Annotated in this window: 43 protein-coding genes, 1 tRNA gene and 2 other RNA genes (2 of these 46 running past the window's edge); 9 read left to right on the top strand and 37 right to left on the bottom strand. The window is 60.5% G+C overall.

What is annotated here, in order from left to right; translation table 11 throughout:
* The 7 genes from rffG to trxA form a co-directional block, all read right to left on the bottom strand.
* On the bottom strand, positions 1-347 hold the 5' portion of the coding sequence (gene rffG, locus ACJ8J4_RS17970) for a dTDP-glucose 4,6-dehydratase (protein ID WP_187181939.1). The gene continues 727 nt to the left of window position 1, outside the view; 347 of the gene's 1,074 nt are visible here — the first part of the coding sequence; the start codon lies at positions 345-347; its stop codon lies beyond the left edge, outside the window.
* Positions 338-1,600 carry a UDP-N-acetyl-D-mannosamine dehydrogenase gene (gene wecC, locus ACJ8J4_RS17965; protein ID WP_043142251.1) on the bottom strand — a complete coding sequence of 421 codons (1,263 nt, stop codon included), beginning with the start codon at positions 1,598-1,600 and terminating at the stop codon, positions 338-340. The genes rffG and wecC overlap by 10 nt, the downstream gene beginning before the upstream one ends.
* Positions 1,597-2,727 carry a non-hydrolyzing UDP-N-acetylglucosamine 2-epimerase gene (gene wecB / locus ACJ8J4_RS17960; protein ID WP_043142254.1) on the bottom strand — a complete coding sequence of 377 codons (1,131 nt, stop codon included), beginning with the start codon at positions 2,725-2,727 and terminating at the stop codon, positions 1,597-1,599. The genes wecC and wecB overlap by 4 nt, the downstream gene beginning before the upstream one ends.
* An 86-nt stretch (positions 2,728-2,813) precedes the next feature.
* Positions 2,814-3,866, bottom strand: coding sequence for an ECA polysaccharide chain length modulation protein (gene wzzE, locus ACJ8J4_RS17955; protein WP_043142257.1), 1,053 nt, complete (start codon positions 3,864-3,866; stop codon positions 2,814-2,816).
* 27 nt (positions 3,867-3,893) lie between these two features.
* The gene (gene wecA / locus ACJ8J4_RS17950) at positions 3,894-4,991 is read right to left on the bottom strand and encodes a UDP-N-acetylglucosamine--undecaprenyl-phosphate N-acetylglucosaminephosphotransferase (RefSeq protein WP_025304855.1); all 1,098 of its coding nucleotides are present in this window, start codon (positions 4,989-4,991) and stop codon (positions 3,894-3,896) included.
* A gap of 296 nt (positions 4,992-5,287) precedes the next feature.
* Positions 5,288-6,547 (bottom strand): transcription termination factor Rho, encoded by a 1,260-nt coding sequence (gene rho, locus ACJ8J4_RS17945; protein ID WP_004934188.1) that lies wholly within the window; start codon positions 6,545-6,547, stop codon positions 5,288-5,290.
* Between the two features lie 400 nt (positions 6,548-6,947).
* Positions 6,948-7,274, bottom strand: a complete 327-nt coding sequence (gene trxA, locus ACJ8J4_RS17940) for a thioredoxin TrxA (RefSeq protein WP_025304854.1) — start codon at positions 7,272-7,274, stop codon at positions 6,948-6,950.
* 131 nt (positions 7,275-7,405) lie between these two features.
* Between trxA and rhlB the strand changes: the two genes are divergently transcribed.
* Both rhlB and ppx read left to right on the top strand, forming a co-directional pair.
* Positions 7,406-8,692 (top strand): ATP-dependent RNA helicase RhlB, encoded by a 1,287-nt coding sequence (gene rhlB, locus ACJ8J4_RS17935; protein WP_025304853.1) that lies wholly within the window; start codon positions 7,406-7,408, stop codon positions 8,690-8,692.
* Positions 8,693-8,697: 5 nt separating this feature from the next.
* Entirely contained in the window at positions 8,698-10,194 is a 1,497-nt protein-coding gene (gene ppx, locus ACJ8J4_RS17930) for an exopolyphosphatase (protein ID WP_043142260.1), read from the top strand.
* A 32-nt stretch (positions 10,195-10,226) separates the two neighbouring features.
* Here ppx and rep read toward each other — a convergent pair whose 3' ends face one another.
* Positions 10,227-12,251: a DNA helicase Rep gene (gene rep / locus ACJ8J4_RS17925; RefSeq protein ID WP_043142264.1), complete on the bottom strand. Its 2,025-nt coding sequence runs from the start codon at positions 12,249-12,251 to the stop codon at positions 10,227-10,229.
* Between the two features lie 109 nt (positions 12,252-12,360).
* Here rep and ppiC point away from each other — a divergent pair, with 109 nt between their 5' ends.
* Positions 12,361-12,642, top strand: coding sequence for a peptidylprolyl isomerase PpiC (ppiC, locus tag ACJ8J4_RS17920; protein WP_004934175.1), 282 nt, complete (start codon positions 12,361-12,363; stop codon positions 12,640-12,642).
* Between the two features lie 25 nt (positions 12,643-12,667).
* On the opposite strand, the gene ACJ8J4_RS17915 is transcribed toward ppiC, so the two are convergent.
* From ACJ8J4_RS17915 to bcsR, 9 genes are all read right to left on the bottom strand, one after another.
* Complete coding sequence (locus ACJ8J4_RS17915; RefSeq protein ID WP_025304850.1) at positions 12,668-14,170, bottom strand: M16 family metallopeptidase; 1,503 nt, start codon at positions 14,168-14,170, stop codon at positions 12,668-12,670.
* 260 nt (positions 14,171-14,430) lie between these two features.
* A complete protein-coding gene (locus tag ACJ8J4_RS17910) occupies positions 14,431-15,717 on the bottom strand; it encodes a dicarboxylate/amino acid:cation symporter (protein WP_089196399.1) in 1,287 nt (428 codons plus the stop codon).
* 273 nt (positions 15,718-15,990) lie between these two features.
* Positions 15,991-17,997, bottom strand: a complete 2,007-nt coding sequence (gene hmsP / locus ACJ8J4_RS17905; RefSeq protein ID WP_264383772.1) for a biofilm formation regulator HmsP — start codon at positions 17,995-17,997, stop codon at positions 15,991-15,993.
* A 228-nt stretch (positions 17,998-18,225) separates the two neighbouring features.
* Positions 18,226-21,699 carry a cellulose synthase complex outer membrane protein BcsC gene (bcsC, locus tag ACJ8J4_RS17900; protein ID WP_197836286.1) on the bottom strand — a complete coding sequence of 1,158 codons (3,474 nt, stop codon included), beginning with the start codon at positions 21,697-21,699 and terminating at the stop codon, positions 18,226-18,228.
* Positions 21,681-22,793 carry a cellulose synthase complex periplasmic endoglucanase BcsZ gene (gene bcsZ / locus ACJ8J4_RS17895; RefSeq protein ID WP_043142331.1) on the bottom strand — a complete coding sequence of 371 codons (1,113 nt, stop codon included), beginning with the start codon at positions 22,791-22,793 and terminating at the stop codon, positions 21,681-21,683. Before bcsZ ends, bcsC begins: the two co-directional genes overlap by 19 nt.
* Before the next feature lie 5 nt (positions 22,794-22,798).
* Complete coding sequence (gene bcsB / locus ACJ8J4_RS17890) at positions 22,799-25,105, bottom strand: cellulose biosynthesis cyclic di-GMP-binding regulatory protein BcsB (protein WP_197813062.1); 2,307 nt, start codon at positions 25,103-25,105, stop codon at positions 22,799-22,801.
* Between the two features lie 62 nt (positions 25,106-25,167).
* A complete protein-coding gene (bcsA, locus tag ACJ8J4_RS17885; RefSeq protein ID WP_060434820.1) occupies positions 25,168-27,771 on the bottom strand; it encodes a UDP-forming cellulose synthase catalytic subunit in 2,604 nt (867 codons plus the stop codon).
* Positions 27,768-28,508, bottom strand: a complete 741-nt coding sequence (gene bcsQ, locus ACJ8J4_RS17880; protein ID WP_025304844.1) for a cellulose biosynthesis protein BcsQ — start codon at positions 28,506-28,508, stop codon at positions 27,768-27,770. Before bcsQ ends, bcsA begins: the two co-directional genes overlap by 4 nt.
* A gap of 3 nt (positions 28,509-28,511) precedes the next feature.
* Positions 28,512-28,703, bottom strand: a complete 192-nt coding sequence (bcsR, locus tag ACJ8J4_RS17875; RefSeq protein ID WP_025304843.1) for a cellulose biosynthesis protein BcsR — start codon at positions 28,701-28,703, stop codon at positions 28,512-28,514.
* Between the two features lie 189 nt (positions 28,704-28,892).
* On the opposite strand from bcsR, the gene bcsE reads away from it, so the two are divergent.
* The 3 genes from bcsE to bcsG are packed head-to-tail and all read left to right on the top strand — an operon-like array spanning position 28,893 to position 32,303.
* A complete protein-coding gene (gene bcsE, locus ACJ8J4_RS17870) occupies positions 28,893-30,461 on the top strand; it encodes a cellulose biosynthesis protein BcsE (protein WP_089181521.1) in 1,569 nt (522 codons plus the stop codon).
* Positions 30,448-30,651: a cellulose biosynthesis protein BcsF gene (bcsF, locus tag ACJ8J4_RS17865; protein WP_004934139.1), complete on the top strand. Its 204-nt coding sequence runs from the start codon at positions 30,448-30,450 to the stop codon at positions 30,649-30,651. Before bcsE ends, bcsF begins: the two co-directional genes overlap by 14 nt.
* On the top strand, positions 30,648-32,303 hold the full coding sequence (bcsG, locus tag ACJ8J4_RS17860) for a cellulose biosynthesis protein BcsG (RefSeq protein WP_169540734.1): 1,656 nt from the start codon (positions 30,648-30,650) through the stop codon (positions 32,301-32,303). Before bcsF ends, bcsG begins: the two co-directional genes overlap by 4 nt.
* A gap of 298 nt (positions 32,304-32,601) precedes the next feature.
* On the opposite strand, the gene dppF is transcribed toward bcsG, so the two are convergent.
* The 15 genes from dppF to ACJ8J4_RS17785 all read right to left on the bottom strand — a co-directional run bounded on the left by dppF (position 32,602) and on the right by ACJ8J4_RS17785 (position 48,191).
* Positions 32,602-33,591: a dipeptide ABC transporter ATP-binding subunit DppF gene (dppF, locus tag ACJ8J4_RS17855; RefSeq protein ID WP_015376237.1), complete on the bottom strand. Its 990-nt coding sequence runs from the start codon at positions 33,589-33,591 to the stop codon at positions 32,602-32,604.
* The gene (dppD, locus tag ACJ8J4_RS17850) at positions 33,588-34,568 is read right to left on the bottom strand and encodes a dipeptide ABC transporter ATP-binding protein (RefSeq protein WP_004934132.1); all 981 of its coding nucleotides are present in this window, start codon (positions 34,566-34,568) and stop codon (positions 33,588-33,590) included. The genes dppF and dppD overlap by 4 nt, the downstream gene beginning before the upstream one ends.
* 15 nt (positions 34,569-34,583) lie before the next feature.
* Positions 34,584-35,486, bottom strand: a complete 903-nt coding sequence (dppC, locus tag ACJ8J4_RS17845; RefSeq protein ID WP_025304838.1) for a dipeptide ABC transporter permease DppC — start codon at positions 35,484-35,486, stop codon at positions 34,584-34,586.
* 11 nt (positions 35,487-35,497) lie between these two features.
* On the bottom strand, positions 35,498-36,517 hold the full coding sequence (gene dppB / locus ACJ8J4_RS17840) for a dipeptide ABC transporter permease DppB (protein ID WP_038630050.1): 1,020 nt from the start codon (positions 36,515-36,517) through the stop codon (positions 35,498-35,500).
* 170 nt (positions 36,518-36,687) lie between these two features.
* Positions 36,688-38,295 (bottom strand): dipeptide ABC transporter periplasmic-binding protein DppA, encoded by a 1,608-nt coding sequence (dppA, locus tag ACJ8J4_RS17835; RefSeq protein WP_025304836.1) that lies wholly within the window; start codon positions 38,293-38,295, stop codon positions 36,688-36,690.
* 601 nt (positions 38,296-38,896) lie between these two features.
* Positions 38,897-40,588, bottom strand: coding sequence for a glycosyl hydrolase family 18 protein (locus ACJ8J4_RS17830; protein WP_099816928.1), 1,692 nt, complete (start codon positions 40,586-40,588; stop codon positions 38,897-38,899).
* Positions 40,589-41,012: 424 nt separating this feature from the next.
* Positions 41,013-41,141, bottom strand: a non-coding RNA gene (locus ACJ8J4_RS17825) — RtT sRNA.
* A gap of 36 nt (positions 41,142-41,177) precedes the next feature.
* Positions 41,178-41,306: non-coding RNA, RtT sRNA (locus ACJ8J4_RS17820), on the bottom strand.
* 35 nt (positions 41,307-41,341) lie between these two features.
* Positions 41,342-41,418, bottom strand: a tRNA-Pro gene (locus tag ACJ8J4_RS17815).
* A gap of 120 nt (positions 41,419-41,538) precedes the next feature.
* Entirely contained in the window at positions 41,539-42,870 is a 1,332-nt protein-coding gene (locus ACJ8J4_RS17810; RefSeq protein ID WP_025304834.1) for an MFS transporter, read from the bottom strand.
* A gap of 95 nt (positions 42,871-42,965) precedes the next feature.
* Complete coding sequence (gene uhpB, locus ACJ8J4_RS17805) at positions 42,966-44,510, bottom strand: signal transduction histidine-protein kinase/phosphatase UhpB (protein ID WP_043142285.1); 1,545 nt, start codon at positions 44,508-44,510, stop codon at positions 42,966-42,968.
* Complete coding sequence (gene uhpA, locus ACJ8J4_RS17800; RefSeq protein ID WP_025304832.1) at positions 44,507-45,097, bottom strand: transcriptional regulator UhpA; 591 nt, start codon at positions 45,095-45,097, stop codon at positions 44,507-44,509. Before uhpA ends, uhpB begins: the two co-directional genes overlap by 4 nt.
* 123 nt (positions 45,098-45,220) lie before the next feature.
* On the bottom strand, positions 45,221-46,915 hold the full coding sequence (eptB, locus tag ACJ8J4_RS17795; RefSeq protein ID WP_025304831.1) for a kdo(2)-lipid A phosphoethanolamine 7''-transferase: 1,695 nt from the start codon (positions 46,913-46,915) through the stop codon (positions 45,221-45,223).
* 225 nt (positions 46,916-47,140) lie between these two features.
* On the bottom strand, positions 47,141-47,566 hold the full coding sequence (locus tag ACJ8J4_RS17790) for an organic hydroperoxide resistance protein (protein WP_004934114.1): 426 nt from the start codon (positions 47,564-47,566) through the stop codon (positions 47,141-47,143).
* 160 nt (positions 47,567-47,726) lie between these two features.
* Positions 47,727-48,191 (bottom strand): MarR family winged helix-turn-helix transcriptional regulator, encoded by a 465-nt coding sequence (locus tag ACJ8J4_RS17785; RefSeq protein ID WP_049209001.1) that lies wholly within the window; start codon positions 48,189-48,191, stop codon positions 47,727-47,729.
* A gap of 96 nt (positions 48,192-48,287) precedes the next feature.
* Here ACJ8J4_RS17785 and ACJ8J4_RS17780 point away from each other — a divergent pair, with 96 nt between their 5' ends.
* The gene (locus ACJ8J4_RS17780) at positions 48,288-48,887 is read left to right on the top strand and encodes an HD domain-containing protein (protein ID WP_025304829.1); all 600 of its coding nucleotides are present in this window, start codon (positions 48,288-48,290) and stop codon (positions 48,885-48,887) included.
* Here the strand turns inward: ACJ8J4_RS17780 and ACJ8J4_RS17775 are convergent, their stop codons facing one another.
* The 4 genes from ACJ8J4_RS17775 to ACJ8J4_RS17760 form a co-directional block, all read right to left on the bottom strand.
* On the bottom strand, positions 48,888-50,258 hold the full coding sequence (locus tag ACJ8J4_RS17775) for a carbohydrate porin (protein WP_373408032.1): 1,371 nt from the start codon (positions 50,256-50,258) through the stop codon (positions 48,888-48,890). It abuts the gene before it with no gap.
* Between the two features lie 151 nt (positions 50,259-50,409).
* The gene (locus ACJ8J4_RS17770; RefSeq protein WP_049295046.1) at positions 50,410-51,813 is read right to left on the bottom strand and encodes a glycoside hydrolase family 1 protein; all 1,404 of its coding nucleotides are present in this window, start codon (positions 51,811-51,813) and stop codon (positions 50,410-50,412) included.
* 14 nt (positions 51,814-51,827) lie between these two features.
* On the bottom strand, positions 51,828-53,690 hold the full coding sequence (bglF, locus tag ACJ8J4_RS17765) for a PTS beta-glucoside transporter subunit IIABC (RefSeq protein ID WP_197836290.1): 1,863 nt from the start codon (positions 53,688-53,690) through the stop codon (positions 51,828-51,830).
* Positions 53,691-53,950: 260 nt separating this feature from the next.
* Positions 53,951-54,709 (bottom strand): SDR family NAD(P)-dependent oxidoreductase, encoded by a 759-nt coding sequence (locus ACJ8J4_RS17760; protein WP_043142316.1) that lies wholly within the window; start codon positions 54,707-54,709, stop codon positions 53,951-53,953.
* Between the two features lie 114 nt (positions 54,710-54,823).
* Here ACJ8J4_RS17760 and ACJ8J4_RS17755 point away from each other — a divergent pair, with 114 nt between their 5' ends.
* The gene (locus ACJ8J4_RS17755; protein WP_049205737.1) at positions 54,824-55,687 is read left to right on the top strand and encodes a LysR family transcriptional regulator; all 864 of its coding nucleotides are present in this window, start codon (positions 54,824-54,826) and stop codon (positions 55,685-55,687) included.
* Between the two features lie 93 nt (positions 55,688-55,780).
* Complete coding sequence (locus ACJ8J4_RS17750; protein ID WP_043142321.1) at positions 55,781-56,530, top strand: NAD-dependent epimerase/dehydratase family protein; 750 nt, start codon at positions 55,781-55,783, stop codon at positions 56,528-56,530.
* A 33-nt stretch (positions 56,531-56,563) separates the two neighbouring features.
* Here the strand turns inward: ACJ8J4_RS17750 and ACJ8J4_RS17745 are convergent, their stop codons facing one another.
* A protein-coding gene (locus tag ACJ8J4_RS17745) for an MFS transporter (protein WP_025304822.1) crosses the window boundary here: on the bottom strand, positions 56,564-57,671 show its 3' portion. It continues 59 nt past the right edge of the window; only the last 1,108 of its 1,167 coding nucleotides appear in the window; its start codon lies off the right edge, out of view — the gene reads right to left on this strand; it ends in the stop codon at positions 56,564-56,566.

Raw genomic sequence — 57,671 nt, 5'->3', positions numbered from 1 at the left:
TGGCGCGCCGCTTCCAGCATCGTGTAAGTGCCAACCACGTTAGTTTCGATAAAGGCCGCCGGGCCGTCGATAGAACGATCGACGTGGCTTTCCGCCGCCAGGTGCATCACTACATCCGGTTGATACTGGGCAAATACCCGATCCAACCCGGCGCGATCGCAGATGTCGACCTGCTCAAAAGCATAGCGCTCGCTCTCGGCCACCACCGCCAGCGACTCGAGGTTACCGGCATAAGTCAGCTTATCCACCACCACCACGCTGTCGCCGGTGGCCTCGATGATGTGCCGCACAACTGCGGAGCCAATGAAACCGGCACCACCGGTAACTAAAATACGTTTCAACGCCATACTCCTTTGGTATCAACAACCCATGTTTGTTTTACATCTTCCGGCCGGATGGCCCTGAACTGTTGGTGATCGACCAACATCACGATCACATCGGCCTGCTGCAACGCCTCGGCAATCGGCGTCAACGTCACATGGCCCGCCAGCGACTTCGGCAACTGTTCGACGTTCGGTTCCACCGCCAGCGTTTCGCCGACGTGCCATTCGGCGATCAGGTGCGCCACCTCTACCGCCGGGCTTTCACGCAAATCGTCGATATTCGGCTTGAAGGCCAGGCCGAAACAGGCAATTTTCACCTCGGACGCGCGCTTGTCGGTGGCGGCCAGGCAATCGGCCACCGCCGCTTTCACACGGTCGACCACCCACAGCGGTTTGCCGTCGTTCACCAGGCGTGCGGTGTGGATCAGGCGCGCCTGCTGCGGATTCTGCGCCACGATAAACCACGGATCGACGGCAATGCAGTGACCGCCGACGCCCGGCCCCGGCTGCAGAATATTCACCCGCGGATGGCGGTTTGCCAGGCGGATAAGCTCCCAGACGTTAATCCCCTGCTCGGCGCAAATCAGCGACAGTTCGTTGGCAAAGGCGATATTCACGTCGCGGAAGCTGTTTTCCGTCAGCTTACACATCTCGGCGGTGCGCGAATTGGTGATCACGCATTCGCCCTCGAGGAAAATCTTGTACAGCGCGCTGGCGCGCGCCGAGCACTTCGGCGTCATGCCGCCGATCACGCGGTCGTTTTGAATCAGCTCCACCATCACCTGCCCCGGCAACACGCGCTCCGGGCAGTAGGCGATATTCACGTCCGCCGCTTCACCCGCGTGCTGCGGGAAGCTGAGATCGCTGCGCGCCTGCGCCAGCCATTCTGCCATTTGTTCGGTGGCGCCCACCGGCGAGGTGGACTCCAGGATCACCAGATCGCCTTTTTTCAGCACCGGCGCCAGCGATTTCGCCGCCGCTTCGACATAGGCCAGATCCGGCTCGTGATCGCCTTTGAACGGGGTAGGCACTGCGATCAGGAACGCATCGGCCGCCCGTGGTTTGGTCACCGCCTGCAGGAACCCGCCGTCGACGGCGTCCTTGACCACTTTATCCAGATCCGGCTCGACGATGTGGATCGCGCCGCGGTTAATGGTATCTACCGCATGTTGGTTAACATCTACACCCACCACTTTTTTCTTGCGGGAGGCAAACGCCGCCGCCGTTGGCAAGCCGATATAACCCAGGCCGATAACCGAAATAGTGTCAAAACTCATAGTTTCACCTGATGATTCTTTAAAGCTTCGAGGATACGCTGACAGGCATGCCCGTCACCGTACGGGTTGTGCGCCCGACTCATCGCGTGATATTCGCTTTCGTCCGTCAACAGCCGGGTCACCGCTTCAACAATTTTGGCCACATCGGTGCCGACCAGACGCACCGTGCCCGCATCTACCGCCTCCGGGCGTTCGGTGGTGTCGCGCATCACCAGCACCGGTTTGCCTAACGATGGCGCCTCTTCCTGAATGCCGCCGGAATCGGTCAGGATCATGTAAGCCTGGGTCATCAAATAGACAAACGGCAGATAATCCTGCGGTTCGATCAGCATGACGTTGTCGATGCCTTTCAAAATGCGATTCACCGGCTCACTGACGTTTGGATTGAGATGCACCGGATACACCACCTGCACTTCCGGGTGATTGCTGGCGATCTCCGCCAGCGCGCTGCAAATCCGCTCAAAGCCGCCGCCAAAGCTTTCGCGGCGATGGCCGGTGACCAAGATCAGTTTCTTGTCGGCGTCGAGGAACGGGTAACGCTGTGCCAGGCCCGCGCGCAGCGCAGCATCACTCATCACGCGGTCGCGCACCCAGAACAGCGCGTCGATTACCGTATTGCCGGTCACGAAAATGCGGTTGTCCGGCAGCAGCTCGCGCAACAGATTCTGGCGCGAGTTCTCGGTTGGCGCGAAATGGTACATCGCCAGATGGCCGGTCAGTTTGCGGTTGGCCTCTTCCGGCCAGGGAGAATACAGATTGCCGGTACGCAGCCCGGCCTCGACATGCCCAACGGGGATGCGTTGATAGAACGCCGCCAGGCTGGTCGCCAGCGTGGTGGTGGTATCGCCGTGCACCAGCACCACGTCCGGTTTGAAGTCTTCCAGCACCCCTTTCAACCCTTCCAGGATGCGACAGGTGATTTCCGTTAGCCCCTGGCCGGGTTTCATGATGTTCAGGTCGTAATCCGGCGTGATCTCAAACAACCGCAATACCTGATCCAACATCTCACGATGCTGTGCCGTTACGCAGACTCTTGCGTCAAAGGCCTCATCCTGGGCCAGTGCATGTACCAGCGGCGCCATTTTAATGGCTTCAGGTCTGGTGCCGAAAACAGTCAACACTTTCACAGCGAATCTCTTTTGGTCGGTTAATCGCAGGCACCGCCTGCGAATGGGGAGCTCACGCGCCCTGCATCAGATTATTATATTATTTTTTAACTACGCGGCCGACGCGCCAAGGCAACACCCGCGCCAACCAAAGCGCCCATCGCGCCCCACAGAATCAGCCAGAATACCCGGCGTGGGCTGTCACGTTTTACCGGCTCTTCCGGCGTGCGCAAATAACGATAGGTCTGGAACTTCTCATCCAACGTCGGGCCAACGTTCAGCGTCGCCAGCATCGCGCGGTTCTGATCGTAATCCAGATCGTAGGTCGGGCCGGAGGCCTGCAGGCCTTCCAGACGTGCCTGCAGCATTGGCCGGCCCAGCAGGAACAGATCAGAATCCGGCAGTTGCTCGGCCGGAGTGTCGGTTTGCGTGCGGCTAATCCCCTGGCTTTCAGCGATTTTCAGCGCCTGCTGCGTGGTATTCAGCTCGCGCTTGTAAACCGACTCTGCCACCGCTTCCTGACGCTTGACCTGCGCCTTCATCGAGGTGGTGCGAGCGGCCCATGCCCCTTGGATCTCTTCGTTCAGGTGCAGAGCAGCACGGTGGCTGGCGAAAGCCACGTATTGACGCAGCAGGCGGTTGGCGTCCGCGGCGGTTTCCGCCGTCAGCTTCACGCCGTCGTTCGGGACTTTTTTGTCGTCACGCGGCGTGAACAGGATGTTGTTGATCAGCTCGTCGAGCAGCGCCGCATCGGCGCGGGCATCCCCTTCCTGACGTTGCTTGTAATAATCACTCTGCAGCCAGAAATCGCGACGCGTATCGTAAGCCGCCAGTTGCATGATGAACTCATTGTACGCTTCATCCGCGATGCTCGGCTGATCGCCCGCCGCCGCCGGCAACGTGCGCACATCCAGATTGCGCAGGAACTGTTGCTGGGAGTAGTAACCGCCCAGCGCATTCACTGTGGGTTTGTCGGTGATTGCGGTCGCGCTCCATTCTTGCTTAACCAGATAAGAGACGATCAGCGCGACCGCCGCGAACAGCACCGCAATGCCGATTATCCACGGTTTGCCGCGCCACAGGGTGCAGCACAGGCCGCGGATATCGAGTTCGTTATCCACCGCCGGGGTATGCTTGTCAGACGTTGTTTCTGGATTCATCACAGCCAAAAAGCCTCTGGTCTCTGGTTAAGGTACTTGCTTGTTATCGCCCGAACGCCGCAGCCGGCGCTTGATACGCTTAATGTACCGCGCAACCCGCCAGGCGCGCTTGATGCAGTAACCGTACAGGAAAAATGCAAGCAAGAATAATGCCAACATAACCCACTCAGGGATAAAAGTCAGGCGTTCGCCGATCACGCCCACCGCCGCCAGCAATGCGGCCGCCAGGGTGATCAATACGAAAGCCTGCCGTGGCGTAAAGCCGGCGCGCATGATCAGGTGGTGAATATGTTGACGATCGGGAGAGAAGGGGCTCATCCCCTTGCGTAAACGACGATACATGATTGCTATCATGTCCATCAGCGGAATAGCGATGATCCACAGCGCAGTCACCGGGTTAATCGAGTGTGCCTTGCCCTGCGAGCTTTGCAACAGCAGCCAAATGGCGGTAAAGCCGATCAGGGTACTGCCGGCATCCCCCATGAACACCTTATAACGGCGGCCGAGGATGCCGAGGTTGAGCAAAATATAGGGAACGATGGTGGCGATCATCGCAAAGCACCAGAACGCCATCTCATGGTGACCGCTCAGGTACAGCAACAGACCCAGCGCGCCGAAGGAAACGCATGACAGCCCACCCAGCAGGCCATCAATGCCATCGACCATGTTGAAGGCGTTGATCGCCGCCCATACCGCGAACAGCGTCACCAAATAGCCGAACGGCCCCAGCAACATCTCCCAGTCGCCCAGCACATGGCCGAAGCTGCGCAGATACAGACCGGCGAACACCATCATGGCGATGCCGACCAACGCCTGCACCAGGGCGCGGATCTTAACGCTGATGTCAAAACGATCGTCGAGCGCGCCCACAAACACCAGAATGCCGGCGCAGGTGAGGTAAAGCTTGGCGTGCGCGATAGGCTGTTCGGAGATCCAAAATGCGAAGCACAATCCGGCATAAACGGAAATACCGCCGACCAGAGGAATCAGCCCCTGATGGCGTTTGCGATAATTGGGTTTATCTACCAGACCAATACGTTTTGCCGCCTTGCGGGCAACAAAGAGAAAAGCCAAAGAAAACAGGAAAACAAATAGAATTTCAGTACTCATAGTGAGTAAGTTCACAGTTAACAGATCTCTGTAGAAGATAAGGCAGCTTACCACGGGCAATAGCTTGTGCCATCGGCCCCCGCCACCTTTCGGTCATTTCCTATGACAACGGTGATTCATGCCTATTTTCTTCGCATCGGCTGACAAAACGACAGCAGCAAAGCCGACCGACGCAACGCCGACCGACAAACAAGATGAATTCTCAATAAGTCGAGGAAACAACTTACTTTTCCATTACTGCTACTTATCGTATCTGCCAAAAGCGAAAAACGCCACGACTAGGCGTGGCGTTCAGCGAATTTTTTAACGAATTATGAGCGTTTCATCATATCGAAGAATTCATCGTTGGTTTTAGTCATCGCCAACTTATTAATGAGGAACTCCATCGCGTCAATCTCACCCATCGGGTGAATGATTTTGCGCAGGATCCACATTTTTTGCAGCTCTTCGGAGGTGGTGAGCAGCTCTTCTTTACGGGTACCGGAGCGGTTGTAATCGATCGCCGGGAATACGCGTTTCTCGGCGATTTTACGCGCCAAGTGCAATTCCATGTTGCCGGTACCTTTAAATTCTTCGTAGATCACTTCGTCCATCTTAGAACCGGTATCAACCAGCGCGGTCGCGATGATGGTCAGGCTGCCGCCCTCTTCCACGTTACGTGCCGCACCGAAGAAACGCTTCGGACGATGCAGGGCGTTGGCGTCCACACCACCGGTCAGCACCTTACCGGAAGCCGGTACCACAGTGTTGTAGGCACGCGCCAGACGGGTGATAGAGTCAAGCAGAATGATCACGTCTTTCTTGTGCTCAACCAGGCGTTTGGCCTTCTCGATTACCATTTCGGCCACTTGCACGTGGCGCGAAGCCGGTTCGTCGAAGGTCGATGCGATCACTTCACCTTTCACCAGGCGCTGCATCTCGGTCACTTCTTCCGGACGTTCGTCGATCAGCAGCACCATCAGCACGCAGTCTGGGTGGTTGTAAGCGATACTCTGCGCAATGTTCTGCAGCAGCATGGTTTTACCGGCTTTCGGCGGTGCCACGATCAGGCCACGCTGGCCGCGGCCAATCGGTGCCGCCAGGTCCAGTACGCGCGCCGTCAGGTCTTCGGTCGAGCCGTTGCCGCGCTCCATCCGCAGACGGGAATTGGCGTGCAGCGGCGTCAAGTTCTCGAACAGGATCTTGCTGCGGGCGTTTTCCGGCTTGTCGTAGTTGACTTCGTTGACTTTCAACAGGGCAAAATAGCGCTCGCCTTCTTTTGGCGGACGAATCTTACCGGAAATGGTGTCACCTGTGCGGAGGTTGAAGCGGCGGATTTGGCTAGGGGATACATAGATGTCGTCGGGACCGGCGAGGTAGGAACTGTCTCCAGAGCGGAGGAAACCGAATCCATCCTGCAATATCTCGAGCACGCCGTCGCCGAAGATATCTTCTCCGCTTTTCGCATGTTGCTTCAGAATGGAGAAGATAATGTCCTGCTTGCGCATGCGGGCAAGGTTTTCCAGCCCCATATTTTCGCCGAGAGTAATCAGCTCAGAAACCGGCGTATTCTTTAATTCGGTAAGATTCATAGTGGTGGGTTCTTAAACTCGGGGTATGTCTCGAACTTGTATCGTGAATGGTATGGCAGCGAGATGCGTGCCTGTTTACTGGACGTTCGATCACCGGGCGCAGAGCCGTCGCGGTAAGAAATGGCTTACATCGGGCGCACGCATTGACGGTTGAAGATCGAAGGTACCTTAAAAATGATTTTTGCAAAACCGTTTGATTGCCAAAACACGGGCTGAGTTCAGTTTACTTTCAACGCCAGTGGTTCGACACAGAGTATAGCTTTAGATTCAAACTCTTTAGATTTAAAACTTCGGGCAAGTTCTATATGCAGTGTGGTTAAACTTAACACGCTTCTTGGCAGGCGTCTAGCGGTGAATTGAACATCACCGCCAGGCGCCTGATACTGGGCTTCCCGCCCGATTACAGATTCGCGTTCAGGAAATCTTTGAGCTGACCTTTGGACAACGCGCCAACCTTGGTCGCGGCCACTTCACCGTTCTTGAACAGTAACAGCGTAGGGATACCACGGATACCGTACTTAGGCGCGGTAGCCGGGTTCTGATCGATATTCAGCTTGGTGATGGTCAGTTTGCCTTCGAACTCTTCGGCAATCTCATCCAGAATCGGAGCAATCATCTTGCACGGCCCACACCATTCAGCCCAGAAATCGACCAGGATCGGCCCTTCCGCATTCAGCACATCGGCTTCGAAGCTGCTGTCAGTCAGGTGAATAATTTTATCGCTCATGTTCTACTCCACAGGATTATGTCTACCTTGTTGGTGTAGCATTAACCAACTCAAGGTGATTTTATTGCACCGCGTTTATTTCAACGGATGTGCTTTCGTAAAGCAATAGTTAGCTGATATTCTACCACACTATGAGCAAAACACACTTGACCGAACAGAAGTTTTCCGACTTCGCCCTGCACCCGTTAGTCCTTGAAGCCCTTGAGAAAAAAGGGTTTCACAATTGCACGCCTATCCAGGCGTTAGCATTGCCGCTCACGCTCTCCGGGCGTGACGTTGCAGGTCAGGCGCAAACCGGTACCGGAAAGACGCTGGCGTTTTTGGCGTCTACTTTTCACTATTTGCTGACTCACCCGGCGAAACAGGATCGCCAGACCAATCAGCCGCGCGCCTTGATCATGGCGCCTACGCGTGAACTGGCGGTGCAAATCCACTCCGATGCTGAAGCGCTCTCCCAGAGCACCGGCCTCAAACTGGGCCTGGCCTACGGCGGCGACGGCTACGACAAACAGCTGAAAGTGCTGGAAAGCGGCGTGGACATTCTGATTGGCACCACCGGCCGTTTAATCGATTACACCAAGCAGAACTATGTCGATCTCGGCGCGATGCAGGTTGTCGTGCTGGATGAAGCCGATCGCATGTACGATCTTGGCTTTATCAAAGACATCCGTTGGCTGTTCCGCCGTATGCCTACGGCCGATCAACGCCTGAACATGCTGTTCTCCGCTACCCTGTCCTATCGCGTACGCGAATTGGCCTTTGAGCAGATGAACAACGCCGAATATGTTGAAGTGGAACCGGAACAGAAAACCGGCCACCGCATTAAAGAAGAGCTGTTCTACCCGTCCAACGAAGAAAAAATGCGTCTGCTGCAGACGCTGATCGAAGAAGAGTGGCCGGATCGCGCCATCATCTTCGCCAACACCAAGCACCGCTGCGAAGACATCTGGGGCCATCTGGCCGCCGACGGTCACCGCGTCGGCCTGCTGACCGGTGACGTGGCGCAGAAAAAACGCCTGCGCATCCTCGACGATTTCACCAAGGGCAACCTGGATATCCTGGTCGCCACCGACGTCGCCGCGCGCGGTCTGCACATTCCCGCCGTCACGCACGTCTTCAACTACGATCTGCCTGACGACTGCGAAGACTACGTGCACCGCATCGGCCGTACCGGCCGAGCAGGCGCCAGCGGCCACTCCATCAGCCTGGCGTGTGAAGAGTACGCGCTCAACCTGCCGGCGATCGAGACCTATATCGACCACAGCATTCCGGTGAGCAAGTACAACAGCGATGCGCTGCTGACCGATCTGCCGGCGCCGAAGCGCCTGTCGCGTCCGCGCGGCGGCAACGGCCCACGTCGCAACTCCGCGCCTCGTCGCGGCGGCGCGCCGCGCAGCAACCGTAAACGCCCGAGCTGATCGCCATGCTCAGCTCCAGCACGCTTTATGCTGCCATCGACCTCGGCTCCAACAGCTTCCACATGTTGGTGGTGCGCGAGGTGGCCGGCAGCATTCAGACTCTGGCGCGGATCAAGCGCAAGGTGCGCCTGGCGGCCGGGCTGGATCAGCACAATCACCTGTCGCATGAGGCCATGCAGCGCGGCTGGCAGTGTCTGCGGCTGTTCTCTGAACGCCTGCAGGACATTCCGCGCGAGCAGATCCGCGTCGTCGCCACCGCCACGCTGCGCCTGGCGTCCAACGCCGATGAGTTCCTGCAGGTCGCCGAGCAAATCCTCGGCTGCCCGGTGCAGGTGATCAGCGGCGAAGAAGAGGCACGGCTGATTTATCACGGCGTCGCGCACACCACCGGCGGGCCGGATCAGCGGCTGGTCGTCGACATCGGCGGCGGCAGCACCGAACTGGTCACCGGCACCGGCGCACAGGCATCGCAGCTGTATAGCCTGTCGATGGGCTGCGTTACCTGGCTGGAGCGCTACTTCAGCGACCGCAACCTCGGGCAAGAAAACTTCGAGCGCGCCGAACAGGCCGCGCGCGAAATGGTGCGGCCGATCGCACCGCAGCTGCGCCAGCAAGGTTGGCAGATCTGCGTCGGCGCTTCCGGCACCGTGCAAGCGCTGCAGGAGATCATGGTGGCGCAAGGCATGGATGAACGCATCACCCTGCCCAAGCTGCGCCAGTTGAAACAGCGTGCCATTCAGTGCGGCAAGCTGGAAGAGCTGGAGATCGAAGGGTTGACGCTGGAGCGCGCGCTGGTCTTCCCGAGCGGCCTGTCCATTCTGCTGGCCATTTTCCAGGAGCTCGGCATCGAGAGCATGATGCTGGCCGGCGGAGCGCTGCGTGAAGGCCTGGTTTACGGCATGCTGCATCTGCCGGTGGAGCAGGATATTCGCATCCGCACCATCCGCAACCTGCAGCGCCGTTACCTGATCGATACCGAGCAGGCCGAACGCGTGAGCCAGCTCGCCGCCAATTTCTCGCAGCAGGTCGCCAACGAATGGCAGTTGGACGCACGATGTCGCGAGCTATTGCACAGCGCCAGCCTGATCCACGAACTCGGCCTCAGCGTCGATTTCAAGCAGGCGCCGCAACACGCCGCCTACCTGATCCGCCATCTGGACTTACCCGGCTTTACCCCGGCGCAGAAAAAACTGCTGGCCACCCTGCTGCAAAACCAGAGCAACCCTCTCGACCTGTCGCTGTTGAACCAGCAAAACGCCCTGCCGCCGCGCACCGCGCAGCGTCTGTGCCGCATTTTGCGCCTGGCGATCATCTTCGCCAGCCGCCGCCGCGACGACACGCTGCCGGCGGTGCGTTTACGCGCCAATCAGGACGATGAACTGACGGTGATTTTGCCGCCGGGGTGGCTGGAACAGCATCCGCTGCGCGCCGAGGCGCTGGAGCAGGAAAGCCACTGGCAGAGCTACGTCCACTGGACGCTGCGGTTGGAAGAACAACGTTGAAATGACCAGGGCGCGATGAGCGCCCTGTCTTTTTAATTCCCGCCTTTGGCCTTGGCCAGCTGGGCGCGGATATTGGCCAGATGGCTCTGCCCTTTCTGCATCCGCTCCTGCGGGCTCACCACTTTGCGCTCGGTTTCCCACGCCAAATCGTCCTGCGGCAACTCCAGCAGGAAGCGGCTCGGCTCCGGCCGCACCAGCTCACCGTACTGACGGCGCTCGCGGCACAGGGTGAAGATCAGCTCTTTTTGCGCGCGGGTGATCCCCACATAGGCCAGACGCCGCTCTTCGTCGACATTGTCTTCGTCAATGCTGCTCTGGTGCGGCAGCAGGCCCTCTTCCATGCCCACCAGGAACACGTAAGGGAACTCCAGCCCCTTGGAGGCGTGCAGCGTCATCAGCTGTACCTGATCCAGTTCTTCTTCGCTTTCGCCGCGCTCCATCATGTCGCGCAGGGTGAAGCGCGTCACCACCTGGGTCAGCGTCATCGGCTCGTCCAAATCGTTGCCTTCCAGCATCTCCGTCATCCAACCGAACAGCGTGTTGACGTTCTTCATCCGCATTTCGGCGGCCTTCGGGCTAGTCGAGGTTTCAAACAGCCAGCTTTCATAATCCACGCCGCGGATCAGATCGCGCACCGCCGCCACCGGCTCACGCTCCGCCTGTTGGGCGATGCCGCCCAGCCAATGGGTGAAGCGCTGCAACGATTCCAGCCCGCGCCCGGTCAAGTGCTGGCTCAGCCCCAGATCGAAACTGGCGTGGAATAAACTCTTGTTGCGCTGGTTGGCCCATTCGCCGAGCTTCTGCAGCGTCGCCGGGCCGATCTCGCGCTTGGGGGTATTGACGATGCGCAGGAAGGCGCTGTCGTCCTCCGGGTTGGTCAGCACGCGCAGGTAGGCCAGCAGATCCTTGATCTCGGGGCGCGAGAAGAACGAGGTGCCGCCGGAAATCTTGTACGGAATGCGGTTCTGCATCAGCATCTTTTCAAACACCCGCGACTGGTGGTTGCCGCGGTACAGGATCGCATAGTCGCCGTAGTTGGTCTTTTTCACGAAGTGGTGGGCGATCAGCTCCCCCACCACCCGCTCGGCTTCGTGCTCCTCGTTGTTGGCAGTCACCACTTTCAGCTCTTCGCCATACCCCAGCTCGGAAAACAGCCGTTTTTCAAACACGTGCGGGTTATTGGCGATCAGGATATTGGCCGCCTTCAGAATGCGCTCGCTGGAACGGTAGTTTTGCTCCAGTTTGATCACCTGCAGCGCCGGGAAATCCTCCTTCAGCAGCACCAGGTTCTGCGGCCGCGCGCCGCGCCAGGAGTAGATCGACTGGTCATCGTCACCCACCACGGTAAAGCGCGCGCGGTTGCCCACTAACAGCTTCACCAGCTCGTACTGGCTGGTGTTGGTATCCTGGTATTCATCCACCAACAGGTAGCGGATGCGCTGCTGCCAGCGTTCGCGCACCTCTTCGTTGCGTTGCAACAGCAGCGTTGGCAACAGGATCAGGTCGTCGAAGTCCAGCACGTTGCACGCCCGCATATGGGCGTGGTACAGGCCGTAGCAGTGGGCGAACAGCTTGTCGCGCTCCGAGCGCGCCAGCTCCGCCGCCCGCTGGGGATCGATCAGGTCGTTTTTCCAGTTGGAGATGGTCGAAATCAGCTGCGCCACCAGCGTTTTATCGCTTTCCAGCCACTTTTCGGTCAGCTCTTTCAACAGCGCCAGCTGATCCTGGTCGTCGAACAGCGAGAAGTTGGATTTCATCCCCAACGCCACGTATTCCCGCTTGATGATCTCCAGCCCCAGGGTATGGAAGGTGGAAATCATCAGCCCGCGCGCCTCTTTGCGCCCCAGGGTTTGCGACACGCGCTCTTTCATCTCGCGCGCGGCCTTGTTGGTAAAGGTCACGGCGGCGATGTGCCGCGCCTGGTAGCCGCAGTGGTGGATCAGGTGGGCTATCTTGTTGGTGATAACGCGCGTCTTGCCGGAACCGGCACCGGCCAACACCAGGCAGGGCCCGGTAACGAATTCGACGGCTTGTTGTTGGCTGGGGTTTAATCGCATGGTGCTGGCTTGCTCGGCTGTAAAACGTGGAAGGGAATTGTAGCAGAAAGCGCCGACGAGATTTAGCGGGTATAATCAGCGCAATTTTCGCATCGACAAAGGCAATACCATGGCAAAAACGGCGTGCGCCCTGCACATTCTGGTAGACAATGAAAAGCTGGCCAACGAGCTGCTGGCCAAGCTGAAGCGCGGCGTCAGCTTCGACACGCTGGCGCGCAAATACTCGAGCTGCCCGTCAAAACGTAACGGCGGCTCGCTGGGCGAGTTCAACAAAGGCGCGATGGTGCCGGCGTTCGATAAAGCGGTGTTCAGCATCCCGCTGCTCAAACCTTACGGCCCGGTCAAAACCCAGTTCGGTTACCACATCATCAAGGTGCTGTACCGCAACTGAGGGGGCCTGAGCCCCCTGCGGCGAATTACTGCGCGCTGGCGTCCGTCGCCGGCGCTGCCACCGCGGCGTCGGCCGGCTTGGCTTCTTCCGTCACCACCGCCGGCGCCGGCATCATGATGCCGTCATAGGTTTCCTGCAGCTGCTTCATGCTCATTTCCGGCTCGCCCTTCGGCTGCATCAGCACTAGCGTCGCCTCCTGAGAAAGCTGCAGCTTCAGCGCCTGATTCAGCGTCTCCAGCGTCAGGCTGGACAGGAACTCCTGGCGCAGCTTCTGATACAGCTCCGGCGCGATATCCACCACCCCGCTCTGTTGCGAGCGCAGACGCTGGCTCATCAGCACATCGGTGTCGGTGCGGGCGTAGGTCGCGAACAGCTTGCTCAGCTGATCGTTTTTCTGCGCCAGCAACGCATCGAATTCTTCTTTCGACAGGCCGTTGTCACGCACGTTGGCCAGCTCGCGGGCAATAAAGCCCAGGCTGCCGTTCAGATTGTTGTTCGGCGTATCCAGATGAATGGCGCACTGCCCTCGTTGATACTGCACGCGGCAGTCAAAGCCCAGATGCAGGCTCTTCTGTTCGCTTTTTTCCAGCGTCTGCTGGAGATGCCAGAACAGCGCCTCGCGGGCGAGATCGCCACGCCAGTAACGAAGCAGGCTCTGCGAATCGCGAATCGGGTGCCACGGCGAATCCCACATGATCGACAGCGTATCCTGTTTCACCTGCTCGCTGATCAGGCTCACCGGCTGCTGCGGCAGCGGTGTCAGCGTCGGCATCGGGGCCGGGGTTTCACGTTTGCCTTGCAGCGGCGAGAACGCCTTGTTGATCTGCTCGCCCAGGCTGCGGCTGTCAACCTTGCCGACCACGAACAGCGTCATGGCATCCGGGGTATACCACTGTTGGTAGAATTTCTTCAGCTGCTCGAGGTTGACCGGCCGTTTTGCCGGCTGCGCCGGATCGTGCGCCAGCAGCGTCGAGCCTTTCAGGCGGTAACGCCACCAGACGTCTTGGGTATTAGGCGGGAAAGTGCCGACCGGATTGATGCTGGAATTCATCACCGCATGCACCGTATGCTCGTCGATCGCCAATTTGCCGGTGGTATCTGCCAGCCAGGCCAGCGCTTCTTTCAGCAGGTCGGGCCGGTTGTTCGGCAGACTGAGGTTATACATGGTGAAATCATACGAGATGATAGCCGGCGGCAGCGGCCGCTCGTTGTCCACGCTCTGCTGCCACAGGGCGCGCAGCTGCGGGGCCGTGAAGCTTTCGCTACGCGCCAACGCCAGCCGCGGCAGCAGATGGGCAAAGCCGGTCTGCTGAGAAGACTCCACCAAAGAGCCGGTATTGACGATCAGCCGCAGTTCAACGCGGTCACTCGGCCGCTGCGGCGTATCGAGAATCTGCCATGAAAACCCGTTGGCCAACGCCCCCTGCTGCCAGGCAGGGTCGGGTTGTAGTGCTTCAGCCTGCACGCTGCTACTGGCTGCAGCCAATAGCAACCCACCAACTATAAGATGAATTCTGGTGCCCTGCATGTGAACCCCTACTTAATGACTATCCAATTTCTTATGCAAATGCGTGTATTCCATTCAATGGAATCATAAAAATACGCCCTGAGTTTCACGGTGGGGCGGAAAGCAGAAAGTGTACCACCGTGTTAGACCGCGCGCCTTTGCGGATGTCACTCATTAGAGTGAAAAATAATGGATTGCGGGGTTTTTAATGCAAAAAATCGTTACGAGGCAGAGGAAGAACCTCACCGGCCGCGGATGCGGCCGGTGATTTACCGCCGATATCAGGCGGAAGGCAGCGTTTTGTCCGCGCCGGAGTTTTTGTTGTTCAGCGTGTCTTTCAGCTGTTTTTCATCCAGCTGGTTACACCATTTTGCCACCACCACGGTCGCCACCCCGTTGCCCACCAAGTTGGTCAACGCACGGGCTTCCGACATGAAGCGGTCGATGCCGAGGATCAGCGCCAGGCCGGCCAGCGGCAGGTGGCCGACGGCGGAGATGGTGGCGGCCAACACGATAAAGCCGCTGCCGGTGACACCCGCCGCCCCTTTGGAGGAAAGCAGCAGCACCACCAGCAGGGTAATCTGATGCATGATGTCCATGTGGGTATTGGTCGCCTGCGCGATAAACACCGCGGCCATGGTCAGGTAGATAGAGGTGCCGTCCAGGTTGAAGGAGTACCCGGTCGGAATAACCAGACCCACCACTGATTTCTTGCAGCCCAGCTTCTCCATTTTATCCAGCATGCGCGGCAGCGCGGATTCGGACGACGAGGTCCCCAGCACGATCAGCAGCTCTTCTTTGATGTAGTTGACGAATTTGAAGATGCTGAAGCCGTTGGCGCGGGCGATGCTGCCCAGCACCACCACCACGAACAGGATGCAGGTGATATAGAAGCACACGATCAGTTGGCCGAGTTGCACCAGGGTGCCGACACCGTATTTACCGATGGTAAACGCCATAGCGCCGAAGGCCCCCAGCGGCGCCAGGCGCATGATCATGTTGATGATGCCGAAAATCACCCGCGAGAAGCTGTCGATCACGTTGTAGATCAGCTGCCCTTTGTCGCCCAGACGATGCAGGGCGAAGCCGAACAGTACCGCGAACAGCAGCACCTGAAGAATGTTGCCGCTGGCGAACGCGCCGATCACGCTGCCGGGGATGATGTCCAGCAGGAACGGAATGATGCCCTGCTGCTGTGCCTGCTCGGCGTAGACCGCCACCGCCTTGGCGTCCAGCGTGCCGGGATCGACGTTCATGCCGGCGCCCGGTTGCACCAGGTTGACGATCACCAGACCGATAATCAGCGCGATGGTGCTGACGATTTCAAAATACAGCAGCGCGATGGCGCCGGTGCGCCCCACCGCCTTCATGCTTTCCATGCCGGCGATGCCGGTCACCACGGTGCAGAAGATCACCGGTGCGATGATCATCTTGATCAGTTTGACGAAGCCATCGCCCAGAGGTTTCATCTCGGCGCCGAGGTCAGGGTAGAAATGGCCAAGCAGGATACCCAGCGTGATCGCCGTCAGTACCTGAAAATAGAGGCTCTTAAAGATCGTTGTTTTCATATGAACATCCTATGGGGGGAAGACACGCACCAGGCAGCAGTCTAAAAATCCAGCCTGTTCATTGCTTGCGCGGAAAATAACACCCACTTAACAACATGGAAATAATTTGTTGCACCCGCCCTTGCGGGTTGATGTGAATTTAAGAGCTGAAACGCGTCAGTCGAGGTGCAAAGCTGAAAATTGCGTAAGCCTTTGTTTGCACTAACGCAAAAGAGGTATATGAAGAATGGCGATTTTCGGACGGGGAAAAGTACCTGAAAGGTCACGCGGCGCTCACGGCGCCGCGCGGCAAAACTCGGCTTCGAACGCTTCGCGCGGCAGCGGCCGGGCGAACAGGAATCCTTGCCCGCTGCGAATGCCGTGCTGCAGCAGCCAGTCGCGCTGCCCGGCGTTTTCCACGCCTTCGGCCATCACCGGTAACGCCAGCACTTCGGAGATCGAACTGACGATACGCGCCATCGCATCGTCGGCCGGCAGCCCCTGAATGAAGCTGCGGTCGATTTTGATCAAATCGATCGGCAGGGATTTCAACCGGTTCAGGTACTCCAGGCTGGAGTAGCCCATGCCGAAGTCATCTAGCGCGATAGACAATCCCAGATCGTGCAGCTCACGCAGCAGCGCCAGCGCGTGGTCGAGATCGTCGATGCGTACCGTCTCGGTGATCTCCAGCAGCAGCTTGCGCGGATCGATCCGATACTGCGCCAGCAGGTTTTTCAGATGCGGAACAAACGCCTCATGTTGCATCTGAATACCGGAAACGTTGACCGCCAGCGGCAGCGCAATGCCGCGTTGCTGCCAGTCCGCCAGGATGCGGCAGGACTCTTCCAACACCCAGTTGCCGAGAGGCACGATCACACCCAGCTCTTCCGCCAGCGGGATAACGTCGGCCGGCAGGGTATAGCTGCCGTCATACTGCTGCCAACGCAGCAGCGCTTCGGCGCCGATCACCTCGTTGGACTGCATGTCGATCTGCGGCTGCAGGAACAGCGTGAAATGCCGCTGCTCGATGCCGTGCAAGATCTCGCTCTCCTGGGTCAACCGCTTCTGCGTGCGTTCCGTCAGGCTGGGCTCGAAGAACAGGATTTGATTTTTTCCTTCGCGGTGCGCGGACATCATCGCCGAGGTGGCGCTGCGCAGCAGCTGTTCCGCACTCTCCCCCTGATTGAGGTAGTGCGCGATGCCGATACTGGCGTTGGGCCGCAGCGCCAAACCTTCCAGCATCAACGGCGCGTTGATCTCCGCCATGATACGCCGCGCCAGCTGCATGGCGTGGAACGGCCGCTCGATGCCCTTGGCCAGAATGGCGAATTCGGTATTGCTCAGCTGTGCCAGCACGCCGTTTTCGTCGATGCAGCCGCGCAGCTTCTTCGCCAACGCCAGCAGCAACGCTTCACGCATCGCCGGGCTCATCACGCCAGACGCTTCATGCAGCGTCTCGATGCCGATCACCAACAGGTTAAAACGCTCGGGGCGCAGGCTGGAGGCGATATGCTGTTCCAGCAACGCGTTCAGCAACGCCGGATTTGGCAATTCGGTCACCGGGTGGCGGGTGCTCAGGCGGCTCATGTCGGCATGCGCCTTGGCCAACGTCTGTTGATTGCGGTTGTAGTTGCGCACCAGCAGGCCGAGCTCGTCGTCCTGGTGCAGCGCCGGCAGCATCAGTTGGTGATAGGGCGCTTCGTCCTGCGAGATGTTCTCCAGCTCTTTGGCCATCGCGCGCAGCGGGTGCACCATCAACCGGTTCATGCACCAGGTGATGGCCACCGACAGGATCAGCGCCAGCAGCAGGTAGGTCGACAGCATGGTCGACAAAATGCTGAGGATAAACTGGTACATGCGGAACGAATCGGCCTGCAGCACCAGATAGGCCAGCGGCTGCTGGTTGGCCGGCACCCGTTCCAGCGAATAGAGCGGCACGGAAATTTGGATAGGCAGTTCAAACAGCCGGGCGATCAGCGTCGGCACCGGCCGCTCCGGCGGGAAATTGGCGTGCAGCGCCTGAAACTCGTTCGGCAAGACGATATCCGCCCGACTAAGAATGCCGACCGGCAACAGGGTGTTCAGCACCCTTTTGGCTTCCGGCACGTCCATCCGCAGCACCGCTTCCGCCAGCGGCTGGCGCACGGAGTGAGCGATATTCTCCAGTTGCTGGGCGTAGTCATCCCTGCGCTGCTGCACAAAGTGGAATAACTGGATCACGATAAAGATGCAGATCGTGACCAGCGCCACGCCGGACACTGTCGCCATCTGCTTAATCGTTAACGAACGCCTGACCCGCAAACCTGCTCTCCGTGAAATCGGGCTAAAACAAAAAGGGGGCTGACTCTCACCCGCCCCCTCGAACCGGGCTGAGTATACTCGATCATCGGCTGTTTTTATCTGGCTATGCCGCAGGCAAAACCAAGAAAATCGCGGGTTTCAGTCTTTTCCTAAAGCGAACAAACACGACCCGGACACAGGGTAACAAAACTCCCCGGCGTCCGACACTCCGAATCTTTCCTCTTCCGACTACTTAAAGTCGGCGTAAGGCGTCAACGGCTGCGGCGGCAAATCGAGATCCCCCTGCCAGCCGGCCAGGGAATAGCGCAGATAAATCAACGCGTGGCTCGGCGTATAGTCCTTCGCCTGTTGAATGTCGATGCCGGCGCCGAGCGTCCAGTGCGAACTGAGACGGCGTTCGACGATTGCCCGCAGGGTATAACCGACGCCGCTTGAGGAGCTGCCGTCCTCGACGGCGAACTTATCGGGCAACGAATCCGGGATCAGCCCCTGCAGTGGATAACGGCGCTGGCTGTCGGTTTTGGAATGGGACAGCGAAACCGAACCGCCCAGCTCCCACGACCAGTTCTCGGTGCGCTGACGGTAGTTGACCGGCAGCGACAGAGACAGATATTGCTGCGGGCTGTAATAGCCGCCCTGCCCCAGCGAATAACCACTCAAATCCTTCTGGTAATGCCACAGCATGGTATTGAGCCCGACGCTCAGGCGGCGATTGTCTTCGTTGATCAGCTTGTAGTAGTAACCGACCATCAACCGCTGCCGCTGGTTGTCCGCCACATTCTTGCCGGTAATCTGGTGCGCGCTGAGATCGGCCCACACGCCGTTCGCCTCGCCGCGATCGTAGCTGGCGCTCAGGCTGACGCCGGTGGCGCGCACGCCACCCCAGGTGGTACCGGTGTTCGGATCTTTGGCACCGCCGAACGCCAGCAGCGAGCTGGAGATCGGCCGCCGCGAGGCCGCCAGCGTCCAGCCGATGTGGTTCCAGTCGCCGCTGTAGGCCAGGCCGCCGGTCCAGTCGACCACCTCAAAGCCCATCGGCGTCGTGCCGATATCGGCGGCCCAGCGATCGTTTTTCCAGCCGGCCGCCACGCTGGTGCCGGTGGTTTTCTGGTGTTCATCGCCGCGGCACCCTTGCGTGTTGCAAGTGCCGAAGGTCTCGTAATAGTGGCCGCTGCCGTCGGTCGAGAAGCGGCCGGCATCCAGCTGCACGGTGTCGGTGCGCAAGAAGGCGCGCCCGTCATACAGCGGCATGTCCACCTGCAGCATGGTGTCGTGCGCATTGAAATCGGAAATGCCGCCGGTGCCGCTCGAGCGCCAGTAATCGTGATCGAGTGTGACGTTCACGTCCTGCTGTCGATACAGATCCGCGGCGTCGGAGCGGATGCCGCGTTTCAGCCAGTCGTCGCCCGCGTTATTGCGCGTCAAATAAGTGTAGCTGTCATTATCCTGCGGCAGCGTCGGCGTGATGCCGCCGGCCACCATCGCCTGCCGGAAATCCTGCTGCGCCCGCTCAGGCTGTTGCTGAGCCCGCTCCAGACGGGCGGCGTCACGGTAGATCAGCGCCTTGGTCTGCCCGACGGGTTCTGAAGCCGCCGCCGTTTTCAGCCGGCCGAAGAGCGCGTCGGCCTGCTGCGCATCGCCGACCGCACTCCAGGCGTTGGCAACCCGCCGTTGGCTGTTGAGCGAAGCGTCTTGCGGCTGCGGTTCGGTTTTCAGCCGCTGGCGCGCCGCGTCCAGATCCCCTTGCGCCACATAGGCTTCGATCTCGCCCAGCTGCGCATCCGGGTTGTTCGGTTCACGGCGTTTCACCCGCTGATAGTCGTCCAGCGCCGCCGCATACTCCCCGCGCGCCAGCGCCCAGTCGGCGAGCAGCAAATCGATGCGGGTGTCCGCCGGCTGCCGACGCAGATAGGCTTCCGCCGCCGGTTCGTCACCGGCCGCCCGTAGCCGTTCAGCCTGTTCGATTATCGCCTGCATTTTCAGCCGCTGCGCCAGTTCGCGCATGTTGTCGTTCCATTGCGCCGCAGGCAGCGTATTGAGCTGCGCCAGCGCCTGCCGGTCGCGATCGCTGCCGGAAAGATAGAGCGCATAGGCGTAGGTCAGCTGCGGGTTGGCGTGCTGACGCTGCGCCAGCTGCCGGAACAGAGCGTCCGCCTGCTGCGGCTGCCCGGCCTGACGCAGCGCCTGCGCGTAGCGATAGGTCAGCCAGACATCGTCGGGATCCATCGCCTGAGCGCGGCGATAGATGTCCGCCGCCTGCTGCCACTGCTGCTGCGCCGCCAGCGCCTCCGCCTGCTGTTTCAACATATCGAGCCGCAGCCCGTCGAGGGTGCTGCGCAGCTTGGCCTGTTGGCTGCGCGGCAGGCCGCTGAGGTAGGCCAGCGCGTTTTCCGGCGACTGCCGTTGATAGATATTCACCAGGCCGCGCAGCGCGCTGCCGTTGCCGGGGTCGCGCCGCAACGCCTGCTGATAAAACCCTTCCGCCGCGGCGTCATCCTTGCTCGCCACCGCCACATCGCCCAGGCCGATAAACGCATCGCCGTCGCTGTCGTCGAGCTGGCGCGCCTGCTGATATTTCTGCCGGGCCAGCGCGAGATTGCCGGCCTTGAGCGCTTTGTCGCCCTCGTCGATCGCCAGCCAGTAGCCGGTGCTCTTGATCAGGCTTTGCCATTTGCCGCTGCCGTAGCCATTCTTGTCGGCCGCCAGCGCCTGGCGAAACAGCTTCAGCGCCTGCGGGCGGTCACCGGCGCGTGAATAGGCCTGGCCGAGCGCGCCCAGCACCTCGGCGTCGTTCGGCGTCGCCGCCAACGCCTTTTGCAACGCCGGAATGGCCGCCCGGCTGCCGCCTTTATCCACCTGTGCCAGGCCGCGCACCCGCGCCTGATAAGCCGGATCGGCCAACAGTTTCTGCTGTCTGGCCAGCTCTTCACGGGCGCGGGTCGCCTGATCGCCGGTGTCGAACACGCCGAGGAAACGGTTGAGCGCCGCCACGCTTTGCGCGCTGACCGGCATCGCTTTGACCTTGTCCAGCCACAGATCGGCGGCATCGCCGCGCCCGGCCGGATCGGCGGCGATCTTCTGCAGCAGTTCATAGGCCTGCGCGTCCTGATTCTGACTGAACAGCATACGCGCCAGCGACATGCGCAGCGCCACGTTGCCGGAATATTGCTGGTCCAGCGCCTGCAACTGCTTTAACGCCTTCGCCTCCTGCCCCGGCAAACGCGCCACCAGCCGCCAATACTCCACCGCCAGATCGAGCGTCGGCGGCTCGCCGTGGAACAGCGCATCGTACTGCGCCTTGGCCTCCGGCAGCCGGCCGGCGGTCGCCATCAGGCGGGCCTGCTGCAGCTTTTGCCGGGTTTCCGGCTGGGTCAGCAGCATGTTCATTTGCGCCTGGCGATAGGCGCTGGACTGCGGCGCGAGAGTTTTCAGCTTGTCCAACTGCTGTTGCGCCAGCGCCATGTTGCCCTGCCGCAGCGCCAAACGCATACGCGCGGCGATCACGTCCGGGTTATTCGGATCCATCAGCTCGAGCCGGTACAGCGACTGGCGCACCAGATCGTCCTTGTTGCCGGCCTCGCCAATGCGCACCTGCTCCAGCAGCCACTGCTCCGGGGCCACGGCCTCCGCGGCGCGCGCCTGCGGCAGCATCGCCAGGCTCAGCGGAATCAAATTCAGCCAGTTTATTTTGAAGTTGTGCATTGGCCGTCCCACGAGGGTTGCAATTCACCCTGACGATTAAAGCGATAACGTTGTTGATCCCACCCCTGACCGAACAGCGTCAGCGAGGCGCTGAAATAAGCGTCGTCACCCGGCGGATGTTCGCTGATGCGTTGCCGCTGTGTCGCCAGCGCCTCGGCCTGCGTCGCCAACATCGGCAGCATTGAGGCGGAAAAGCCGACCGGGCCGTCACCGGTGGTTTTGCCGCTGGCGGTATCGGTTTTCTCCGGCGGCACACCCTGTTTGGCGGTGAGCTGCGCCATCGGCTGGAAGCGTGCGAGCAGCGCCGCCTTATGCTCATCGTCGTCCGCCAGCATGCCGGCCCACAGATAGACCCGAATCGCGTCGTAGCTGCCGACGTTCGGCTTGACGGTATCCGGCTGCCAGCCGGTGCCGACTCGCCACACCACCCAGTCCGGTGAGAAGCCGTGCGGCGCGCTGTCCAGCCACAGCCGCTGATTGACCTGGCGCATCGCGCGCCACGGGCCGTTCAGCGCCGCAAAACGCGCCAGCAGCTGCGGCGGCAGGTAGCTGGGGTTCAGCCGCCAGCGATCTTCCGCCACAAACCCGACTTTGCCCGGCAGCAACATCAGGCCCAGGCCGGGGATGTCGGCCACTTCCTCGCGGCCGATGCGTTGCAGCAGCAGCGTTCCCAGGGTTTGATAACGCCGGCTTTTCCACAGGCGGCCGGCTTCGAGCAGGTTATAAGCGATCCACAGATCGGCATCTGACGCCGAGTTGGCGTCCAGCACCTTCCACTGCTTGTCGTCGCTCTCGCCCCACAGCCAGGCGGGCAAACGGGCGCTGAGATCGCCCGCCGCCAGGTTGTTCTCCGTCCAGGCCAACAGCCGATCGAAGGTCGGCCGGTCGTTGGCCACCAGAGCGAAGAACAGGCCGTAACTCTGTCCCTCGGAGGTGGTGATCTTGTTCGGACTGCTCGGATCGATCACCCGCCCCTGCGGGCTGATGTAGAATTGCTTGTACTGTTGCCAGCCCGGCCACTCGCAGACCGCCGCCGCGCTGAACGCACACAGCAGCAGCATGCCGAGCGACAGGCGTTGCAGCATCGCGCTCACCGCCGTCAATCCCGATCTTCAGGCGCCAGACGACGCCGGCTGAAGGCCTTCAGGCCGCGCCACAGCATCAGCCCCAGGATCACCACCAGCACCACCGCGATCACCGCCAGCAGGACCGGATGGGTGGAGAGGGCATACCACAGCCGCTCCCACCACGGCAGGTGGCCGACATAGTAAATATCGCCGACGCGCAGGCTGTTGACCCCTGATTCGCGGATCACCGCCACCGAACCAAACACCGCGGCGCGCTTGCCGCTGTCCAGCAGGGCATTGTTGAGCAGCTCATAGCCGCGCGGGCTGTCCGCCAACAGCGCCACGATGCTGCGCTGGTCGTTGAACGGCGACTGTACGCCGATGATCGCCGACATTGCGCCCTCGGAGCTGACGGTGGTCTTGCTGTCCGGCTTGGTGTCCTCTGCCAGCACTTCCGCACTCGGCAGCGGCGGCTGCCGCGTCGGCTGTTTCACCCAGCTTTGGGTCGCGTCCACCAGCAGACTGATTTTCTTGTCGTCGCGCAGCGCCGGCGGAATGGTGCCGACCATCAGGATGTCGTCGTCGCGATCCTTGGCCTGCGACCAGTCGTCGCTCAGCGTGAAGGCCAGCGCCGGATAACCGGTTTGCGCGCCGATCACACCCAGCGCGTTCAGCAGCGCGCTGACCTGCGCCGGCTGCGGTTTCTGGTTCACCAACACCAGCGTTTGCGACAGATCCGCCAGGCGGCTGAATGGGAAGCCGGCGTTGGCGAAGGCGCGCAGGTCCGGCATCGCCATAAAGTGGCGGTAGCCGGAGAAATCGATGGTAGACGCACCGTCGATCACCGCGTGGTTTTGCGTGAAGGAATAGGTTTCGCAGCGCCCTTCCGCGCCGCTGGCCAGCAGCGTGGTGTAGTCAAAGTCAAAGCGCAGCTGGTTGGTAGCCCCCAGCCGCAGCGCCGGGATATTGACGTTCTTGTCGGAGTCGAGCAGCCCCTGCGTCAACGGCAGGCGCAGCAGCTGCGCGCCCTGTTCGTGTTCCGGCACCAGCGAGTAAGCCTGCACGAACTGGTTGTTCAGGCTGACGCTCAGCCGCGAACCGTCCTGAATGCGCGGCGCGGTATAGCGGTATTTCAGGTGCATATCGATGCCGGTGCTGCGGATCAGGAACAGGTCCGGCGGCAGGTTCATGGTCAGCGAAATCGGGCCAGGCTCGATGCCGCTGGTTTGCAGCTGTTCGGCATATTGCTGCAGCTCGGCGAAGGTCATCGGCCGATCGGTGCGCACCCAGTTCGGCGCGTCGTAAGGCTGGCGCGGCGCGAGCTGTTCCACCTTGTCCACCGTCACGTTCTGGCCGCGGAACAGAATGTTGCCCTGCGCGATGCCCTTCACCGCGGTGATCAAATCGTTGTCGTCACGCCCCTGAATCAACAGCAGTTTGACGTACGGATTGTCGGGGTGGCTGATCATCTCCACCGTCGGGCCGTTGACCGCCGGATAATCGCGCAGGAAATCCGGGCGCTGCGAGTTGGTGGCGAACACCACCGCGTGCTGCGTCGGCAGCGCGTTGTAAAGCGTCGGGAAGGATTGCCCGCGCCACTGCGCCTTGCTGCCGAACCAGGAGGCCAGAATACCCGCCGCGCGCTGCTGGGTGAGGTCAGGCTGGCCGGCGAACACCATCGGCAGCGTCAGCGGCCGATTGTCACGGCTGTCGAAGAACGGCTCAGGGAAGTGCGACAGCTCGTTTTTCACCGGCAGCGTCTGGAAACGCAGCTTCAGCGCGCTGGACTTGCTGACGTCGAGCCACAGCGAGGTGCTGGCCGGGTTTTCGCAGATGTTCTGATAATGACCGACGAACACCAGCCGGACGCGGTTAAAATCGGTGATATAGCGCGGATCGATCGCCATCTGGATGCGATTGGGCTTGCCCAGTTGCTCTTTGGCGAGGGTAGTTACGCCCATCAGTTCGTCGTTCAGATAGACCTTGACGTGCGACTCCACCGGGATCAGCGCCGGTGACGGCGTAAACTCCATATCGAGCATCGCCTGCGAGACCACCTCATCGCTGCGCACGCCGAATTCGATCTGTCCGTCCGGCCGGGTACCGCGCAGAACAAAGGTGCCCGGCGGCGGCGCTATCTGCGCAAACGACAGCGATACGTCGCGCACCGGCGCATTCGGATCCTGCGGTGCGGTGGCCAGCGGTGGCGCGGTCGCCGTATCGGCCGCCGCGGCGATCGGCGGCTGGGCCGCCACGGTCGGCGCGGTGGCGGTTTCGGCCTGCGACAGGGTACTGATGCCTAAGGCCAGAGCAGTTAACCAGGTTATTTTTCGCGTCATCGTATCATCATCAATGTTGGAGCCTGTTCACCGGGCGAGTGAGCGGGCGGTTGAACTCGCAGCTAACCCACTGTTTCTTGTTGACCCAAGGTCGGATCCCTGCCGACGCCGCGCGGAATAAACGACACGACCCAGGCGGTCAGCGACGTGACCCCGACCAGCAAACCGCGCACCAGCGGCGGCGCGTAGTCCGCCATGCGCACATAGCCCCGGAAGCCCAGCGCCAGCACGTCGCGCAGGCTTTCGATCGGCCGGTCTTCAGGGAACCCGTCCTGCCACAGCGCCCAGGTATCGGCGCGGGCGAAGGTGCACTGAATGAAATCGATGTGTTCACGGGTAGAGAGACTGACCAGACGCACCCCCACCTTGTTGCCGAAGGCGCGCGTCACCACGCAGGGGAAGCTGTACTCCTGCTGGCCACGCTTGAGCAGCAGCGAGGCTTTGTCGCCGTCTTTCAACGCGTTTTCCACTCGCATCTCAATGCCCACGCCGCCGTCGGAGTAATCGCGCAGCGTGCAGGGGTAGAGGTGGCCGTCGGCACGCGCGATCGCCGCCGGCATGGCGATCTCCACGCGGTGCGCCTGACGCACCTGCTTGGCCTCTACCGCCACCGCCACCGCGCCGCCGAGAATGGTCATGTTGTACAGCACCCACACCAGGCTGATGATCACCGTCATCACCTCGTCCGTCGGGCCATAGGCCAGCCGCCAGGCGCCGAACGCCAGCCCGGCCAGGTTAAGGATCACCAGGAACATATAAGGTCGGGTGATCACCCAGTCTACGTGCTCCTCCTCCACCAGCCCGCCCTTGGCGGTGACGTTGAATTTGCCCTTGTGCGGATTGAACAGCGCCACCGTGGTCGGCCGCGCGATATACCAGGCCAGCACCGTTTCATAGATTTCGCTCCAGAACGAATGGCGGTATTTCCCCTGGATACGCGAGTTGGTCAGGCTGGCGTGGATCATGTGTGGCAGCACATAAAGCGCGATCGCCAGCGCCGGCGCGAAGATGATGTAGGCATGCAGCAGCAAAAACGCCAGCGGTGCGGTGAGGAAGATCAGCCGCGGAATGCCCGACAGGAAGTGCAGCATGGCGTTGGCGTAGCACAGGCGCTGCGCCAGTTTCAGCCCCTTGCCCAGCAGCGGGTTGTCGAGCCGGAAGATCTGCACCATGCCGCGCGCCCAGCGAATGCGCTGGCCGATGTGCGCCGACAGGCTTTCGGTCGCCAGCCCGGCAGCCTGCGGAATGCGGATATAGGCCGAGGTATGCCCGCGCCGGTGCAAACGCAGCGAGGTGTGGGCGTCTTCGGTGACGGTTTCCACCGCGATGCCGCCGATCTCGTCCAGCGCGCTGCGGCGCAAGATGGCACAAGAGCCGCAGAAGAAGGTGGCGTCCCACATGTCGTTGCCGTCCTGCACCAGCCCGTAGAACAAGGTGCCCTCGTTGGGCGTCTGGCGGAAACGCCCCAGGTTGCGCTCGAACGGATCCGGCGAGAAGAAGTGGTGCGGGGTCTGCAGCATCGCCAGCTTTTTGTCTTTGAAGAACCAGCCCATGGTCAGCTGCAGGAAAGAGCGCGTCGGCACGTGGTCGCAGTCGAAAATCGCCACGAACTCGCCGGTGGCCTGCTTCAACGCGTTGTTGATGTTGCCGGCCTTGGCATGTTCGTGGGTCGGCCTGGCGATGTATTTCACCCCCACTTCGGCGGCGAACGCACGGAATTCGGGGCGATTACCGTCATCAAGGATATAGATATTCACCTTTTCCTTCGGCCAGTCGATGCCCAGCGCCGCATAGACGGTCGGCTTCACCACCCCGAGGTCCTCATTGTAAGTCGGCACCATCAAATCGATGGTTGGCCAGGTCGCGCTGTCAGCGGGCAACGGCACCGGCTGGCGATTAAGCGGCCAGATAGTCTGGAAATAGCCCAGCACCAGCACCACCCAGGCGTAGGTTTCCGCCACCAACAGCAACAGGCCGCACACCAGGCTAAGTGGATCGTCCCAGTTCAGCGTGGCGGTATAGCGCCACCACAGGTAACGGCAGGAGACGGTCAGCGACAGCACGATCAGCATCAGCGCAGGCAAGCGCCCCGGCACCCGGCGCACCACCATCGCGATCCCCCACAGCAGCACGACGAACACGAATTGCGCCGACAGATCGAACGGTTGCGAGATGCACAGCATGGCGAGGATCGCCGCCAGCACGCCGACCAGAATAAACAGCGCGCGTCGCATGCCGCGGTTCATGCGGCCGAGGCGCTCTACCGAACGCTGTTCCACGCCGGCGTTTTTCAGCCGCTGCGGCAGGCCCTGCAGCCAATCGGCGTAGCGCTGCTGCAGCCGACGCCACCCAGCGAAATAGTCACGCTGCACTGGCGCGCGGCCGCTGCGGAACAGCAGTAGCCACAGGCCCTGCAGCAGATAGCGCAGCGCATCCGCCGGGCGTGGGCGTTCGGCGGACAGATGCGGGAACCAGTAAGCGCGGCCGGTACGCACACGCTGCCAGGCCGGTGATTCAAAGCGCAGCAGCATCCACCCCAGCGCCACCAGCAACGTGGCAAAAAACGCGGTCAGCGCCGACGCGCCGTTGCGGCGATAGCCGCGGTAGCGCGCCTGCACCGCCTGACGCACCGGCGGCACCAGCAGCAGGCTCAGCACCCGGCTCATGGCGCAACACCCCGTTTGAGGTTGATCAGGCACCAGTTGGCCAGCGTCAGCACTTCATCCGCCGCCAGACTCTCGGGGCGGTACTCGCCCAGCGGCTGTTTGACCGCCAGCGCTTCCGCCAGCGCTTCATCGCGGTGGATCACCACCGGCAACAGACCGCTCAGGGTTTGCAGCCACAGCTGATGCAAATCCTGCTGCAGCTGGCTGGCGGAGGAGTAGTGATTGACCAGGAACCGGCAGTCGTTCGGCAGCGTCTGCTGATGGAGCCGTACCTGACAGTTGGCGTCGGGGTTCAACAGCATGAACACGCTGTCGGCTAGCTGCAGCGCCTGCTGCGCCAGAGCGCCGTCCCCGATCGGAACATCCAATAGGATCCAGCGCTGCGGATCGCCGGCGCTCAGTTGGCGCAGGTTGTCGCGCCAGCGTTCGGGCAGCTGCTGACACTGACGCTGCACTTCCAGCCGTTCCGCCGCATTCAGGCGGCCAAACGGCAGAAAATCGAGGTTTTCACAATAACGCAGCGCGCCTTCCTGCCAACCGCCGCCGTCCTGCTCCGCGCGGGCCCAGCCGCGTGCCAGTTCGAACGGCGTGTTGAAATGCAAGCGCAGCAGATTATCCGGCGTGAAATCGATCGCCAACACCGACTCACCCAGCTGCTGCAACGCCCAGGCGAGCGCCGCCGTGACCGACGTCGTCCCCATCCCACCCCGCAGCCCTTGCAGCGCGATCACCGGCATAGATCAATGGCTCCCCGCAGTCTGCGCCAATTCGGCCAACAGTGACCAGCGCGTCATCATGTGCGTTAGCCGCTCCTGCCGCGAAATATCGACATAGCTTAATTTCGGCAATGAAAAAGCCTGGCTGAGCGCCTGCAGGTCATCCTGGCTCTCCCCAGGTGCCGCTGCACGAAAATGGGTAGGTGCGTTATTCATTCTTCCGCCTTGGCGAAAATAGGCTATGTTAATTAACTATAGCAACGATACAAAAAGAGACAGGCAATAAGATGATTCTCAACAAATATTGCCGAATAGCGTCGGATATTTGTTATTGCCAGAGTAAAAATGGCTATCTTTAAATATAAACGCCTTTAGTCGGCTTTCAACGAAAGTAGAACACATCCTATGGCGCACTCTTTTTCTCTAGGCATTCGGCAGATTTGGGAAGAGCTCTCGGTGATGCAGGCTCCGGGGCTCTATTGGATCAATGTCGACAGGCAAAGCGACGCCGCGTTGCTGTGTCGCCAGGTGATCGCCGCCCAGCCGGCCACTCACAAAGTCGCCCTGATCTGCAGCGGCGACAAACCCGAAAGCCTGCTGGCCGAGCTGGCTTCGCCCGCTTTGCAAAAGCTGCCGCTGTATCAATTACCAGAGAAAAAAGCCGCGCTGACGCAGCTGAGCGACGATCTGATGCGCGCCCTGCGGCCGCAGAATCGCTTGCTTATCCTGCTGGCCCACGCCAGCCTGTGGCAAACCTTCACCACCGAAGAGCTGCGCGAGTGGACGCGTACCCTCGCCGCCTGGCTGCGGCGGCAGGGCTGCACGCTGTTGATCCTCAGCCACGGCGGCGGCATCAATAAGCTTAAAGGGCAGCTCAGCGCACAGCATCGTATCCTGAACGGCCTATCCAGCCTGCAATGGCAGCAGGACAGCGCGCAATATCTGGTGAACTGGTGGAGCACCGAAAACGGCATCAACGCCAATCAACTGCTGACGTTGTACGCCGCACAGGGCGGCTGGCAGGGCGAGGATGAAAATAGTCAACCCTCCCCCACCGCCTTGCGCAGCGACGAAGGTCAGTATCTGGCCGAACGCAGCATTCTGGAGGGCGCGCCGCCGCTGTCCGCCAACTGGCAGCTGTTGGACAGCAACGACGAACTGGCGCAGCACGGCATGCTGAGACTCTCGGCAACGTTGATTTTCGCGTTGTATCAAAGCGACCAAATCGATCACCTGGCGCACCAGATCCACACCCTGCGACGCAGCCGCGGCAGCGGCCTGAAAATCGCGGTGCGCGAGATGAGCGCCAGCCTGCGCTACAGCGACGAACGGCTGCTGCTGGCCTGCGGCGCCAATCTGATCGTGCCGCACGTCGCGCCGCTGTCGCGTTTTCTCACCATGCTCGAGGGCATCCAGGGGCAGCGTTTCTCACGCCATGTGCCCGCCGACATCGATGCGTTACTGGCCGGTTTACGCCCGCTGCAGCTCAAAGGCTATATGCGGCCGGAAGCGTTCAGCCAGGCGGTGCTTTCGCTGATGGGCAACACGCTGCTGCCTGAGGACGGCAAAGGCGTGATGGTGGCGCTACGCCCGGCCACCGGCCTACGCGCCGAACAGGCGATGACCCTGTGCCACCTGCGGCGGTTCGGCGACGTGATGACCGTGGTGCAGGGGCGGCTGGTGCTGTTCCTGTCCACCTGCCGCATCAACGATCTGGATACCGCGCTGAAGTTCATCTTCCGGCTGCCGGTGGATGAAGCCTTCAGCAACCGGGTGGTGTGGCACCAGGACGTCGATATCGTTTCGGAAATCAAACGCATGGCCCAGGGGCACTGGCAGCTTTCGGCTACCGGTACCGCCGGCGCCGCGCCGCGCCCCAGCGTGGCGGTGGCCGAGGAACCCGTGGAACGGCGGCAGCCGGTCGCCTTCACGCTGTCGCTTGACCCGCAGGAGGAACCGCATGCTGAACCTTAACGATATCGTGCAACTGATCCTGCTGTGCGCGCTGATCTTCATTCCGCTGGGTTACGCCTTTCACCGGCGTTTTCCGCATTTGCGTCAATACTGGCAAAACCTGTTGTTATCGCCGCGCTATTTGAAATCCGCCGGTTTGTGGGTGCGCACTGGCTCCTCATCTCAGATTAAACGTAAGAAGCAGCCATGAATCGAAACTCGAATACGCAATCCGATAACGCTCTGTGGCGCTACTGGCGTGGGCTGGGTGGCTGGAACCTTTACTTTCTGGCTAAATTCGCCCTGCTGTGGTTCGGCTACCTGAATTTCCACGCGCTGCCGAACCTGGTGTTCATGGCGTTTCTGCTGATGCCGATCCCTTCGCAACGCCTGCATCGCTGGCGCCACTACCTCGCCATCCCGATCGGCATCGCCTTGTTCTACCACGACACCTGGCTGCCGGGCATCAACAGCATTCTCAGCCAGGGGTCGCAGCTGGCCGGCTTCAGCGCCCAGTATCTGCTGGAACTGGTCAACCGCTTTATCAACTGGCAGATGATCGGCGCGGCCTTCGTACTGTTTATCGCCTACCTGTTCGTCGCGCAATGGGTGCGCGTCACGGTATTCACCGTGGCGGCGCTGGTGTGGCTCAATATCGTCAACATTGCCGGGCCGGCGGTCTCACTGCTGCCCGCGACCTCCACAGCCTCGGCCGGCAGCGCCAATACGCCGGCCACGGCCGCGCCGGCGGCGGGGAACGCTGCGCCGGCGGACAGCCTGCCGCCGACCAGCGCCAACCTGACGGCCTACCTGAACCAGTTCTACGACCGGGAAAAAGGCCGCGCCACCGCGTTCCCGACCACCTTGCCCGCCGACGCCCAGCCGTTCGATCTGCTGGTGATCAACATCTGTTCGCTGGCCTGGGCCGATATGGACGCGGTCAACCTGCAGAATCATCCGCTGTGGTCGAAGATGGATATCATGTTCGACAGCTTCAATTCGGCCACTGCCTACAGCGGCCCGGCCTCGATACGGTTGCTGCGCGCCAGCTGCGGCCAGCTTTCGCATCATGATTTGTACCAGCCGGTGAACCAGCAGTGTTACCTGTTCGACAACCTGACAAAACTCGGCTTCAAGGAACAGCTGATGCTCGATCACTCCGGGGTATTCGGCAACTACCTGAAAGAGCTGCGTGAACAGGGCGACATGCAGGCGCCGTTAATGTCGCAGGCCGGCATCGGCAACGAGCTGACGTCGTTCGACGGTGAGCCGATTTATAACGATCTCGAATTGCTGACCCGCTGGCTGGATCAGCAGCAAAAAGGCGGCGACGGCCGCACCGCTACCTTCTTCAACGTCATCCCGCTGCACGACGGCAACCGCTTCGTCGGCGCCAACAAGAGCGCCGACTATCAGCCACGCGCGCAGAAGCTGTTCGATCAGCTGAACACCTTCCTCGATCAGCTGGAAAAATCCGGCCGCAAAGTGGTGGTGGTGATCGTGCCGGAACACGGGGCGGCGTTAGTGGGTGACAAGATGCAGATGTCCGGCCTGCGCGATATCCCCAGCCCGAACATCACCCATACGCCGGTCGGCATCAAACTGGTGGGCATGAAGGCGCCGCATCAGGGCAGTCCACTGCAGATCAAAACGCCGAGCAGCTATCTGGCGCTGTCTGAACTGGTGTCGCGCCTGGTGGACGGCAAGGTCTTCAGCGAATCCAGCGTCGATTGGCAGACACTGACGCAGGCGCTGCCGCAGACCCCGGTCATCTCCGAAAACGACAACGCTATCGTGATGCAATATCAGGGCAAGCCTTACATTCGCCTGAACGGCGGCGACTGGGTGCCTTATCCGCAATAAGCGCGACCTCATCAACCTAAAGCACGCCGCCGGCGTGCTTTTTTATTAGGGTTTTATAATAGAAATGGCGAAACAGCTCGACCGACAGAATGTTATTAACAACAAACCATTGAATTCTATTATTCGATTATTATTTTTATGCGAAGATTCTTAAAAAAATAACGATTTGTCAGAATGACGTTAAGGGAATAATTTAAAAAATGGGTTGTCGCGATCGTTTACTGACTAACCCTTTGATTGAGTAATAAAAAACGCCGGCGTGATGCCGGCGTGAATTTAAGCGATGACGTTCGACGCCTTACGCCCCCGGATGTTCGTCCTGATCGACCGCAAAGCAGGCCACCATCTGCTCACCGTACTGTTTGAGCTGCGGCTGCAGCTGTACGCAGGTGCCAAAAGCGCGGCGGCAGCGGGCATTGAACGCACAGCCCGGCGGCGGATTCATCGGGCTGGGCAGCTCGCCGGTCAATTTGATGCGCTCGCGGCGCATATCCGGGTTTAACCGCGGCGTCGCCGACAGCAGCGCCTGAGTGTACGGATGACGCGGGTTGTTGAAGATCGCCTCTTTGCTGCCCTTTTCCACGCAGCGACCGAGGTACATCACCATCACCTCGTCGGCGATGTGTTCCACCACCGACAGATCGTGCGAGATAAACACATAGGACAGCCCCAGCTCCTGCTGCAGATCCATCATCAGGTTCAGCACCTGCGCGCGCACCGACACGTCCAATGCCGACACCGGTTCATCGGCGATCACCACGTCCGGATTCAGCATCAGCCCGCGGGCAATGGCGATACGCTGGCGCTGGCCGCCGGAGAACATGTGCGGGTAGCGGTCATAATGTTCGGTCTTCAGGCCGACCTTCGCCATCATCTCCAGCGCTTTTTCCCGCCGTTCGGCGGCGCTGAGCGACGTGTTGATCAACAGCGGCTCCTCGAGGATCTGCCCGACCTTCTTGCGCGGGTTGAGCGATCCGTAAGGATTCTGGAACACGATTTGGATCTTCTGGCGTCGCAGTTTCTCGGCCGAGACGTCCGGCTTCAGCAGATCCTGCCCCTGGTAGTACAGCTCGCCGCCGGTCGGCACTTCGATCATCGTCAGCAGGCGGCCGAGCGTCGATTTGCCGCAGCCCGATTCGCCGACCACCGCCAGCGTTTTGCCGCGCTCCAGGGTGAAGGACACACCGTCGAGCGCCTTGACCAGCCGCTCCGGCGCGAACAGGCCCTTTTTCACCGGGTAATGCTTCTTCAGGTCAATCGCCTGCAGTAAAGGTTGATTCTGGCTCATACGGTCGGCCTCCCCGCATCATCCAGCGGTGTGTGACATTTAACCTGACGGCCGGGAATGCTGCGCAGTTCCGGCTCCTCGTTACGGCAGCGCTCGTTGGCGTACGGACAACGCGGATTGAGCAGGCAGCCGGTCGGGCGATCGTATTTGCCCGGCACCACGCCCGGCAGCGAAGCCAACCGCGCCTTGTCGGCGGCAAACTCCGGCAGCGCGCGCAGCAGTGCCTGGGTGTATGGGTGGCGCGGCGCGCGGAAAATCTCCGCCGCCTTGCCGGATTCCACCACCTGGCCGGCGTACATCACGATGATGTGATGCGCGGCTTCCGCCACCAGCGCCAGATCGTGGGTGATCAGCAGCAGCGCCATGTTTTCGCGCTGCTGCAGGTCCAGCAACAGCTCGATGATCTGCGCCTGGATGGTCACGTCGAGCGCGGTCGTCGGCTCATCGGCGATCAGCAGCTTCGGCCGACAGGCGATGGCCATGGCGATCATTACGCGCTGGCTCATGCCGCCGGAAAGCTGGTGCGGGTATACGTCCAGCCGCGAAGCCGGATCAGGAATGCCCACCTGGGTCAGCAGGTCGATAGCACGCTGGCGGCGAGTGCGGCGATTGCCGCCCTGATGCACCTTCAGCGCCTCCATGATCTGATAACCGACGGTATAGCACGGGTTCAGGCTGGTCATCGGATCCTGGAAGATCATCGCCACTTCGGAGCCCACCAGCTGGCGGCGCTCTTTTTCGGAGATCTTGCGCAGATCCTGGCCGTTGAACTCCAGCTTGTCGGCCATCACCTTGCCGGGGAAATCGATCAGGCCCATGATCGCCAGCGAACTGACGGATTTGCCGGAGCCGGATTCACCGACGATGCCGACCACCTGACCTTGCTCCACGCTGTAACTGATGCGGTCTACCGCGCGGAACGGGGTGCCTTCGTCACCGAAATGCACCGAAAGCTTGTCTACATTCAATAACGCCATCTCTCTCGTCCTCTGTTACTGCTTGAGTTTGGGGTCGAGAGCGTCACGCAAACCGTCCCCCATCAGGTTGAATGCCAGCACCGTCAGCAGGATCGCCACGCCGGGGAAGGTCACCACCCACCAGGCACTTTGCGCGAACTGCAGCACGTCGGAGAGCATGGTGCCCCACTCCGGCGTCGGCGGCTGCGCGCCCATGCCCAGAAAGCCGAGCGCGGCCATGTCCAGAATGGCGTTCGAGAAACCGAGAGAAGCCTGCACGATCAAAGGCGCCAGGCAGTTAGGCAGAATATTGACGAACATCTGGCGCAGTGCGCCGGCGCCCGCCACCCGCGATGCGGTGACGTAGTCGCGGTTGACCTCCACCAGCACCGCCGCGCGCGTCAAACGCACATAGTGCGGCAGGGCGACGAAGGTCAGCGCCAGCGAAGCGTTAACGATCGACGGCCCGAATACCGCCACCAGTACCAGTGCCAGCAGCAGGCTCGGCAGAGCCAGCATGATGTCGACGACGCGCATGATAATCGCGTCCACCACGCCGCCGAAGTAACCGGCCAGCAGGCCGAATATCACGCCCATGATCAGCGACAGCACTACCACCAGGCAGCCGACCAACAGCGACAGCCGTGCACCGTACATCAGGCGCGACAGGACGTCGCGGCCCACGTCGTCGGTGCCGAGGATATATTGCCAGCTGCCGCCCTCTTGCCACACCGGCGGCTTGAGCAGAGCATCGCGGAACTGGTCCGCCGGCGCATGCGGCGCCAGCACGCCGGCGCCGAGCGCGATCACCAGCATCAGAACGATATACACCAGGCCGACCACGGCCCCTTTATTGCGCTTGAAATAGTGCCAGAACTCCTGAAACGGGGTCATTGGCTTCGGCGCACCTTTAACTGCAGACTCAGTGATTTGAGACATGAGAGCGCCCCTTATTTCTTGTGGCGAATACGCGGGTTGACCACGCCGTAGAGCACGTCTACCAGCAGGTTAACCAGAATGATCATACAGGCGACCAGCAACACCCCGCCCTGCACCACCGGGTAATCGCGGCGCTGCAGCGCGTCGATCAGCCAGCGGCCCAGCCCCGGCCAGGAGAAGATGGTTTCGGTCAGAATGGCGCCGGCCAGCATGGTGCCGACCTGCAGCCCGATCACCGTCACCACCGGCAGCAGCGCGTTGCGCAGCGCGTGGACGACGATCACCCGCATACGGCTCACGCCCTTGGCGCGGGCGGTGCGAATGTAGTCTTCACCCAACACCTCCAGCATCGAGGAACGGGTCATGCGCACGATCACCGCCAGCGGGATGGTGCCCAGCACGATGGCCGGCAGGATCATGTGCATCACCGCGTCGATAAAGTCGCCCGGCTCGCCCCAGATCAGGGTGTCTATCAGCATAAAGCCGGTCAGCGGCTGGCTGTCGTCAAGGAATACCGTGTCGCTGATGCGCCCCGACACCGGCGTCAGGTTAAGCTGCACCGACACCAGCATGATCAGCATCATGCCCCACCAGAAAATCGGCATCGAATAGCCGGTCAGCGAGATGCCCACCGCAGTATGATCGAAGACCGAGCCACGTTTGACCGCCGCCAGCACCCCGACCGGGATGCCTACCAGCACCGCGAAAAGCATCGCGCAGAAGCCCAGCTCCAGCGTAGCCTGAAAGCGCGGAACGAACTCGCTCCAGACGGAGATGCGGCTTTTGAGTGAGGTGCCCAGATCGCCGTGCAGCACGTTGGACACGTAGGAGAAATATTGTTGATAAAGCGGCTTGTCCAGCCCCATTTCCGCCATCAGCTGCGCGTGGCGCTCGGCGGAGATACCGCGTTCCCCGGCCATGATGGTCACCGGGTCGCCGGGGATCATATGGACGAATGCAAAAGTCAGCAATGTAATGCCGATAAACGTTGGGATAACTAACCCCAAACGTCGGAGTATGAACTGCAACATATCCCGAACTCTCTGTATCAATGCCCGGCAGCTCATCGTCCGCCAGGCTTATTAACGCTCACATGCCTTTGAACGATTCGACGGCCATACGCCGGAGACTGGTCAGCAGGGGCGCAAACCTGTTGCGCCCCTGCAAGTCCATTCGTGCGTCTCCGGTAAAGCGGTCGAAATCAGTCTACAGAGACATTCTCGAAGTGATGCTTACCGAGCGGATCCACGACGTAGCCTTTCACTTCCTTACGCACAGGCTCGTACACGGTGGAGTGTGCGACAATCAGCGCCGGAGCCTGATCGTGCATCACCACCTGCGCCTGTTTGTACAGTTCGATGCGCTTGTCGTGGTTGGATTCGGCGCGCGCCGGTTGAATCAGATCTTCAAACGGCTTGTAGCACCAGCGGGAGTAGTTTGAGCCGTCTTTCGCCGCCGCGCAGCTGAACAGCGTGGCGAAGAAGTTATCCGGATCCCCGTTGTCGCCGGTCCAGCCCATCATCACCGTCTGGTGCTCGCCCGCTTTGGCGCGCTTGAGGTATTCACCCCACTCATAGGTCACGATTTTGGCTTTCACGCCGATCTTGGCCCAGTCGGCCTGGATCATTTCCGCCATGCGGCGTGCGTTCGGGTTGTAAGGACGCTGTACCGGCATCGCCCACAGGTCGATGCTGAAACCGTCGGCCATGCCCGCTTCTTTCAGCAACTCTTTCGCCTTGGCCGGATCGTAAGCGTAATCCTGCACCGCGTCGTTATAGCCCCACATGGTTGGCGGGATCAGGTTCTTGGCCGCCTGGCCCGCGCCCTGATAAACCGCGTCGATGATCGCCTGCTTGTTGACCGCCATGGTCAACGCCTGGCGCACCTTCAGGTTATCCAGCGGCTTTTTCTCGACGTTGAACGACAGGTAACCCACGTTCAGGCCTGGCTGTTCCATCAGGTTGATGGACTTGTCTTGCTTCATGCGGGCGATATCGGCCGGGTTCGGGTACGGCATCACCTGACATTCGTTTTTCTGCAGTTTGGCGTAGCGCACGGAGGCGTCAGGCGTGATGGAGAACACCAGGCGATCGATCTTCGGCTTGGTGCCCCAGAAACCGTCGAATGCCTTGTACAGGATCTTGGAGTCTTTCTGGTATTGCAGCAGCTGGAACGGACCGGTGCCGATCGGATTCAGGTCGACTTTCTCCGGCGTGCCGGCTTTCATCATCACGTCGGCGTATTCGGCGGACAGGATGGACGCGAAGTCCATGCCCAGGTCAGCCAGGAACGGCGCCTCCGGGCGGTTCAGCACGAAGCGCACGGTGTTGTCGTCCACTTTTTCAATCTTGGCGATCAGCTTAGGCATGTCCATGCCTTCAAAGTATTCGTAGCTGCCGCCAGACACTTTGTGGTAGGCGTTGTTCGCATCCAACTGGCGCTCAAAGGAGAACACCACGTCGTCGGCGTTGAAATCGCGCGTCGGTTTGAAGTCTTTGTTGCTCTGCCACTTCACGCCTTTGCGCAGGTGGAAGGTGTAGGTTTTGCCGTCTTCGCTGACGTCCCACTTCTCAGCCAGGCCCGGCTGCAGTTCGGTGGTGCCGATTTTGAATTCGACCAGGCGGTTGTAGATCGGTACCGAGCTGGCGTCGTAGGTGGTGCCGGAGGTAAACAGCTGCGGGTTGAACCCTTCCGGGGAACCTTCAGAACAGTAAACCAACGTCTTGGCCTGTACGCTGGCCGCCACGGTCAGCGCGATCAGCCCAATACCGAATTTCAGAATCCCCGATTTACCCAAGGAACGTGTCATCGTTAGTGCTCCATTGTGTGATGTGATGTGTGTAATTGCCGCCAGACCTGTATTTTTTATTGCGTGGCCTGTGCGATCGGCGCCCGAAGGCAGAAGGCGTACGAGGAGAGAATGCCGGATGGAACGCATCGCGGCGGGGACGTCTGAGCGCGTGGAATTCACTCAAACAACTCTCGCTCTTACCCCTGAGGCTATCAAGTTGCCAACTGTTTGGGGTGTCGTCAATATAACCAGTGGGGATTTACGCAGACTGTGAGAAACAGCAAACAAACATAAAAAAAACCTTTTGTTAACAGTTCCAGCATGAAAATTTATGCTAAGCGGCCATTTTTAGCGCATTGGTCTGACCCTAACAAAGTTACTGGTTTTTAACTCCGTTAAAAAACGCCAAAACTTTGTTGCTGAATGATGAATATCTGAACGGTTATTTTTGTGATCGCCGTTAAAGACAGGAGGAAATGCTGAAGGATTACCCAAAAGGGTGAGTCCGATGAGCGCGTTTTGCACCGGGCAGGCCCACAATCTGTGCGGCGTAAAAAAACTTTCGGCTGCGAAAAAGCCGGGGGCGAAAGGATATCCCCCGGCAACGCACTGCAACCGATTATTGAACGCCGGCGCTATTGCCCAGGCTGGCGTTCATGCTGTTGAGAATATCGCCGTTGTCCGCGTCGATCTCCCAGGAGAACAGGCCGCCCAACTGCTTATCCAACACGTACTGGCCTTTGGCCTGCACCGAGCGGGCATCGTCGAAGGTGATCAGATCGCCGGTGGAAGGTTTGAACACGTAAGGCGCTTCCGCCGTGGCGTCGTAGGTATACTGCCACTCGCCGCTCATGAACTGGCTGGCGATTTGGCGGTAGTCCACGATGCCATTCTCCCAGGTGCCTTTAACCGGCCCGGTGGCGGTACCGGTGAACGGAATGTTGTTCTGGTAGCCGTTCACCCCGGTCCAGCCGCGGCCATACATGGCGGTGCCGACGACGATCTTGCCCGGCTTGACGCCCTGCGTCAGCAGCGCATTCACGCCGTTCACCGTGGTGTAGGCGGTATCCGGTTTCCAGGCCGGCGCATTCAGCGCGGTCTGATGCCCCAGGTTCTTCAGATCGAAGGCGCCATAGAAGTCGTAGCTCATCAGGAAGATGTGATCCATCGAGTTCTGCGCAACGTTGTAAGCCACCTTGTCGATCTTGTCCTTGCCAGCGCTGATGGCGGAGGTCAGCTCATACTTGCGGCCGGTTTCCGCCGACAGCTGATCCAGCATCGCCCGCAGCTCCTTCATCAGCAGCACATAGGTTTCCCCGTCTTGCGGGCTGCCCAGGTTAGGGTTGGCGCCTTTGCCGCCCGGGAACTCCCAGTCGATATCCACGCCGTCGAAGAACTTCCAGGTCTGCAGGAACTCTTTTACCGAACCGACGAAGCGATCGCGCTTCACCTTGTCGCCCATGAAGAAGAACGGGTCGGACAGCGTCCAGCCGCCGATCGACGGCAGAATTTTCAGGTCAGGATGCGCCTGCTTCAGCGCCATCAGCTGGCCGAAGTTGCCCTTGTAAGGGTCATCCCAGGCGGTCACGCCCTTCTGCGCTTTTTGCAGCGCGGCGAACGGATCGTGGATCGAGACTTTGAAGTCCTCGCGGCCCTGACAGGAGCGCTGCAAGGCCTGGAAACTGCCTTCGATCTCTTTCAGGCTGTCGTTGATGCCATTGCCGCCGCAGATCGGGATAAAGCCGTACAGCAGGTGGGTCAGGTTTTGCGCCGGGATCTTGTCGACGGTGAAATTGCGCCCGTAAACGCCCCACTCGACGAAATAAGAACCGACCACTTTGCCGGAGTTCTGTTTATACGGTTTATTCTTTTCCAGCAGCGGCTCTTTCAACGGCGCCAAATGGCTGCCGTCGGTGTCGGCCACCACAATTTCGGTGGCGTCGCTGGCGGTGCAACCGTCGGCATTGCACAGTGCCACCTGCATTTGATAACGGCCGCCTTTATTCACTTTAAAATTCGCCGTACCGGAAGAACCGGTTGAAGGACCACTCCACGCCTCTTTACCATTTAATAAAATCTTGGCCGTCGTGCCCGCGTCGCCATTCCATAAATTCCAGGAGACAGAAACGTCGGCGGTATTTTTTACCTTCACCAGATTATTATAAGCGGTGGCCGCCTGATCGACTTCGACGATAGCGAACTTGGTGTTGCCCCAGGCAATGGTCGGCTTGCCCGGCGCGGCGGCCTGCGCCGCGGAACACAACGTGCTGCCGATCAACAGCGCCAACAGCGGTTTATTAAATTTGCGCATAACTGATTCCTTTATTCCGAGAGGATAAACATAAAAGAGTTAATCGTCGCTACGCATTGCCGAAGCGAAAAAATTCCGCAATAATCCACGAAGATTAACGTTAATAAATAATCACGGTATTTCCCACGCGACGGGAATAAGAGTTCCCGCGTTGTCCATTTAGACTATAGGTAAAAAAAACGTGAAAACAAGAGCGCTATCAATCGGGTTTTATTTGGCAAGCATGAATTTATTTAAACATGAAAATAAGAATCTAATGGGAGTAAGGAATGTGAATTAATTAAGCGTAAAGGATAAATATATTTCACGAGGACGGCAGATTGAGGCACGCCATAAAGCGAAGCCGGTCGTAGCGAGGAGGTACTCATCCTCATAAACGACAGGCGAAAAAAAACCTGCTTTAAAAAGCAGGTTTTTCGAATGGTGGTCGGCGAGAGAGGATTACGCGCATCTTTGATACGCGCCCTGCGGGCCGTTGCTGAAGCAACGTTGTCTCGCTTCGCGAGGCTCGAACCTCCTGCGGAGGTACTCATCCTCATAAACTGCAGGCGAAAAAAAACCTGCTTTAAAAAGCAGGTTTTTCGAATGGTGGTCGGCGAGAGAGGATTACGCGCATCTTTGATGCGCGCCCTGCGGGCCGTTGCTAAAGCAACGTTGTCTCGCTTCGCGAGGCTCGAACCTCCTGCGGAGGTACTCATCCTCATAAACTACGGGCGAAAAAAAACCTGCTTTAAAAGCAGGTTTTTCGAATGGTGGTCGGCGAGAGAGGATTCGAACCTCCGACCCACTGGTCCCAAACCAGTTGCGCTACCAAGCTGCGCTACTCGCCGATGCGGGGCGCATCTTACTGCTGGCGGTTATAGGCGTCAATCACTTTTTTTCCCCTGCATTTCAAGTGATGATAAAAGCGCCATAATGCGCTGCGCCGGGGGCTGCGCAGCGTATTTTACTCAGGCGTTGGCCGGTTTCAGTGCCGGCGTCTGCGCACGCAGGAACGGCAGCAGGAACAGCGCCGACAGGCAGGCGGCGATGGAAATCACCACGAAGAAGCCGTTCCAGTGCCAGACTTCCATCACTCGCGCAATCGGATAGCCGGACAGCGCTGCGCCCAGGTAGGCGAACAGGCCGACGAAACCGGTCGCCGCGCCCGCCGCATCCTTGTGCGAGCACTCCGCCGCCGCCATGCCGATCAGCATCTGCGGGCCGAAGATGAAGAAGCCGATGGCGAAGAAGCAGCAGGCCTGCAGCAGGTAGGTCACGCCCGGCATCAGCCACAGCGCCGCCACCGACAGGAAGATACCGATGGCGAAAATCAGGTTCATCGGGCCGCGGTTGCCGCGGAACAGCTTGTCGGAGCCCCAACCGGCCACCAGTGAACCGATAAAACCGCCCACTTCAAACAGCGAGATGGCCGAGTTGGCGGTCATCAGCGAATAGCCCTTTTCCTGCGTCAGGTAGAGGTTGCCCCAGTCGTTGATCGCGGTACGCACGATGTACACCAGCACGTAAGAGACCGCCAACAGCCAGATGTACTTGTTGGTCAGCACGTAGCGTTTGATGATCTCGCGGTTGCTCAGCCCCTGGCCTTCCGATTCCTGCACCAGCTCCATGGCGTCGTTACGCCATTTGCCGACGCTCGGCAACCCCAGGGTGGATGGCTTGTCGCGCAGGCGCCAGCACATCAGCAGGCCGAGCACCACGCCGATGATGCCGGGAATGATCATGCCGTAACGCCAGCTGAAGTGCAGCGAGATAAAGCCCACCAGCAGCGGGATCAGCGCGCCGCCGACGTTGTGCGAGGTATTCCAGATCGCCCACCAACTGCCGCGCTCGGAACGCGAATACCAGCTGGTGAGGATTTTGGAGCACGGCGGCCAGCCCCAACCCTGGAAGAAGGCGTTGAGGATCCACAGCGTGCCCAGCATCAGCAGCGACGAGCTGAGGCCGAAGAAGATATTCAGCACCCCGGTCATGATCAGGCCCAACCCCATAAAGTAACGCGGGTTGGAGCGATCGCTGATCATGCCGGAAATGAATTTCGAGCAGCCGTAGGTGATGTAGAACAGCGTGCCGAGGATACCGACGTCGGACATCGTCAGACCCAGATCGCTCAGCATCGCCGGCATGATGAAGTTGAAGCTTTTGCGCGTGAAGTAAAACGCAGCGTAGCCGATGTACATGGTGCACATCAGCTGGATGCGCCAGTATTTGTAGCTGGCGTCGATCTGCCGTTGATCGGTGACCTGCGGCGCGTCCGAGCGGCTTTTAAGGAAAGACCACATGTGGAACCTCAGAGGATTGAATAAAGTGCCGCTATGATGCTCCCCGCGCGCGCGGGAGGCTTACGCCGGATTCCCGACGCAGTTAGGAGTTTTTCCTAGTTTTGCGCTTGCTCCGGTGAAACTGTGGGCAAGATCACACTCAAACAGGCGCCCCGCTCCGAGGTGAGCCGCAGGCTGCCGCCGAGGGCGCTGATGCGCTCCTGCATGCCGCGCAGGCCATACCCCGGCTGATGGTTTTCCGCCTCGAAGCCCACGCCGTTGTCGCGGATGGTCAGGGCGATCAGCGGCGCGGCGCCTTTGCGCGGCTGCAGGCGTGCGTCCAGCTCCAGGCGGCTGGCGCCGGCGTGGCGGCACACATTGGTCACTCCTTCCTGACACACCCGGTACAGCGTGATTTTCAGCGTTTCATCCAGCAGCTCGTCCGGTACCTGCCACTGCAGGCTGCTCACCAGTGACGCGTCCTGCGGCAGCGATTCCCGCAGCATCGCCGCCACCGCCGCCGACAGCGGCAGGTTGTTCAGCGCCGCCGGCCACAGCTGGGTCAGCACGTCGTGCACCCCGTCGTAGACCCGCAGCGCCAACGCATCGATGGTGTCGGCGCAGCCGATCACCGCCGGTTCCGGCGCCAGGCGTTTGACGATGCTGGCTTGGGTACGGATCACGGTGATGGTCTGCCCCACTTCATCGTGCAGCTCGCGCGCCACCTCGCGCCGGGTTTGCTCCTCCGCCGTCACCAGCGCCCGCGCCAGCTGGCGGTTCTCCGCCAGCCGCAGCCGCAACTGTTGATTCAGTTCGCGCTGGCGCTGAATGCCGGCGCCCAGCAGCAGCCCGGTCAGGCTTTGAGCCAGCAGCGACAGCAGCAGATCGCGGTGCGACTCCGGCTGCGGCGGCTCGTTGACCATCAGCGCCACGCCGTTGAGCAGCGTCGCCAACAACGCGCCCTGCCAGCCATAGCGATAAGACATGAACACGATAGGAATGGCCAGGCAGAACGGTGCGAAACGCCGCAGCTCGGCGGCGTTCACCTGCTGCTGCAGCCAGATGCTGAATGCAAACAGCAGCAGATAGCTGGCCAGGTGGCCCAGACGCAGCTCCACCGGCTTGTGGATCAGCCCCGGCTCCAGCGGCACCCAGATTTGGCGTGCCAGATAGTGCCACAACAGCAGGCAGGTCGGCGCGATGGTGAAACCGCCGGTCAGGCCGAGCAGCAGCGCACGGGCGCCTTCGCCGCTCACCAGCTGCCACACCAGCGCCTGCAGCAAGGCGGCGGCGGTGACCACCGCACCCTGCAACAGCGGCCATCGCCATTCGCTGTCGCTCTGCTGATGGCGCAACAGCCACGGCGAGGCCAGCAGGCTGAGCAGCACCGTCAGCACCAGCACCGCCACCGACGCCCACAGCGCCGGGCCGTAACCGAACTGGTCCGCCAGCAGCGCCATCAGCAGCAGGTCGGCCAGCAGGATCCCCGGCCAGAAACGGTACGGGCTCTGCAGCAAAATGCCCATGCGCAAGCCGAACGGGAACAACAGCAGCGCCTGCCAGGGCGGGTCGATCAGCGCGGTGCCGATGCCCCACAGGCAAAACGCGCTGGCGGCGTAGATGAAAAACAGCGCCAGCTGGGTGATCAGACGCTGCGTCACAGGTTCAGCATCCGTCTGGCCAGCTCAACGTTGTTGGTGATGCCCAGCTTGGCGAACAGGTTGGCGCGATGCACATGCACCGTCTTCGGCGACAGCCCTAAGGCGGCGGCGATCTCGCGCACCTCCTGGCCCTGCGCCAGCAATAGCGCGATCTCGCGCTCGCGGCGGGTCAATGGATCCACCTTCACCCGCGCCAACTGCTGCGCGATTTCCGGCATCAGGTAGACGCCGCCGCCGGCGACGGTGCGCACCGCGGTGATCAGATCTTCCGGTTTGCAACGCTTGGAGAGGAAACCGCTGGCGCCGCGTTCCAGCGCCATTTCCACCAGCGCCGGGTTATCGTGCATCGACAGCATCACCACGCGGATGCCGGAAGGAATGTCCGCCAGCAGATCCAGCCCGCTGCCGTCCGGCATCGAAATGTCGCAAATGCAGATTTCCGTCTCCAGCCCCGGCAGGCCGGCGCGCGCCTGCGCCGCGCTGCTGAACTCGCCCACCACCTGAATATCGGCCTCCAGCGACAGCAGCTGCACAAAGCCCGAACGCACAATGTCATGATCGTCGATAAACGCCACGCGCAGGGTCATGGAAATCTCCGGTTAGAAGGGGAAGTGCGCAAGTATACCGTATGCACACACCGGAATAATTGATGAAGAGAATGTATTGGGTGAAATTACCGGGTGCGCAAGGCAGGCACCCGGCGGGAGGGATCACAGACGGGCTGGCGCCGTTTTATCCTGTGGCAGATGGCACCAGTTGTTTTTATCCACGATGCCGCCATCGGGAGACGTGTATCCGAGGCAGCCAAGGAGGGTGTCAAACAGCTCGACATGGCGATGCGTTTTGCCGATGCGCTGCTGCGCCTGCAGCTGCTCAAAGGCGCTGAGGTGCTGCGGGTTTTCGAGGAACTTGTCCGACGCCCACACGATCATCGGCACGCGGAATTGCTCCGGCGGCGCCATTTCGCGCGGCGTGCCGTGCAGGTGCGTATTCTCACCGATCGATTCGCCGTGATCGGCGGCATAGAACACGATGGCCTTCTTGTCCCGCACCTGGTCGATCACATTACTGATAAAGCTGTCGGTATACAGCACCGTATTGTCGAAGGCGTTGATCAACTGGGCCTTGGTGCACGAATCATCCACCCCCATGCACTCCGGCTGATAGCGTGCATAGCTGCGCGGATAGCGCTGCGAGTACAGGTAGTGCGAGCCTTTGGTATGCAGGATCACCAGGTGTTTGCCCTTCGGATAACGCGCCAGCGACTCCTTCATTTCGTCCACCAGCAGCATATCGTCGACCGCCTTACCGTCGTTGCGCTTCTCGGACGCGATCATCTCGCGGAACGAATAGTTGTTCACCTCGGTGTTGTTGTAGAACCACACCTCGCTCTGCATGGCGAACAGCTCGGAAGAGAAGCCCAGATCCTTCAGCACCGCGAACACGTTCTGCTCTTTCAGCGTGCGCTGCGGGTTGTCTTCGGTGCCGCCTTCGCGCACGAACATGCAGCGCAGCGACAGCTTGGTAGCGGTGTCACACGACTCGCCGCGGAACGCCACCAGATTCTTCTCTTTAGACAGCCGCGGCGTGGTATCACGCTCATAGCCCAGCATGCCCATGTGATCCCAGCGCGTGGTCTCACCGATGATGAACACCACGTAGGTATCGTCGATATCCGCCGGTGGTACATAAGTGAAGTGTTTGCCCGGATCGAACATCGTGCTCTGGTCCTGGCTTTCGTCATAGCGGGTGTAGGCAAACAGCCCCAGCGCCGACAGCCAGTTGGACGGCAGATACGAGTGCGCTACCACGCCGCCGTAGCTCGGCAGATCGACGTTGGAGAGCTTCTCTTGCACGCTTTGCTCATCGTCCAGCATGCGCAGCGGCAGCCAGACCAGCGCCACCACCGCCAGCAAGACCAGCAGCGGTTTGATGCGATGGCCGGGGGTTTTCAGCTGTTCGATCAGGGTGTAACGCAGGCTGTTTTTCCAGATCAGCAGCAGCGGCAAGGCGCTGAGCGCCACCATCCACAGCACAAAGTGCAGGCCAACCACCTCTTTCGACAGATCGATGTCGGTGGTCATCACCGACACCACGATGCCGTAGCCAATCACCACGTTGAAAAACGTCATGTAGTAGCTGGCAGCCACCGAAATCAACACCAGCAGCGAGGCGACGATGCGATAAAACAGCCGGCCGCCGAGCGATACCAGCCGCATGATGAAGAATGTGAACAGGACGATAGCGATGACTTCCGTCACCGCCGAAATAAGCTTAATCCCCTGAATGCCATGCGCCAACGAATCAAAACGGCGATAGAAAACGGACAGGTTGAGAAAGATGCCGATATAGATCGCTAACAATAACGATAAATTCTGCTGTGATAGCGATTTAACTTTGTTCATGTAACGCGGTGGCTCCGGGGGCGGTGTAGCGGTTCTGACTCAGTCAGACACTGATTGCGGCTTCTGGTTCAGCCAACCGGCAATAAGCGTTATTTTGCGGGTAATAATCAAGAGAATTCTCACAAAACGGACAAAATTTACCGTTTTTTTGAACGATTTTCAGGCAGGGCACGCAACAAAATGGAGGGACAAACCCTCCATTTTTTCCATATTTCGGCAAAAATCTTACTTAACGTTCAGAGTCACATCGATATTTCCACGGGTAGCGTTGGAGTATGGGCACACCACGTGCGCCTTTTTCACCAGATCTTCCGCCACGCTGCGCTCGATGCCCGGCAGCGAGATATCCAGCTGCACTTCGATGCCGAAGCCGTTGGGGATTTCACCGATACCGACGGTGCCGTCGATCTTGGCTTCGGCCGGGATTTTGACCTTTTCCTTCGCCGCGACAAACTTCAACGCGCCGAGGAAACAGGCCGAGTAACCGGCAGCGAACAGCTGCTCGGGATTGGTAACTTCGCCGCCGGCGCCGCCCATCTCTTTCGGCACGCCCAATTTCACGTCCAACACGCCGTCGGAGGAGGTCGCACGGCCGTCGCGGCCGCCGGTTGCGGTGGCGTGAGCGCGGTAAACCACTTTCTCAATAGACATCGTTCATTCCTTCTTGCTGGTTGGCGAGATGACTACGGCTTCCACGAGGTAAAGCCGGTCACATATTTATCTTTTGCGATTAAATCGCGCACTACTTATTTTTGACACTTATTAACCAGTGTAGACCACCCGTGCCGTTCTTGCGTCCGGCGGCGGCGGGTCAAATCTGATCGATCAGGCTGCCGCGCAGCTTTTCCAGCTGCTGTTTGAGCGAGACGATCTCGTCCAGGCTGCAGTCGGTGGCGCACATCACCGCCTCGGGCACCGATTGCGCCCGCTCGCGCAGCGCGCGGCCGGCTTCGGTGAGGGCGATGATCACCTGCCGCTCGTCGGCGGTGGCGCGATAGCGCACCAGCAAACCGGCGGTTTCCAGCCGCTTCAGCAGCGGCGTCAGCGTGGCGGAATCGAGGAACAGCCGCTCACCGATATCCGATACCGTCACCCGATCGCGTTCCCACAGCACCATCATCACCAGGTATTGCGGGTAGGTGAGTTCGAGCTGACTCAACAGCTTGCGGTAGACTTTGTGCAGCGCCAGGTTGGCGGAGTACAGCGCGAAACAGAGCTGCTGATCGAGCTGTAGCAGGTTCTTCGCCTTGGGTTGTTCGGTATCGGTGCTTTTCATGTGTACGAATATAGATAGCGCACGATGTAATCGCAAGCTATTTCTTGTGAGGTATGCTACCTTTTTTTATGCAGAGGATGCTCGGAGGGAAAGGAAATGACGAACACGCTTGTAGAACGCGCGCGCCGCTACGCCACCAAGGCGCATGCGGCCATCGATCAGCGCCGCAAATACACCGACGATCCGTATATCGTCCACCCGCAGGCGGTGATGGAGCTGGTGCGCAGCGTGCCGCACACCGAAGAGATGCTGGCGGCCGCCTGGCTGCATGATACGGTGGAAGACACGCCCACCACCCTCGGCGACATCGACAGCCACTTTGGGCCAAAAGTGGCGGAACTGGTGCGGATGTTGACCAACGTCAGCCACGCCGAGGACGGCAACCGCTTCGAGCGTAAAAACCGCGATCGGCGCCACAGCGCCGGCGCGTCGCCGCAGGCCAAAACCATCAAGCTGGCGGATCTGATCGACAACACCCGCTCGCTGCTGGACTACGACAGCCACTTCGCCCAGACCTACCTGATCGAGAAACAGCGCCTGCTGGAGGTGCTGACTGAAGGCGACCCGACGCTGTGGCGCCAGGCCAGCCATATCGTTGAACAGGGGCTGCTCAGGTTGCAGCAGCCACCGCACAACGTGCCGGCCAGCTGGTTCGAACACGCCCGCCGGCGCTACCGCGAGAGCGACGCGGCCTGATCAGAAGGTCACCACCGTTTTCAACGCCGTCACCCAGGCGTCCTGCGTCTCGCTGACGCCCGCCGGGTGATGCCAGTACTGCAGGCCCGGCTGCAGCTGTAGCCACGGCGTGACGTTAACGCGGTAATACAGCTCCGCCGTCACCGAGTGGCCCGGCACTGGCCGGTAGTTCGGATCGTGATAATCACTGATGCCGCTCATCTGGTTGAGATACCGCTGATTGTCTTTATAGCGGTCGCTCAGTTTCACCACCGAGACGCCGAGCCCCAGCCAGTCGTCCGGCCGCGCATCGAACAGCCCGCGATAGCGAATGCCGGTCGAGGTAGACCAGTGCAGGTAGTTACTGCGCTGATCTCCCAGCCCCAGGCTGTAGAACACGCTCAGGCCGCGGTTGACGTCATCCGCATGGCGCGTCACCTGCTGGTTGAAACCGGTATACAGGAACCAGGTGCGATCGTGGTTGCGATAGCCCTGCGGATCGCTGGCGCCCGGCCCGCCGGACACCCCTTCATAAAGATCGCTCTGGCGCGCGTTGGTGAACAGCACGCCCAGGTTATACACCCCCGGCAGCTGGTTGACGGCGTGGGTTTTCAGCTCCAGCTCCATCGGCAACAGGAAGCCTTTGCTGCCCTTGGTGGACCAACTCCAGGCGTGGCTGCGGCTGGGGGCGCTCGGGTTCTGCTCCATCACCCCGCCCTTAAGCGTCAGGCCATCGGTCAGCTTGTACTGTAGCGTGGTGCCCCAGTAATGCACGTTCCAGTTATACCAGGTCAACGAGTTGGCAGACTTGCCGCCGCACAGCGTCAGCGTCTGAAAATCGCAGGGGATAATCTGATCGAAATCCTGCACCTTGTTCATCATGCCGATGCGCCACTGCAGCCGGCTGTCGAGGAAAGAACGACTGAAGGTCAACCAACCCAGCCGGGTAATCGACTGTCCGCCATAGCTCTCTTGCGACAGATCGGTCAGGCCGACGCGCGGATCCTGCAGCCGATCGCGGGTCAGGTTGTTGTCATGGTTGCGGTTGACGATATTGCCTTCGATCGCCGCGTCCGGAATGCCGGTCAGCGCCTGCAAATCCTGGCTGAAGGTCAGCGAAAATTGGTCGATATACGACGCCTGTTTATCGTGGTTGTAACCGCCGCCGGCGTTATACGACAGCTGGCTGAGGTAGCCGAGGTTATAGTGGAAGCCATGATCCTCCAGGATCGGCCTGATCCCCAGCATATCCCCCAACAGCCCAGGCTGCGGCGGTTCAAAACCGAGCGCCACCCCTTCCCATTTGGCGGTGGGGGCTTCAACGTCCTTGCCGGTTTGCAGCGTTTCCGCCTGCGCCTGGCTGCACCACAGCGCCAGCGCCGCCAGGGTCATGGAACGAGGTAATAAGCTTTTCATCATTATTATATTTCTCCGCATAACGGCTGACTGCGGGCAACAGCATTCCCTGGGAGAGAATTTCCCATCATGAACAGCAGCGAATAACGTTAGGTTAACGCCCGGCGCTTGCCGCCGGGCTGAAGGGTTACCGTCGGTCTTTCAGACTGGCGCCATTGCTGTGGATCACATCGCGGTACCAGTAGAAACTCTTCTTGCGGCGGCGCTCGAGGCTGCCGTTGCCGGCATCGTCTCTGTCGACGTGAATGAAGCCGTAGCGCTTCGACATTTCGGCCTTCGAGGCGCTGACCAGATCGATCGGCCCCCAGCTGGTGTAGCCCATCACCTCGACGCCGTCGTCGATGGCTTCCGCCACCTGCACCAGATGGTCATTGAGGTAGTTGATGCGGTAATCGTCGTTGATACTGCCGTCCGCCTCGACGCGGTCTTTGGCGCCCAGCCCGTTCTCGACGATGAACAGCGGCTTCTGATAGCGGTCGTACAGCACGTTGAGCAGGTAGCGCAGCCCGATCGGGTCGATTTGCCACCCCCACTCCGAGCTGGCCAAGTGCGGGTTCGGCACCATATCGAGAATGTTGCCGCGCGCCGTCTCGTACTGCTCCGGGTCGGCGGTGACGCAGCCGCTCATGTAATAGCTGAACGAGATGAAGTCGATGGTTTCGCGCAGCGTTTGCCGATCTTCCTCGGTGATCGTCACCTGAATGCCGTTTTCACGGAAAAAGCGCTGCATATAGGCCGGGTAATAGCCGCGCGCCTGCACGTCGCCGAAAAACAGCCAGTCGCGGTTTTGCCGCTGGGTTTCCAGTAGATCTTCCGGCTTGCAGCTCAGCGGGTACAGAATGCCGCCCAGCAGCATGTTGCCGATTTGGCCCTCCGGCACGATCTCGTGACAGGCCTTCACCGCTTTGGCGCTGGCCACCAACTGATGGTGGATCGCCTGATAGACGGCGCTCTTGTCGCTCTCCTGCGGCAGGCCAACCCCGGTGAAGGGCGCGTGCAGCGACATGTTGATTTCGTTGAAGGTCAGCCAGCGTTTGACCTTGTGCTTATAACGTTCGAATACGGTGCGCGCATAGCGCTCGAAGAAATCGATGGTGCGCCGATCGCCCCAGCCGCCGTAGCGCTTCACCAGACCGTAAGGCATCTCATAGTGCGACAGCGTGATCAGCGGCTGAATGCCGTATTTCGCCATCTCGTCGAACAGCCGATCGTAAAACGCCAGCCCGGCTTCGTTCGGCGTCTCTTCGTCGCCCTGCGGGAAAATGCGCGTCCAGGCGATCGAGGTGCGCAGGCACTTGAAGCCCATTTCAGCGAACAGCGCGATGTCCTCCGGGTAACGATGATAGAAATCGATCGCCACGTCCTTGATGCCGCTGTCGCCCGCCGTGCGCGGCGTGATGGCGCCGAAGATGCCCTGCGGCTGCAGATCGGAGGTCGACAACCCCTTGCCGTCGGCCTGATAAGCGCCTTCTACCTGGTTCGCCGCTACCGCGCCGCCCCACAGAAAATGTTGCGGAAACTTGCCGTTCATCGCTTGCTCCTCAATTAGCGTAGTAAAGTCAGCAGCGGCGCCTGTTCCTGCACCGGAGACAGGCCGCTGGTCAACACGTCCACGTAGTCATCGCTGTTGCTGATGATGATCGGCGTGGTGGTGTCATAGCCGGCGGCATGGATCGCCGCCTGGTCGAACTCGATCAGCAGATCACCCGGGGCGACCCGCTCGCCTTCCCGCACGTGGGCGGTGAAATGCGCCCCGTCGAGCTTCACGGTATCGATGCCGACGTGGATAAGAATCTCCGCGCCGTCGTCCGATTCGATGCCGATGGCGTGTTTGGTTTTGAACAGCGACGCCACGCTGCCGCTGACCGGCGCCACTACGCGCCCCTGCTGCGGCGCAATCGCCACCCCTTTCCCCAGCAGGCCGCTGGCGAAGGTCGCGTCGTTCACCTGATCCAGCGGCACGATATCGCCGGCGATCGGGCTGAGAATGGCCTGTTTGCGGTTAAGCGGCGCGGCGGCTTCAGGCTGTACCGTCTCTTCCGCCGGTGCGACGCCGAACAGATAGCTGGCCAGCGCGGCGAACACGAACGACAGCAGGGTGCCGCCGATCGCGCCCCATACCGTGGCGTCGATGCCGCCGCCGGGGATAATCTGCGCAAAGGTGAATACGCTCACCAGGCCGAACGAGTAGACCGAGGTATGGAAGTAGCCAATCACCGCACCGCCCAGCGCGCCGCCGATGCAGCCGAAGATGAATGGGCGTTTGTTCGGCAGCGTGACGCCGTACACCGCCGGTTCGGTGATGCCGAAGATCCCGGCGCCGATGGCTGAAGCGGACAGCGCCCGCAGCTTGGCGTCGCGGGTGCGCAGCATCACGCCCAGCGTGGCGCCGACCTGCCCCATCACCGCCGGCAACAGCAGCGGCACCATGGTGTCGCGCCCCAGCACACTCAGGTTGTTGATCATCAACGGCACCAGCCCCCAATGCAGGCCGAAGATCACGCACACCTGCCACATCGCCCCCATAAAGGCGCCGGCGATGATCGGGTTAAAGGCGTAAATGCTCTGATAGCCGTTGGCCAGCAGGTGGCTGAGCCAGGTTGCCGCCGGGCCGATCAGCAGGAAGGTCAAGGGAACGGTGATCGCCAGGCACAGCAGCGGCGTGATGAAATTGCGCAGCGCGCTGTGGATCACCCGGTTAAACAACGGCTCCAGGCGGCAGGACACCCAGGCCGCAAAGATGATAGGGATCACCGACGAGCTGTAGTTGATAAAAGTCAGCGGAATGCCGAAGAAATATTCGCGCACCGCGCCCGGCTGCTGCGCCGCTTCGAACGCCGCCATCATCAGCGGATGCGTCAATGCGCCGCCGATCGCCATGGTGACGAAGGGGTTGCCGCCGAATTTTTTCCCGGCGGTGTAGCCGAGCATGATCGGGAAGAAGTAGAACAGCGAGTCGCTGGCGGCGAACAGCATTTTGAAGGTGCCACCGCTCTCCAGCAGCCAGCCGCAGGCCAGGCTCAGCGCCAGGAAGCCTTTCAGGATCCCCGAAGCGGCCATCACCCCGAGCAGCGGGGTAAAAATGCCGGACACCAGATCGATAAAGCGGCTGAGCAGGTTGTCTTTTTTACCGCCCGCGTCGTCGCTCGGCGCGCCCTCGGCCAATCCGCCGACCCGATTGACCGCGTCGAACACCTCCGCCACGTGGTTGCCCACCACCACCTGGAACTGGCCGCCGCTCTCCACCACCATGATGACGCCCGGGTTTTTCTTCAGCGCTGCCGCGTTGGCACGATTGTCGTCGCGCAGCTTGAACCGCAGGCGGGTGGCGCAGTGCACCAAGCTTTTCACATTGTCGCGGCCACCGACGCCGGCCAAAATATCACTGGCTAATGTGTCATATTTCATACGGTTATCCTTAGACTTCGCGTTCTGCCGCTCCCCTCCCCGCACTGGCCTGGCGCCGGGGCGAAATGCGGCGCAAAAAAAAACCTAAACCTCGCGGCCTCTGTCCCATCGGGGAACAGAAACGCGAGGTTTAGGTTTTGCCTGCCGCAGCAGTAACAACCCTAAATCGGTTGAGCTATGACGTTAACACCGTGGATTTTGCCGGGGCAAGGCTTTGCGCCGGCAAATTGCCGAACTGTGATCGCGGGGGCAAAACGGCCTCAATGCGCGAAATAATGCATGCCGCCATCTACCGGGATCACCGCACCGGTGATATATCGCGCGAGCGGGGAACAAAGAAACGCCGCCAGATAGGCCATATCTTCCGGTTCGCCGAAGTAGCCAATCGGGATATGTTGCGCAATGAACGCCCGGCGCGCTTCATCGCAAGCGTATAAGCGCTCGCGGATCTGTTCACTGTTGATGCGCCCCGGCTGTAACGTATTGACGGTAATCCCCTGCGCAGCCACGTCGCTGGCCAATCCTTTGGCCCACAGATGCAGCGCGCCCTTGGCGGCGCTGGCGGCGCTCAGGCTGCGCGGCTCCATCGATCCGCTGATATTGATCACCCGGCCCCAGCCTTGCGCCTGCATGGCCGGCAACAGCGCCTGAGTCAACCGCCGGGCCGGTGTGAAGTTCAAAGCAAAGGCGTCATCCCAGCTGCGATCGCTATCGTTCAGCGTCGTGGGGTGAAACGCACCGACCGCGTTGATCAGAATATCGACTGTCCCCGCCTGGCGCAGCGCCTGCGCCGCCAGCTGGGTTATCGCGTCGGGGTCGGTCACGTCTGCAACGGCTACCCACGGGCGCACCGCCCCTTGCCGTTCAACCTCATCCGCCAGCGCCTGCAGCCGATCACCGCGTCGTGCGGTAGCCACCACCTTGACCCCTTGAGCAGCCAATACCCTGACCATGCCGGCACCGATCCCTTCGCTGGCGCCCGTGACCAATGCCGTACGGTGTTGCAACTGTAGATTCATAAGAAAACCTAACCTAATTTTTCGATTTTAAAGGGAACGTTCACACATTGAATCACGGCGCGCTCTGTGTGAATATTCCTGAAAATTACGTCGATACCGTGCAGGAATTCACTGATGTTTGACTGGCAGGATTTAAAACACTTCGTGGCGCTGGCGCGTACCGGTTCCTTGTCGGCGGCAGCGCGGGAGCTGGGTTGCGATCACGCCACCGTCGGGCGACGCGTAGCGGCGCTGGAACAGGCGCTCGGCCTGCGTTTGATCGTGCGTCGGCCACGCAGCACGCCCTTGACCCAGGACGGGCAGGCGATTGCCGGGCTGGCGGCGGAGATCGAGGCGCAAAGCCAGGCTATTGCCCGCCATGCGCGCAGCGCCGGCGCAACGCCACAGGCCGGGGTGCGCATCAGTGCGCCGCCGTCGATCGCCGCGCATATTCTCGCGCCGCGCATTGCCGCATTTAACCAGGCTTTTCCACAGATCGTCGTCACGCTGTCGGGTGAATCGGCGCTCGCCGAGCTGGATCGCGGCGAAGCCGACATCGCCGTGCGCATGGTGCGCCCACAGCAACCGGAGCTGTTGACGCAGCGCATCGGCATGATGCGCTACGCGCTGTATGCCGCACCGGAGCACGCGGCTCTGCCCGACGCGGCGCGCCGCTTTCTCGCCTATGACCATCACTATCGGCAGCAGCCGCATCAGCAATGGTTGGTGCAGCTGTTGCAGGGGCGTCCGGTGGTCTTTCAGGCCAGCGATCTGTTTTCACTGCAACAGGCGGCGCGTTCAGGGCTGGGCGCCGCCGTTTTGCCGACGTTCGTCGCCGATGGCGATCCGGAGCTGGTCGCATTGCCAACGGCCAACGCCGCGCCAACGCGTGAGCTTTGGCTGGTGACGTATCCCGATTTGGCGCGCACCGCAGCCGTGCGCGCGGTGATGAATTTCCTGGCCGAAACGCTCGGCAAAACGTGCCCATTGCCGGCATAAAGCATCAGAATGACTAATATAAATACTGGACAAAAGTCACGCAGGGGATTATTACTGGTCAACGCTTAATCGAGAGTAGGGATGGCAGTCACCATGGTGTTGCGTACTGATGTAGGACGGATTCTGATCACCGGCGCCGGCGGCCGGGTAGCCACGGCGTTTCGTCAGGCGATGGGCGATCGCTACCCGCTACGGTTGGCGGAACGGGATGTCAGCCTGCTGCGCGATCGGCAGCCCGGCGACGAAGTCATCAGCTTCAACATCGCCGATCTCGACGCCTGCCGCGCGGCCTGCGCCAATATCGACACCGTGTTGCATCTGGCGGCCGATCCCTCCCCCGATGCCGACTTCTGCGGTTCGTTGATGGACAACAACATTCTGGGCACCTTCAATATCTTCCGCGCGGCGAAAGACGCCGGCTGCCGCCGGGTGGTGTTCGCCAGCAGCGCGCAGGCGGTGGAAGGCTATCCGCTCGACTATCAAATCCGCCCGGATGACGCACCAAAGCCGAAAAACCTGTACGGCGCCAGCAAGGCCTTCGGCGAAGGCATCGCCGCCTACTTCGCCCATCAGGAAGGGCTTTCCGCCCTGTCGGTGCGCATCGCCAACTTCACCACCCTGAGCCGGGGCGAACAGCTTAGCGCCCGCGACATGAGCGCTTTTCTCAGCCATCGCGACGCCGCCGATCTGCTGGAGCGCTGCATTCGTGTCGAAGGGGTGCAATATGCGGTGGTGCACGGGGTTTCCAACAACCGCTACAAACGTTTATCGCTGGAAGAGACCCGACGCCTGCTCGGCTACGCCCCGCAGGACGATGCGTTCAGCCTGCTGGGCTTTGAGTGAGCACGGCGGAGAGTTCCGCCGTGCAGGTACAACTTAGTTGCTGGCGTAGGCCACTTTTTCGGCCTGACGGTGGGTGAACAGCACCAGCAGCAACGCCAATCCGGCAATGATAGCCCCCATCACCGGCACGAAGCTGTATCCCAGCCCGGCGGAGACCACCGCGCCACCGGCGGCGGCGCCCAGCGCATTGCCCAGGTTAAAGGCACCGATGTTGACCGAGGACGACAGGCCCGGCGCTTCGCTGGCGACACGCATCACGCGCATCTGCAGCGGCGGCACCACGGCAAAGGTCGCCGCGCCCCAAATCACCATGCTGACTGCCGCGCCGATTTCACTGCGCGCCAGGAACGGGATCACCAGCATAATGACCACCAACAGCAGCAAGAAGCCCTTCAGCGTCGCGCTCTCGGAACGGTCGGCGAATTTGCCGCCCAGGTAGTTGCCGATGGAGAAACCGACGCCGATCAACACCAGCATGGACGTCACGAACAGCGGCGTCGCATCGGTGATGTGCTGCAATACCGGCGAGATATAGGTATAGAGCGTGAACATCGCGCCCGCGCCCAGCACGGTCGTCAGCAAGGCGGACAGCACCTGCGGGCGTACCAATACCGACAGTTCGCGCTTCACATCCGGGCGCGCGCCGGCGCTGCCTTTCGGTAACGAGAACCACAGCCCCAACATGGCGATCACCCCTAACCCTGCGGTGGCCAGGAACGACATGCGCCAGCCGATGGTTTCACCCAGCCAGGTCGCGGCAGGCACCCCGCCGATATTGGCGATGGTCAAGCCCATAAACATGGTCGCCACGGCGCTGGCCTGTTTCTCCTTCGGCACCACGCTGGCGGCCACCACGGAACCGAGACCAAAGAACGCGCCGTGGTTCAGGCTGGTGATGATGCGCGACAGCATCAGGGTGGTGTAGTCAGGCGCAATGGCCGACAACACGTTACCCAGGGTAAAGATCGCCATCAGGAAGATCAGCGCGCTTCTGCGCGCCCGGTGCGAGAGCAGCAGCGTCATCAGCGGTGCGCCAACCATCACGCCAACGGCGTAGGCGCTGATCAACATGCCGGCCATCGGGATGGAGACGTCCACCCCTTTGGCGATGGTCGGCAGCAACCCCATCGGGGAAAACTCG

It is taken from the genome of Serratia sp. CY47280 (assembly GCF_052168655.1).
Lineage (GTDB): Bacteria > Pseudomonadota > Gammaproteobacteria > Enterobacterales > Enterobacteriaceae > Serratia > Serratia bockelmannii.
The sequence above is the reverse complement of the archived record's forward strand: the minus strand, read 5'-3'. Positions and strand labels throughout refer to the sequence as shown.

Coding starts and splice junctions, on each gene's coding strand:
- ACJ8J4_RS17775 (WP_373408032.1), bottom strand. CDS start 50,258: ATGACCCTGGCGGCGCTGGCGCTGTGGTGCAGCCAGGCGCAGGCGGAA.
- ppiC (WP_004934175.1), top strand. CDS start 12,361: ATGGCAAAAACGGCGTGCGCCCTGCACATTCTGGTAGACAATGAAAAG.
- rhlB (WP_025304853.1), top strand. CDS start 7,406: ATGAGCAAAACACACTTGACCGAACAGAAGTTTTCCGACTTCGCCCTG.
- ACJ8J4_RS17750 (WP_043142321.1), top strand. CDS start 55,781: ATGGTGTTGCGTACTGATGTAGGACGGATTCTGATCACCGGCGCCGGC.
- ACJ8J4_RS17910 (WP_089196399.1), bottom strand. CDS start 15,717: ATGAAAACAACGATCTTTAAGAGCCTCTATTTTCAGGTACTGACGGCG.
- bcsB (WP_197813062.1), bottom strand. CDS start 25,105: ATGACGCGAAAAATAACCTGGTTAACTGCTCTGGCCTTAGGCATCAGT.
- ACJ8J4_RS17915 (WP_025304850.1), bottom strand. CDS start 14,170: ATGCAGGGCACCAGAATTCATCTTATAGTTGGTGGGTTGCTATTGGCT.
- dppA (WP_025304836.1), bottom strand. CDS start 38,295: ATGACACGTTCCTTGGGTAAATCGGGGATTCTGAAATTCGGTATTGGG.
- bcsR (WP_025304843.1), bottom strand. CDS start 28,703: ATGAATAACGCACCTACCCATTTTCGTGCAGCGGCACCTGGGGAGAGC.
- ACJ8J4_RS17760 (WP_043142316.1), bottom strand. CDS start 54,709: ATGAATCTACAGTTGCAACACCGTACGGCATTGGTCACGGGCGCCAGC.
- bcsG (WP_169540734.1), top strand. CDS start 30,648: ATGAATCGAAACTCGAATACGCAATCCGATAACGCTCTGTGGCGCTAC.
- rho (WP_004934188.1), bottom strand. CDS start 6,547: ATGAATCTTACCGAATTAAAGAATACGCCGGTTTCTGAGCTGATTACT.
- ppx (WP_043142260.1), top strand. CDS start 8,698: ATGCTCAGCTCCAGCACGCTTTATGCTGCCATCGACCTCGGCTCCAAC.
- ACJ8J4_RS17790 (WP_004934114.1), bottom strand. CDS start 47,566: ATGTCTATTGAGAAAGTGGTTTACCGCGCTCACGCCACCGCAACCGGC.
- ACJ8J4_RS17770 (WP_049295046.1), bottom strand. CDS start 51,813: ATGAACGGCAAGTTTCCGCAACATTTTCTGTGGGGCGGCGCGGTAGCG.
- dppD (WP_004934132.1), bottom strand. CDS start 34,568: ATGGCGTTATTGAATGTAGACAAGCTTTCGGTGCATTTCGGTGACGAA.
- dppB (WP_038630050.1), bottom strand. CDS start 36,517: ATGTTGCAGTTCATACTCCGACGTTTGGGGTTAGTTATCCCAACGTTT.
- bcsE (WP_089181521.1), top strand. CDS start 28,893: ATGGCGCACTCTTTTTCTCTAGGCATTCGGCAGATTTGGGAAGAGCTC.
- trxA (WP_025304854.1), bottom strand. CDS start 7,274: ATGAGCGATAAAATTATTCACCTGACTGACAGCAGCTTCGAAGCCGAT.
- uhpA (WP_025304832.1), bottom strand. CDS start 45,097: ATGACCCTGCGCGTGGCGTTTATCGACGATCATGACATTGTGCGTTCG.
- rep (WP_043142264.1), bottom strand. CDS start 12,251: ATGCGATTAAACCCCAGCCAACAACAAGCCGTCGAATTCGTTACCGGG.
- bcsF (WP_004934139.1), top strand. CDS start 30,448: ATGCTGAACCTTAACGATATCGTGCAACTGATCCTGCTGTGCGCGCTG.
- bcsC (WP_197836286.1), bottom strand. CDS start 21,699: ATGCACAACTTCAAAATAAACTGGCTGAATTTGATTCCGCTGAGCCTG.
- bcsA (WP_060434820.1), bottom strand. CDS start 27,771: ATGAGCCGGGTGCTGAGCCTGCTGCTGGTGCCGCCGGTGCGTCAGGCG.
- ACJ8J4_RS17785 (WP_049209001.1), bottom strand. CDS start 48,191: ATGAAAAGCACCGATACCGAACAACCCAAGGCGAAGAACCTGCTACAG.
- bglF (WP_197836290.1), bottom strand. CDS start 53,690: ATGAAATATGACACATTAGCCAGTGATATTTTGGCCGGCGTCGGTGGC.
- dppF (WP_015376237.1), bottom strand. CDS start 33,591: ATGAGCCAGAATCAACCTTTACTGCAGGCGATTGACCTGAAGAAGCAT.
- ACJ8J4_RS17780 (WP_025304829.1), top strand. CDS start 48,288: ATGACGAACACGCTTGTAGAACGCGCGCGCCGCTACGCCACCAAGGCG.
- ACJ8J4_RS17810 (WP_025304834.1), bottom strand. CDS start 42,870: ATGTGGTCTTTCCTTAAAAGCCGCTCGGACGCGCCGCAGGTCACCGAT.
- eptB (WP_025304831.1), bottom strand. CDS start 46,915: ATGAACAAAGTTAAATCGCTATCACAGCAGAATTTATCGTTATTGTTA.
- wzzE (WP_043142257.1), bottom strand. CDS start 3,866: ATGAATCCAGAAACAACGTCTGACAAGCATACCCCGGCGGTGGATAAC.
- wecC (WP_043142251.1), bottom strand. CDS start 1,600: ATGAGTTTTGACACTATTTCGGTTATCGGCCTGGGTTATATCGGCTTG.
- ACJ8J4_RS17830 (WP_099816928.1), bottom strand. CDS start 40,588: ATGCGCAAATTTAATAAACCGCTGTTGGCGCTGTTGATCGGCAGCACG.
- bcsQ (WP_025304844.1), bottom strand. CDS start 28,508: ATGCCGGTGATCGCGCTGCAAGGGCTGCGGGGTGGGATGGGGACGACG.
- ACJ8J4_RS17755 (WP_049205737.1), top strand. CDS start 54,824: ATGTTTGACTGGCAGGATTTAAAACACTTCGTGGCGCTGGCGCGTACC.
- dppC (WP_025304838.1), bottom strand. CDS start 35,486: ATGTCTCAAATCACTGAGTCTGCAGTTAAAGGTGCGCCGAAGCCAATG.